The sequence below is a fragment of the Streptomyces sp. NPDC057010 genome (assembly GCF_042673805.1).
Classification (GTDB): domain Bacteria; phylum Actinomycetota; class Actinomycetes; order Streptomycetales; family Streptomycetaceae; genus Streptomyces.
Genome location: NZ_JBHUSC010000049.1, coordinates 1 through 54,323 on the forward strand (window position 1 = coordinate 1; position 54,323 = coordinate 54,323).

The 54,323-nt window shown below is 72.7% G+C and carries 41 protein-coding genes and 2 tRNA genes; 28 read left to right on the forward strand and 15 right to left on the reverse strand.

All coding sequences use genetic code 11. The annotated features are described in order from the left end of the window. From ACFTXQ_RS29355 to moeZ, 4 genes are all read left to right on the forward strand, one after another. Positions 1 to 1,016 (forward strand): hypothetical protein (locus ACFTXQ_RS29355; RefSeq protein ID WP_382646282.1); only part of this gene is annotated, 1,016 nt, incomplete at its 5' end. Continuing rightward, positions 1,013 to 2,032 (forward strand): NAD-dependent epimerase/dehydratase, encoded by a 1,020-nt coding sequence (locus ACFTXQ_RS29360; RefSeq protein WP_382646285.1) that lies wholly within the window; start codon positions 1,013 to 1,015, stop codon positions 2,030 to 2,032. The genes ACFTXQ_RS29355 and ACFTXQ_RS29360, both read left to right, overlap by 4 nt. Then, positions 2,020 to 2,784 (forward strand): spherulation-specific family 4 protein, encoded by a 765-nt coding sequence (locus ACFTXQ_RS29365; protein ID WP_382646287.1) that lies wholly within the window; start codon positions 2,020 to 2,022, stop codon positions 2,782 to 2,784. The genes ACFTXQ_RS29360 and ACFTXQ_RS29365 overlap by 13 nt, the downstream gene beginning before the upstream one ends. A 62-nt stretch (positions 2,785 to 2,846) precedes the next feature. Then, positions 2,847 to 4,025, forward strand: coding sequence for an adenylyltransferase/sulfurtransferase MoeZ (gene moeZ, locus ACFTXQ_RS29370; RefSeq protein ID WP_382646289.1), 1,179 nt, complete (start codon positions 2,847 to 2,849; stop codon positions 4,023 to 4,025). A gap of 76 nt (positions 4,026 to 4,101) precedes the next feature. On the opposite strand, the gene ACFTXQ_RS29375 is transcribed toward moeZ, so the two are convergent. The 7 genes from ACFTXQ_RS29375 to ACFTXQ_RS29405 all read right to left on the reverse strand — a co-directional run bounded on the left by ACFTXQ_RS29375 (position 4,102) and on the right by ACFTXQ_RS29405 (position 15,138). After that, entirely contained in the window at positions 4,102 to 5,682 is a 1,581-nt protein-coding gene (locus ACFTXQ_RS29375; RefSeq protein ID WP_382646292.1) for an alpha/beta hydrolase, read from the reverse strand. 242 nt (positions 5,683 to 5,924) lie between these two features. Continuing rightward, a complete protein-coding gene (hemG, locus tag ACFTXQ_RS29380; protein ID WP_382646293.1) occupies positions 5,925 to 7,301 on the reverse strand; it encodes a protoporphyrinogen oxidase in 1,377 nt (458 codons plus the stop codon). Then, entirely contained in the window at positions 7,289 to 8,536 is a 1,248-nt protein-coding gene (locus ACFTXQ_RS29385; protein WP_382646296.1) for a TIGR04053 family radical SAM/SPASM domain-containing protein, read from the reverse strand. The genes hemG and ACFTXQ_RS29385 overlap by 13 nt, the downstream gene beginning before the upstream one ends. Further along, positions 8,533 to 9,258 carry a respiratory nitrate reductase subunit gamma gene (gene narI / locus ACFTXQ_RS29390; protein ID WP_382646299.1) on the reverse strand — a complete coding sequence of 242 codons (726 nt, stop codon included), beginning with the start codon at positions 9,256 to 9,258 and terminating at the stop codon, positions 8,533 to 8,535. Before narI ends, ACFTXQ_RS29385 begins: the two co-directional genes overlap by 4 nt. Then, entirely contained in the window at positions 9,258 to 9,950 is a 693-nt protein-coding gene (gene narJ, locus ACFTXQ_RS29395) for a nitrate reductase molybdenum cofactor assembly chaperone (protein ID WP_382646302.1), read from the reverse strand. The genes narI and narJ overlap by 1 nt, the downstream gene beginning before the upstream one ends. After that, positions 9,947 to 11,473 carry a nitrate reductase subunit beta gene (narH, locus tag ACFTXQ_RS29400; protein WP_382646305.1) on the reverse strand — a complete coding sequence of 509 codons (1,527 nt, stop codon included), beginning with the start codon at positions 11,471 to 11,473 and terminating at the stop codon, positions 9,947 to 9,949. Before narH ends, narJ begins: the two co-directional genes overlap by 4 nt. A gap of 5 nt (positions 11,474 to 11,478) precedes the next feature. Continuing rightward, a complete protein-coding gene (locus ACFTXQ_RS29405) occupies positions 11,479 to 15,138 on the reverse strand; it encodes a nitrate reductase subunit alpha (RefSeq protein ID WP_382646308.1) in 3,660 nt (1,219 codons plus the stop codon). Positions 15,139 to 15,345: 207 nt separating this feature from the next. Here ACFTXQ_RS29405 and ACFTXQ_RS29410 point away from each other — a divergent pair, with 207 nt between their 5' ends. Then, complete coding sequence (locus ACFTXQ_RS29410) at positions 15,346 to 16,080, forward strand: YwiC-like family protein (RefSeq protein WP_382646311.1); 735 nt, start codon at positions 15,346 to 15,348, stop codon at positions 16,078 to 16,080. Positions 16,081 to 16,247: 167 nt separating this feature from the next. Here the strand turns inward: ACFTXQ_RS29410 and ACFTXQ_RS29415 are convergent, their stop codons facing one another. Beyond that, the gene (locus ACFTXQ_RS29415; protein ID WP_382646314.1) at positions 16,248 to 19,007 is read right to left on the reverse strand and encodes a lysylphosphatidylglycerol synthase domain-containing protein; all 2,760 of its coding nucleotides are present in this window, start codon (positions 19,005 to 19,007) and stop codon (positions 16,248 to 16,250) included. Between the two features lie 158 nt (positions 19,008 to 19,165). Between ACFTXQ_RS29415 and ACFTXQ_RS29420 the strand changes: the two genes are divergently transcribed. From ACFTXQ_RS29420 to nudC, 5 genes are all read left to right on the forward strand, one after another. Beyond that, complete coding sequence (locus ACFTXQ_RS29420) at positions 19,166 to 19,531, forward strand: MGMT family protein (protein ID WP_382646317.1); 366 nt, start codon at positions 19,166 to 19,168, stop codon at positions 19,529 to 19,531. Between the two features lie 174 nt (positions 19,532 to 19,705). Next, entirely contained in the window at positions 19,706 to 23,122 is a 3,417-nt protein-coding gene (locus ACFTXQ_RS29425) for an ATP-dependent helicase (RefSeq protein ID WP_382646320.1), read from the forward strand. 98 nt (positions 23,123 to 23,220) lie between these two features. Then, positions 23,221 to 27,099, forward strand: a complete 3,879-nt coding sequence (locus tag ACFTXQ_RS29430; protein WP_382646323.1) for a UvrD-helicase domain-containing protein — start codon at positions 23,221 to 23,223, stop codon at positions 27,097 to 27,099. 10 nt (positions 27,100 to 27,109) lie between these two features. Continuing rightward, on the forward strand, positions 27,110 to 28,513 hold the full coding sequence (locus tag ACFTXQ_RS29435) for a dipeptidase (protein WP_382646326.1): 1,404 nt from the start codon (positions 27,110 to 27,112) through the stop codon (positions 28,511 to 28,513). A 113-nt stretch (positions 28,514 to 28,626) separates the two neighbouring features. Further along, positions 28,627 to 29,574 (forward strand): NAD(+) diphosphatase, encoded by a 948-nt coding sequence (gene nudC, locus ACFTXQ_RS29440; RefSeq protein ID WP_382646328.1) that lies wholly within the window; start codon positions 28,627 to 28,629, stop codon positions 29,572 to 29,574. Between the two features lie 63 nt (positions 29,575 to 29,637). Here nudC and ACFTXQ_RS29445 read toward each other — a convergent pair whose 3' ends face one another. Continuing rightward, entirely contained in the window at positions 29,638 to 29,898 is a 261-nt protein-coding gene (locus tag ACFTXQ_RS29445; protein WP_382646331.1) for a mycoredoxin, read from the reverse strand. A 195-nt stretch (positions 29,899 to 30,093) separates the two neighbouring features. Between ACFTXQ_RS29445 and ACFTXQ_RS29450 the strand changes: the two genes are divergently transcribed. The 5 genes from ACFTXQ_RS29450 to ACFTXQ_RS29470 all read left to right on the forward strand — a co-directional run bounded on the left by ACFTXQ_RS29450 (position 30,094) and on the right by ACFTXQ_RS29470 (position 33,947). Then, on the forward strand, positions 30,094 to 32,259 hold the full coding sequence (locus ACFTXQ_RS29450) for an ATP-dependent DNA helicase UvrD2 (protein WP_382646333.1): 2,166 nt from the start codon (positions 30,094 to 30,096) through the stop codon (positions 32,257 to 32,259). A 179-nt stretch (positions 32,260 to 32,438) separates the two neighbouring features. Beyond that, positions 32,439 to 32,756 carry a hypothetical protein gene (locus ACFTXQ_RS29455; RefSeq protein WP_382646380.1) on the forward strand — a complete coding sequence of 106 codons (318 nt, stop codon included), beginning with the start codon at positions 32,439 to 32,441 and terminating at the stop codon, positions 32,754 to 32,756. Positions 32,757 to 32,932: 176 nt separating this feature from the next. Continuing rightward, positions 32,933 to 33,304, forward strand: a complete 372-nt coding sequence (locus tag ACFTXQ_RS29460; RefSeq protein WP_215013586.1) for a WhiB family transcriptional regulator — start codon at positions 32,933 to 32,935, stop codon at positions 33,302 to 33,304. Continuing rightward, complete coding sequence (locus tag ACFTXQ_RS29465; RefSeq protein WP_382646336.1) at positions 33,301 to 33,630, forward strand: hypothetical protein; 330 nt, start codon at positions 33,301 to 33,303, stop codon at positions 33,628 to 33,630. The genes ACFTXQ_RS29460 and ACFTXQ_RS29465 overlap by 4 nt, the downstream gene beginning before the upstream one ends. A 110-nt stretch (positions 33,631 to 33,740) precedes the next feature. Further along, a complete protein-coding gene (locus tag ACFTXQ_RS29470) occupies positions 33,741 to 33,947 on the forward strand; it encodes a hypothetical protein (protein WP_382646339.1) in 207 nt (68 codons plus the stop codon). Between the two features lie 35 nt (positions 33,948 to 33,982). Here ACFTXQ_RS29470 and ACFTXQ_RS29475 read toward each other — a convergent pair whose 3' ends face one another. After that, positions 33,983 to 35,311 (reverse strand): ABC1 kinase family protein, encoded by a 1,329-nt coding sequence (locus ACFTXQ_RS29475; RefSeq protein ID WP_382646342.1) that lies wholly within the window; start codon positions 35,309 to 35,311, stop codon positions 33,983 to 33,985. 87 nt (positions 35,312 to 35,398) lie between these two features. Then, positions 35,399 to 36,541: a ThiF family adenylyltransferase gene (locus ACFTXQ_RS29480; protein WP_382646383.1), complete on the reverse strand. Its 1,143-nt coding sequence runs from the start codon at positions 36,539 to 36,541 to the stop codon at positions 35,399 to 35,401. Between the two features lie 161 nt (positions 36,542 to 36,702). Between ACFTXQ_RS29480 and ACFTXQ_RS29485 the strand changes: the two genes are divergently transcribed. The 4 genes from ACFTXQ_RS29485 to ACFTXQ_RS29500 all read left to right on the forward strand — a co-directional run bounded on the left by ACFTXQ_RS29485 (position 36,703) and on the right by ACFTXQ_RS29500 (position 40,553). Next, the gene (locus ACFTXQ_RS29485; RefSeq protein WP_382646344.1) at positions 36,703 to 37,299 is read left to right on the forward strand and encodes a M48 family metallopeptidase; all 597 of its coding nucleotides are present in this window, start codon (positions 36,703 to 36,705) and stop codon (positions 37,297 to 37,299) included. A gap of 145 nt (positions 37,300 to 37,444) precedes the next feature. Then, on the forward strand, positions 37,445 to 39,079 hold the full coding sequence (locus tag ACFTXQ_RS29490; protein ID WP_382646347.1) for a TerD family protein: 1,635 nt from the start codon (positions 37,445 to 37,447) through the stop codon (positions 39,077 to 39,079). Positions 39,080 to 39,099: 20 nt separating this feature from the next. Next, a complete protein-coding gene (locus tag ACFTXQ_RS29495; RefSeq protein ID WP_382646386.1) occupies positions 39,100 to 39,780 on the forward strand; it encodes an AIM24 family protein in 681 nt (226 codons plus the stop codon). 17 nt (positions 39,781 to 39,797) lie between these two features. Beyond that, positions 39,798 to 40,553 (forward strand): AIM24 family protein, encoded by a 756-nt coding sequence (locus tag ACFTXQ_RS29500; RefSeq protein WP_382646349.1) that lies wholly within the window; start codon positions 39,798 to 39,800, stop codon positions 40,551 to 40,553. Between the two features lie 74 nt (positions 40,554 to 40,627). On the opposite strand, the gene ACFTXQ_RS29505 is transcribed toward ACFTXQ_RS29500, so the two are convergent. Together ACFTXQ_RS29505 and ACFTXQ_RS29510 are read right to left on the reverse strand one after the other, a co-directional pair. After that, on the reverse strand, positions 40,628 to 41,173 hold the full coding sequence (locus tag ACFTXQ_RS29505) for an NUDIX hydrolase (RefSeq protein WP_382646351.1): 546 nt from the start codon (positions 41,171 to 41,173) through the stop codon (positions 40,628 to 40,630). Continuing rightward, positions 41,170 to 42,591: a zinc-dependent metalloprotease gene (locus ACFTXQ_RS29510; RefSeq protein WP_382646354.1), complete on the reverse strand. Its 1,422-nt coding sequence runs from the start codon at positions 42,589 to 42,591 to the stop codon at positions 41,170 to 41,172. Before ACFTXQ_RS29510 ends, ACFTXQ_RS29505 begins: the two co-directional genes overlap by 4 nt. A gap of 192 nt (positions 42,592 to 42,783) precedes the next feature. Here ACFTXQ_RS29510 and ACFTXQ_RS29515 point away from each other — a divergent pair, with 192 nt between their 5' ends. The 4 genes from ACFTXQ_RS29515 (at position 42,784) to ACFTXQ_RS29530 (ending at position 46,194) form a co-directional block, all read left to right on the forward strand. Continuing rightward, the gene (locus ACFTXQ_RS29515) at positions 42,784 to 43,962 is read left to right on the forward strand and encodes an SDR family oxidoreductase (RefSeq protein WP_382646357.1); all 1,179 of its coding nucleotides are present in this window, start codon (positions 42,784 to 42,786) and stop codon (positions 43,960 to 43,962) included. Between the two features lie 197 nt (positions 43,963 to 44,159). Further along, complete coding sequence (locus ACFTXQ_RS29520; RefSeq protein ID WP_382646360.1) at positions 44,160 to 44,621, forward strand: molybdenum cofactor biosynthesis protein MoaE; 462 nt, start codon at positions 44,160 to 44,162, stop codon at positions 44,619 to 44,621. A gap of 156 nt (positions 44,622 to 44,777) precedes the next feature. Next, positions 44,778 to 44,969, forward strand: a complete 192-nt coding sequence (locus tag ACFTXQ_RS29525; RefSeq protein ID WP_382646363.1) for a hypothetical protein — start codon at positions 44,778 to 44,780, stop codon at positions 44,967 to 44,969. Positions 44,970 to 45,102: 133 nt separating this feature from the next. Beyond that, entirely contained in the window at positions 45,103 to 46,194 is a 1,092-nt protein-coding gene (locus ACFTXQ_RS29530; RefSeq protein WP_382646366.1) for a PDZ domain-containing protein, read from the forward strand. Between the two features lie 30 nt (positions 46,195 to 46,224). On the opposite strand, the gene ACFTXQ_RS29535 is transcribed toward ACFTXQ_RS29530, so the two are convergent. Beyond that, the gene (locus tag ACFTXQ_RS29535; RefSeq protein ID WP_382646369.1) at positions 46,225 to 46,794 is read right to left on the reverse strand and encodes a PPA1309 family protein; all 570 of its coding nucleotides are present in this window, start codon (positions 46,792 to 46,794) and stop codon (positions 46,225 to 46,227) included. 127 nt (positions 46,795 to 46,921) lie between these two features. Between ACFTXQ_RS29535 and ACFTXQ_RS29540 the strand changes: the two genes are divergently transcribed. From ACFTXQ_RS29540 to ACFTXQ_RS29555, 4 genes are all read left to right on the forward strand, one after another. Next, complete coding sequence (locus ACFTXQ_RS29540; RefSeq protein WP_382646388.1) at positions 46,922 to 49,807, forward strand: UPF0182 family protein; 2,886 nt, start codon at positions 46,922 to 46,924, stop codon at positions 49,805 to 49,807. A 52-nt stretch (positions 49,808 to 49,859) separates the two neighbouring features. Further along, positions 49,860 to 49,933 (forward strand) — tRNA-Met (locus tag ACFTXQ_RS29545). Positions 49,934 to 50,125: 192 nt separating this feature from the next. Continuing rightward, positions 50,126 to 51,982, forward strand: a complete 1,857-nt coding sequence (locus ACFTXQ_RS29550; protein ID WP_382646372.1) for a sel1 repeat family protein — start codon at positions 50,126 to 50,128, stop codon at positions 51,980 to 51,982. Between the two features lie 71 nt (positions 51,983 to 52,053). Continuing rightward, positions 52,054 to 52,127, forward strand: a tRNA-Met gene (locus ACFTXQ_RS29555). 124 nt (positions 52,128 to 52,251) lie between these two features. Here ACFTXQ_RS29555 and ACFTXQ_RS29560 read toward each other — a convergent pair. After that, positions 52,252 to 52,668, reverse strand: coding sequence for a Fur family transcriptional regulator (locus ACFTXQ_RS29560; RefSeq protein WP_382646375.1), 417 nt, complete (start codon positions 52,666 to 52,668; stop codon positions 52,252 to 52,254). 130 nt (positions 52,669 to 52,798) lie between these two features. Between ACFTXQ_RS29560 and ACFTXQ_RS29565 the strand changes: the two genes are divergently transcribed. Then, the gene (locus ACFTXQ_RS29565; RefSeq protein ID WP_382646377.1) at positions 52,799 to 54,268 is read left to right on the forward strand and encodes a catalase; all 1,470 of its coding nucleotides are present in this window, start codon (positions 52,799 to 52,801) and stop codon (positions 54,266 to 54,268) included. The last annotated feature ends 55 nt before the right edge of the window (positions 54,269 to 54,323 follow it).

The window sequence follows — 54,323 nt, forward strand, 5'->3', positions numbered from 1 at the left end:
ACTCATCACAGCACGCGGCGCCGCCGCCGGGGCTCCGCCCCGGACCCCGCGCCTCAAACGCCGACGAGGCTGAAGTCGCCCCCGGCGAGGCGGGAAGTGCACCGGTGCGGCGGCGCGGTAAGGGGGATCCCGTCAAGGCGTTGCTGCACCGGCACCGGGAGTTGTGCGAGCGCGCCGTCGATCCGCTGGAGATCGCCGCCGGGCTGGAGGCGCACGGCATCACCGACCGGACCGCCGCGCGGTTCCGGCACCGGGACGTGTTCTCGCTCGCCGAGGAGATGTACGCCCGCACCCCGAGAGGAGAGGCCCCCGCCGGCGCGCGGCCACCGGCACGGGACGACGCGTTCCGCGGCCTCGGCTACGCCCTCCTGCCCGGCGCCCTCGCCTTCGGGGCGGCCGCCGCCGGGCTGGCGTGGGTTGGGCCCCTCGCCGTGGCCGTCACCGCCGCCGCCCTCGTCTGGCCCGGGCGGGCCGCCACCGGCCGGTTCCCCTACGCCGCGCACCTGCTTGCCGCGGCCGCCACCGGCTGGGCCGCGCACCGGCACGGCGCCGCCCTGGCCGTCGGCCTCGCCCTGGCCGTCGCCCCCGGGCACCTGCTCGCCGCCGCCTTCGCCGCCCGCGCCAGGGCCCGGCTCGCCGGGAGCCGCGCCCTGGAGGACTTCGCCGACCGGGCCCGGCCCCTCCTCCTGGCGGCCGTCGCCGCCTTCGCCGCGGCCGCCGCCGGGGCCGCCGCGCTCGCCCGGGCACCGCTCGCCGCGGTCCTGCCGCTCGCCCTGGTGCTCTTCCTGACCCGGCTCCTGCTCCGCCACGGCACCCACCGCGGGCCCGTGGCCGCCGCCCTCGTACTCGCCCTGGTCCCGTTCCCCGCGGCGGCGCCCGCCGCCGCGGCGGGACTCCTCGTACACGCAGTCCTCGCGCTGTCCCGCGCATCCGCCCATGCGCGGCCCCATCCACCCACCCGCAAGGAGAAACAGAAGATGACCGGCCAGCCAACCAACCAAGGGGCCACGCGATGAGGGTGCTGCTGATCGGAGCCAACGGATACCTCGGCCGCTACGTCGCCGACCGGCTGCTCGCCGACCCCGCCGTCCAGCTCACCGCGCTCGGCCGCGGCGACGACGCCGACGTCCGCTTCGACCTGGCCACCGGCAGCCCCGGCGCGCTCACCCGGTTCCTCGACGCCGTCCACCCGGGCGTCGTCATCAACTGCGCGGGCGCCACCCGCGGCGGAGCCCGGGAACTGACCCGGCACAACACCGTCGCCGTCGCCACCATCTGCGAATCGCTGCGCCGCAGCGGCTGCGGGGCCCGCCTCGTCCAGCTCGGCTGCGCCGCCGAGTACGGGCCCAGCCAGCCCGGGTCGTCGACGGCCGAGGACGCCGTCCCGAGACCCGGCGGGCCGTACGGAGTCAGCAAGCTGGCCGCCACCGAGCTCGTGCTCGGCTCCGGTCTGGACGCCGTCGTCCTGCGGGTCTTCTCGCCCGTCGGCCCCGGCACCCCGGCCGGATCCCCGCTCGGCCGGCTCGCCGAGGCCATGCGCCGCGCGATGCAGTCCGGCGACGGGGAGCTCAAGCTCAGCGGGCTCGGCGTGCAGCGCGACTTCGTGGACGTACGGGACGTGGCGCGGGCCGTGCACGCCGCCTCGCTCTCCGCCGCCCAGGGCGTCGTCAACATCGGCACCGGCCGCGCGGTCCGGCTGCGCGACGCGGCCGCCGTCCTGGCCCGGGTCGCCGGCTACGGGGGCGCCCTGCACGAGCTGGACGTCCCGCACGGCGGACCGCAGCAGGCCCACGGACACCCCGGGCACCCGGGCCGCCCGGCCGGGCTCGCCGCGATCGGATCCCCCCGCTCCGAGGCGACGGCCGAGCAGCTGGCCGCCGCGGCCCCGCCCCCGTACCCGTACCCCGACGGCTGCGGCGCCTGGCAGCAGGCCGATGTCCGCACCGCCCGCGACCGCCTCGGCTGGCGGCCCCGGATCAACCTGGAGGAGTCCCTCGCGGACATCTGGATGGAGGCCGCGTGCCGCATCTGACCACCCCGCCGGGAGCCGCGGCGGCCGCCACGACCGAGGCCGGCCGCCTCGGCCTCGGCATCCCCGGCTACGCACACCCGTTACTCGCGCCCGTCGAGTGGGCCGAGCTGACCCGCCCAGGGACCCCCCTGCACTGGGCCGTGCTCAACGTCACGGACGGCCCGGGCGGGCGGCCCGACCCGCACTGCACGGAAGCCGCCGCGAAGCTGCGCGCGGTCGGCGGCACGGGCCCCCGGCTCCTCGGCCATCTCGCGATGCGGGACGGCGAACGGAGCTTCGGGGAGCTGGTCTCCGACGCGCACCGCTTCCGCGACTGGTACGGGGTCGGCGGCTTCTACCTCGCCGGCGCCCCGGCCGGCAAGGCGGAGCTGGCCTCGGTGCGCCGCGTCGCCGACACCCTGCGCGGCCTCGGCGAGGACGTCCGGATCGTCCTCGGACACGGCACCCACCCCTGCGAGGGCTACGCGGAGGTCGCCGACCAGCTGGTCACCTTCTCCGGGGCCTGGGTCGACTACCGCTGGTCACAGGTGGCGGAGTGGACCGCCGACCACCCGCCGGAGCGCTTCTGCCACCTCGTGCACGGGGTGCCCCGCACCCACCTGGAGGAGGCCATGCGGATCGCCCGCTGGCAGGGCGCGGGCACCATCTGGTTCACCGACCGGCGCGGGGCGGCGGACCGGGACCCCTGGGCCTCAATGCCCGCGTACTGGGACGAAATCGTCTCACGTATCGGGACAGGTGTCTTGGAATGAAGACGGGCGTGGCAGTGTTACGGGAGAACCACCATGAAGTCATACCCATCTACGGAGTCCCCGTGTCGCTGCCACCCCTGGTAGAGCCAGCTGCTGAGCTCACCGTTGACGAGGTCCGTCGGTACTCCCGCCACCTGATCATCCCGGATGTCGGGATGGACGGCCAGAAGCGCCTGAAGAACGCCAAGGTGCTGGCCGTGGGCGCGGGCGGCCTCGGCTCGCCCGCCCTCATGTACCTGGCCGCGGCCGGCGTCGGCACGCTGGGCATCGTGGAGTTCGACGAGGTCGACGAGTCGAACCTCCAGCGCCAGATCATCCACAGCCAGGCGGACATCGGCCGCTCCAAGGCCGAGTCGGCCCGCGACAGCGTACTGGGCATCAACCCGTACGTGAACGTGGTCCTTCACGAAGAGCGGCTCGAAGCCGAGAACGTGATGGAGATCTTCAGCCAGTACGACCTCATCGTCGACGGCACGGACAACTTCGCCACGCGCTACCTGGTCAACGACGCCTGCGTGCTGCTGAACAAGCCGTACGTGTGGGGTTCGATCTACCGCTTCGACGGCCAGGCCTCGGTCTTCTGGTCCGAGCACGGCCCCTGCTACCGCTGCCTGTACCCGGAGCCCCCGCCGCCGGGCATGGTCCCGAGCTGCGCCGAGGGCGGCGTGCTGGGCGTGCTCTGCGCGTCCATCGGGTCCATCCAGGTCACCGAGGCCATCAAGGTCCTCACGGGCGTCGGCGAGCCGCTGGTCGGCCGCCTGATGATCTACGACGCCCTGGAGATGCAGTACCGCCAGGTCAAGGTCCGCAAGGACCCCGACTGCGCGGTCTGCGGTCCGAACGCGACCGTCACCGAGCTCATCGACTACGAGGCGTTCTGCGGCGTCGTGTCGGAGGAGGCCCAGGAGGCGGCCGCCGGGTCGACGATCACTCCCAAGCAGCTCAAGGAGTGGATCGACGACGGCGAGAACATCGAGATCATCGACGTCCGCGAGATCAACGAGTACGAGATCGTCTCGATCCCCGGCGCGAAGCTGATCCCCAAGGGCGAGTTCCTGATGGGCACCGCCCTCCAGGACCTGCCGCAGGACAAGCGGATCGTCCTGCACTGCAAGACGGGTGTCCGCAGTGCGGAAGTCCTCGCGGTCCTGAAGTCCGCGGGCTTCGCGGACGCGGTCCACGTCGGTGGCGGCGTCATCGGCTGGGTCCACCAGATCGAGCCCGAGAAGCCGGTCTACTAAGCAGGTGCCGAAGGGCCGTACCTCCCGAGTGGGGTACGGCCCTTTGCCGTGTCCGGCCTGACTGCGGCCCGCCGGGTCAGGTGGTTCCGGTCTGCGTGGGGCTCGGGGTCGTCCCCGCGGTGCAGACCGCGCCGGCGGCGGGCGGCTTCCCGTCCAGGAGGTAGGTGTTCACCGCCTTCTGCACGCACGCGTCGCCGCTGTTGTACGCGCCGTGCCCCTCGCCCTTGTACGTCAGCTCCACGCCGACGCCCGGGCCGAGCCGTTCCACCATCTTGCGGGCGCCCTCGTACGGGGTGGCCGGGTCGCCCGTGCCGCCGATCACCAGGATCGGGGCGGCTCCCGGCGCGGACACGTCCGGGGTCTCCCAGGCGCCCGCGACCGGCCAGTCGGTGCAGCTCATCATCGCCCAGCCGAGGAAGTCCCCGAAGACGGGCGAGGCCGAACGGAACGCCGGCAGCTTGGCCTTGGTCTGCTCCAGCGTGTACCGGTCCTTGGAGTCCGCGCAGTTGATCGCGGTGTTCGCCGCGCCGATGTTGCTGTACCGGCCTTGCTGGTCACGGCCGTTGAGGGCGTCGGAGAGCGCGAGCAGCAGCTGGCCCTGTCCGCCGTCCGCCTCGTCGAGGCCCTTCTCCAGCAGCGGCCACAGCTCCTTGGAGTACAGGGCCTGGGCGATGCCGTTGGTCGCGGCGCTCTCGGTCAGCTGCCGGTCGCCGATGCCCGCGATGGGCTTCGCGGCCAGGTCCTTCTGGAGCTTGATGATGTTCGCCTCGATCTCCTTGGCGGTGCTGCCCTGGAGCCGGCACTCGTCGCCGCGGTCCACGCAGTCCTGGGCGAAATTGCCGAGCGCGAGCTGGAAGCCCTCCGCTTGGCCGAGCGCGCTCTCCTCGGAGGTCTTGGTCGGGTCCACGACGGCGTCGAAGACGGCCCGGCCGACGTTCTTCGGGAAGAGGTGGGCGTAGACCCCGCCGAGCTCGGTTCCGTAGGAGATCCCGAAGTAGTGCAGCTTCTCGTCGCCGAGGGCCTGGCGGAGGCGGTCCATGTCGCGGGCGGCGTTCTCCGTGCCGACGTAGGGGAGCACCTTCCCGGAGTTCTTCTCGCATGCCTTCTGAAAGGTGCGGATGTTGTCGACGTAGGACTTCTCCTGCTCCGGGGTCACCGGTGTGAAGTCCTCGGCGAAGTACGCGTCCAGCTGCCTGTCGTCCTCGCAGCGGACGGGGGCGCTGCGGCCCACCCCGCGGGGGTCGAAGCTGACCAGGTCGTACCGGGCGCGCAGGGCCTCGTACTCCTTGGCGGCGCCGGGCAGGGTGGCGATGCCGGAGCCGCCGGGGCCGCCGAAGTTGAAGACGAGCGAACCGATGCGGTCCTTCTGGTTGCGGGCCTTCGCGCGGATCAGGGCGATCGGGATGGTCTCGCCCTCGGGCTTCGCGTAGTCGAGCGGGACGTCCAGGGTGGCGCACTGCCAGTCCTTGGGCGGGGCCTGCCCGCCGCCCTCCGCGGCGGTGGGGGCCTCGCACCCGCCCCACTTGAGGGGCTTGACCTCCTCGGCGCCGCCGGCCTTCGTCTTCTTCCCGTCGCCGCCGTCGGAGCACGCGCCGGTGGTGAGCAGCGCGGCCGCGAGGGCGGCGGTGGCGGTGACCCGCAGGGCTTTTCTCGGCATGCCCCCATCCTGTGCGGGGTTGGACCGGGCCGCCCCCGCGATGACCCATCCGGGGGGCACGTACAGCCGGGGCGGAGCCCGGCGCGGCGAAGCCGCCCAGGGGCCGGCTCCGGCGGGGCCGGGCGCGCGCCGGGGCACCTCCTCGGGCGCCGAACGTGGCCAGGGGCCGGACAGGGGCGGCGGGACGGCGTCCGGCGCCCAGCGGGGGCGCCCCGGCACACACCCGGCCCCGCCGGAAGTGGCTAGGCGGCCAGGACCTCGCGGGCGGCCGTGCGGCCCGTGGCCACGCAGGCGGCCACGCCCACGCCCTCGTAGGCCGCGCCGCACAGGGCCAGGCCCGGGAGCTTGGCGGCGGCCTCGCGGATGCGGGTGACGCGGTCGCGGTGGCCGACGGTGTACTGGGGGAGGCCGCGGTCCCAGCGGGTCACGCGGGTGGCGAGCGGTTCGCCGATGGGGCCGACCGCGTGGTGGAGTTCGGTGATCGCGGTGCGGACCAGGTGGCGGTCCGGGTGGGCCAGGAGGTCGTCCTCGCCGACCCGGCCGATGGAGGCCCGCAGGACGAAGGTCTCCGGTGCCGAGGTGGTGAGCCAGGACCACTTGTTGGACAGGAAGGAGGCCGCCTTCAGGGTGTGGCCGTCCACCGGCGGGACGAGGAAACCGTTGCCCTCCGGGAGGAAATGGGCCTGGGCCCGGGCGAAGGCCATCGTGATCACGGCGGTGGAGGCGTGGGGGATGGCCGCGAGGTCCGCCTCGGCGAGCGGCGAGTGCGGGCGCAGGAGTTCCGCCGCCGCGAAGGCGGGCAGGGCCAGGATCACCGCGTCCGCCTCCATGGTGAGGGCCCCGTCGGCCGTCATGGCCTGGACCCGCCAGCGCCCGGCCGGCGTGCGGTGGAGCGCCCTGGCCGTGGTGCCGGTGAGGATGCGGGCTCCGCTGGACCGCGCGACGGCCCGGGGGAGACGGCCCGCGCCGCCCGCCACGCCCCGGACGGCCACGGGGGCCGGGCGGGGGGCGCCGGCCCCCTTCATGCGGCGCAGGGCGGGCAGCAGGGGGGCACCCTGCTCGGCGAGGGCCGCGATCCGGGGCATCGCGGCGCGCAGGGAGAGGCGGTCGGCGCGGCCGGCGTAGACCCCGCCCAGCAGCGGCTCGACGAGGCGGTCCACGGCCTCCTGGCCGAACCGGGAGGCGAGGTACGCAGCGACCGAGCAGTCCTCGGTGAGGGGGACCGCGGGGAGGGTCTCCTCCGCGGCCACGCGGTTGACGCCTTCGGGGGAGAGGAGGCCGGTGCCGGCCAGGGCCTCGGGGTCGGTCGGTACGCCCATGACGTGCCCGGCCGGCAGCGGGCGCAGCGCGCCGTTGGTCCAGATGGCGGTGGGGGCCTTCGCCGGATCGCACAGGGCGTCGCCCAGTCCGACGGCGGCCGCCAGCTCCACGGCCTCCGGCCGCAGGGCCATCAGGGATTCCGCGCCCTCGTCCACGGCGATCCCGGCGATGGTGCCGGTACGGAGCTTGCCGCCGACCTTGGAGTGGCTCTCCAGCACGGTGACGTCGGCCCGGCCGCGCAACTGCCACGCGGCGGCCAGCCCGCTGATGCCGCCACCGATGACGATTACTGAACGCATATGTCTTCTCCTGTCCCATATCGACGATATGGGGGGTGTGCGGGCCGGCGCCTCGTGCTTTCGGCCAGAGATGCGATCTCTGCGGAGTAGGGGAAGCTGCCCGGTTCGTACGCGCAGTACGGGTCCGTCTCCAGGACGTCGCCGGTGAAGCCGTACGCCCGCGAGCGCGAACCCCCGCACACCGCCTTGAACTCGCAGGCCCCGCAGTTCCCGCGCAGCAGGGAAGAGTCTCGCAATTGCGTGAACAGGTCCGATTCCCGGTAGATCCCGGTCAGGGGGCGGGACTTGACGTTGCCCGCCGAGAGGGGGAGGAAGCCGCTCGGGTGGACCTCTCCCGTGTGGGAGACGAAGACGAACCCGCGCCCCGAGGAGACGTCCATCGGCGGCCGGCGCACCGCCCGGTGCTCCCCGTCGAACAGCCCCAGCTCGGCGGCGCGCGCCGAGAGGCGCCCGTACAGCGGGCCCAGCCGCGGCCGCTCCCCGCGCGCGTCGAGGACGGCGCGCTGGAGGGCGACCCGCCGGAAGTGGTGGCCCTCGGTGGTCTTGGTGGCCATGACCGAGCCGCAGTCATAGAGGAAGTGCAGGACGTCCTCGGTCTCGTCGGGCGTCAGCGAGTCCAGCTGCCCGCCGCGGCCCGTCGGGACCAGGAGGAAGCCCGACCAGAGCATCGCGCCCTCCCGGCGGACCAGGGCGGCGATGTCGGCCAGGTCCTCCAGGCTGCTCCGGGTGACCGTGGTGTTGATCTGCACCTTGAGGCCGAGCTCGCGGGCCGTCCGCCAGCCCTCCAGGGTCCAGTCGTAGACGCCGGGCACGCCCCGGAAGGCGTCGTGCCGGCCGGGCGTCGAACCGTCCAGCGAGAGGGACAGGGCCACCGCCCCGGCCTCGCGCACCGCGAGCAGATTGGCCCGGGTGAGGGTCGGGGTGCCGGAGGGGGAGACCGCGACGCGCAGGCCCAGCGAGGTCCCGTACGCGACCAGGTCGGTGAGGTCGGCGCGCTGGAAGGGGTCCCCGCCGGTGATCACGAACAGGGGGCTCGGCCGGCCGAAGGCGGCGGTCTGCTCCATGACGCGGCGGGCCTCGGACCCGTCGAGTTCCTCGGGGTGGCGGGCGGTCTGCGCCTCGGCCCGGCAGTGCAGGCAGGCCAGCGGGCAGGCCCGGGTGGCCTCCCAGATGACGATGAACGGGCGCTCGGAGACGGCGTGCCGGGGCGTACGGACGACCGTGCGCGGCGTCACGAGACCCGCTCCCAGCCGCGCCTGTCGGGGCGGTTCGCCGGCTGCTTGGGGTCCCGCCTGCGGTAGACGACGTACGGCCGGAACAGGTACTGCAGGGGCGCCGAGAACATGTGCACCAGTCGCGAGTAGGGGATCAGCGCGAAGAGGGTGAAGCCGAACAGGACGTGCAGCCTGAAGGCGAGCGGGGCGCCCGCCATCAGCTGGTAGTCGGGGGAGAGGGCGAACAGGCTGCGGAACCAGACCGAGACGCCCTCGCGGTAGTTGTAGCCGCCGGTCTGCCCGGTGGAGTTGAGGACCGTGGCGGTCAGACCGAGCAGCATCGCGCCCAGCAGGAACGTGTACATCAGGTGGTCGCTGCGCAGCGTGGCCTTGCGGACCGCCGGGACCGTGAAGCGGCGGTAGACCAGGATCCCGATGCCGGCGGCGGCCGCGACGCCCGCGACCGCGCCGGTGGAGACGGCCAGCAGGTGGTAGGCGTGGTCGCTCAGCCCGAGCGCGTCGGTCCAGCTCATCGGGATCAGCAGGCCCACGACGTGGCCCAGGACCACGAAGAGCATGCCGAAGTGGAAGAGCGGCGAGCCGATGCGCAGCAGGCGCGATTCGTGCAGCTGGGTGGAGTGGGTGGTCCAGCCGAAGCGGTCGAAGCGGGCCCGCCAGACCGTGCCCGCGATCAGCAGCGCGACCGAGACGTACGGGAGCACGCCCCACAGGAGGAGGTCCATCAGGCCGTCTGCCTTTCCGCGAGGGTGGGCCACGGGAGATCGGTCGCACGGGCCGGGGGGCCCGCCGGGAGGTCCTGCGGCATGTCGAGCCCGGGGCCGAACGGTTCGAGCGGAGAGCCCGCGCCGACCAGCTCCTGCGGCGGACCGCTGCGCGCGAGCGCCTTCGCCTCGGCCTTCGTCTCGGGGGAGGGCCCCGGCAGCGTCCCGCAGACGGCCTCCAGGACCCGCGCGTACGGGGACCCGGACTCGGTGAGCGCGAGCCGCAGCAGTTCCAGCCCGGCCCGGTGCTCCTGGAGCAGCTCGGTGCCCGCCTCCGGCACGCGGGCGGCGAACTCCAGGGCCACGGGCAGGAAGTCGGGCAGCTCCTCGCCCGCGTACTCCAGCCCGAAGTCCCGGTAGATCCGCTTCAGCCGGACCAGGGACAGCCCGCGCCGGCGCGTGTCGCCGTCCACCCACCAGGTGAGGTAGAGGCAGCGCCGGTTGCGGGTGTCGAAGGTCGAGGTGTACTGGGCGCACAGCTCGATCGGGGTCTGCGCCTCGGCCTCGTCGAGGAAGGCGCCGAGCAGCGCGGCCGGTTCGGCGGGCGCCCCGGCGAGGGCCGCGCGGAGCCGCGGGAGTTCGTCGTGGAAGTAGTCGCCGGGGTACTGCAGGACACAGCCCGCCACCAGTCTCACGTAGGCGTCCGGGGTCACGAAGACCTCCTCGTCGGGCTCAGGTTGAGCATCACGCGCGCATCGCCGCCCACCGAGCCCACGGGGCAGGCGTCGTCGTCCAGCGGGTGGGTCTCGGCGAGCGCCTCCGCGTCGGCGCGGGCCGAACTCGGGATCACGAACCGGTCCTCGGGCTTGGCGATCGCGAGGAGGCGGAACATGTCCTCCATCTCGGCGCCGGTCAGGCCGACGGCCGCCGCGATCGACTCGTCCTTCTCCTCGCCGAGGTTGATCCGGCGCATGTAGGCGCGCATCGCCGCCATGCGCCGCAGCACCGCCTCGACGGCGTACGTGTCGCCGGCGGTGAGGATCGCCGCGAGGTACTCGACGGGGATGCGCAGGGCGTCGATCGCCCCGAAGAGGTTGCCCGCGTCCTCGCCGTCGCTGCCGGTGGCGGCGACCGCCTCGACGACGGGGGACAGCGGGGGCACGTACCAGACCATGGGCATCGTCCGGTACTCCGGGTGGAGCGGGAGGGCGACCTGGTAGGTGGCGATCAGGTCGTGGACCGGCGACCTCTGCGCGGCCCCGATCCACTCCCGGGTGATGCCGCTGCGCTCGGCGGCGGCGGTCACGGCCGGGTCGTGCGGGTCGAGGAAGCACTCCAGCTGGGCGGGGTAGAGGTCGTGCTCGTCCTCCACGGCGGCGGCCTCGGCGACCTTGTCGGCGTCGTAGAGCATCACCCCGAGGTAGCGCATCCGGCCCACGCAGGTCTCGGAGCAGACGGTCGGCATGCCGACCTCGATGCGCGGGAAGCAGAAGGTGCACTTCTCGGCCTTGCCGGTGTGGTGGTTGAAGTACACCTTCTTGTACGGGCATCCGGTCACGCACATGCGCCAGCCCCGGCACTGGTCCTGATCGACCAGCACGATGCCGTCCTCCTCCCGCTTGTACATCGCGCCGGAGGGGCAGGAGGAGACGCACGCCGGGTTCAGGCAGTGCTCGCAGACCCGGGGGAGGTAGAACATGAAGCTCTGCTCGAACTCGAAGCGGATCTTCTCGCCGACCTCGTCGCGGATCTTCTCGACGACCGGGTCCAGGGGTGCGTTGGCGGGGGCGCCGCCGAGGTTGTCGTCCCAGTTCGGGCCCCACTCGATCGTTTCGATGGGTTCGCCGGTGACCTGCGAGACGGGGCGTGCGGTGGGCAGGTCGTCGCCCGCCGGGGCCTCGGTGAGGTTCCTGTACTCGTACGTCCAGGGCTGGTAGTAGTCGTCGATCCCGGGCAGGTGGGGGTTGGCGAAGAGACCGCCGAGCTTCTTCAGCCGCCCGCCCGCCCGCAGGCGCAGCCTGCCGGAGCGGGTGCGCTCCCAGCCGCCCTTCCACTTCTCCTGGTCCTCCCAGCGGCGGGGGTAGCCCTGGCCGGGGAGGGTCTCGACGTTGTTGAACCAGGCGTACTCGGTGCCCTGCCGGTTGGTCCACGCCTGCTTGCAGGTGACCGAGCAGGTGTGGCAGCCGATGCACTTGTCGAGGTTCATGACCATCGCCACTTGAGCCATGACGCGCATGGGGATCAGTACTCCACCTTCTGGTCGCGGCGGCGGATGACCGTCACCTCGTCGCGCTGGTTGCCGGTCGGGCCGAGGTAGTTGAAGGCCCAGGTGAGCTGGGCGTAGCCGCCGATGAGATGGGTGGGCTTGAGCATCACCCGGGTCAGGGAGTTGTGGATGCCGCCGCGGCGGCCCGTCTTCTCCGTCTTCGGGACGCCGACCGTCCGCTCCTGGGCGTGGTTCATGTAGACCGTCCCGGGCGGCATCTTGTGGGAGACGATCGCGCGGGCGGTGACCACGCCGTTGCGGTTGACCGCCTCGATCCAGTCGTTGTCGGCGACCCCGATCGCCTCGGCGTCCTGCGGGGACATCCACACCGTCTGGCCGCCGCGGCCCAGCGTCATCATGTAGAGGTTGTCCTGGTACTGGCTGTGGATGGCCCACTTGTTGTGCGGGGTCAGGTACCGGACCGCCACCGACTTCGCCTTCTCGTCGACGACGCCGAGCTCGGGCTCCCCGTAGATGGTGTGCATGTTGAGCGGCGGCTTGTAGACGGGCAGGGACTCGCCGACCTCGTGCAGCCAGTCGTGGTCGATGAAGAAGTGCTGGCGGCCGGTGAGGGTGTGCCAGGGCTTGAGGTGTTCGGTGTTGACGGTGAAGGCCGTGTAGCGGCGCCCGCCGGCCTCCGAGCCCGACCACTCGGGCGAGGTGATCACCGGAACCGGGCGGGCCTGGGTGTCGGCGAAGGTGATCCGCTTGCCCTCGGCCTCGGCGGCCAGGTGGGCCATGTGCGTGCCGACCTGCCTCTCCAGGGTCTCGAAGCCCTGGGTGGCGAGGCGGCCGTTGGACGTGCCGGAGAGGGAGAGGATCGCCTCGCACGCCCGCTGCGCCGTGTCCAGGCGCGGCCGGCCCTCGGCTGTCCCGGACCTGACCAGGCCGTTCTTCTCACCGAGGTAGGCGACCTCCTCGGCGACGTCGAAGGTGATCGCCTTGGTCGTCACGCCCAGCGCGTCCACGAGCGGGCCGAGCGCGGCGAACTTCTCGCCCACGGCCCCGTAGTCGCGTTCGACGACGGCCAGGTTGTACATCGTCCTGCCGGGTACCGGCTCGCACTCGCCCTTGGACCAGTCGAGGGCGACCCCGCCGGGCTGGGCCATCTCGCCGCCGGGGGTGTCGTGCTGGAGGGCGGTCGCCACGAGGTCCCGGCGGACGCCCAGGTGGGTCCGGGCGAGCTCGCCGAAGCGCTCGGCGAGGCAGCGGAAGGCGTCGTAGTCGGAGCGGGCCTGCCAGGGCGGGTCCACGGCCGGGCTGAAGGCGTGCAGGAAGGGGTGCATGTCCGTGGAGGACAGGTCGTGCTTCTCGTACCAGGTGGCGGCGGGGAAGACCACGTCGGACAGGAGCGTCGTGGACGTCATCCGGAAGTCCATGGTCATGAGGAGGTCCAGCTTCCCCTCGACGTCCTCCTCCCGGTACGTGACGTCCTTCGGGGCGCAGCGCGGGCCGTCCTCCGGGAGGTTGGAGTGGGTGCCGAGGAGGTGCTTGAGGAAGTACTCGTTGCCCTTGGAGCTGGAGCCGAGGAGGTTGGCCCGCCACACGTTGAGCACGCGCGGCCAGTTGCACGGGGCGTCCGGGTCCTCGCCGGCGAAGCCGAGGGTGCCGTCCTTGAGCTGCCGGACCGTTTCCGTGATCGGGTCCTCGGCCTCGCCCAGTTCCAGGGGGTTGCGGTCGAAGGTCGGGTACGAGGGCATCCAGCCCATCCGGGCGCTCGCCGCCAGGCAGTCCGCGCCGGTCATGCCCGCGAACGCGCCCTCCGCGAGCGGGGAGGCCAGTGCCTCGGCGGGCAGGGTGTCGTAGCGCCACTGGTCGGTGTGCAGGTAGAACCAGGCCGCGCCGATCATCTGGCGCGGTGGGCGTGACCAGTCGGAGGCGGCGGCGAGGGTGGCCCAGCCGGTGACCGGGCGGCACTTCTCCTGGCCGACGTAGTGGCCCCAGCCGCCGCCGTTGCGGCCCTGGCAGCCGGTGAGGGTGAGCAGGGCGAGGAAGGAGCGGTAGATGGTCTCGGAGTGGAACCAGTGGTTGGTGCCGGCGCCCATCAGGATCATGCACCGGCCACGCGACTGCTCGGCCGTCTGCGCGAACTCCCGGGCCACGCGGGCGGCCTGGGCGGCGGGGACGGAGGTCAGGGACTCCTGCCAGCCGGGGGTGCCGGGCTGGGAGGCGTCCTCGTAGCCGGTGGGCCACTCGCCGGGCAGACCCGGGCGGCCGACCCCGTACTGGGCGAGCATCAGGTCGAAGACGGTGGTGACCAGGCGGCCGCCGAGGCGGCGGACGGGAACCCCGCGGCGGACGGTGCCGCCGCGCTCGTCGTCCTCGAAGCGGGGCAGGACGATCTCGGCGCTCTCCCCTTCCGCGAGGAGCGTGAGCCGGGGGACGGTGTCGCCGAGGTCGAGATTCCACTCGGGTGTCTCGTTCCTGCCCCAGCGGTGCCCGAGGGTGCCGTTCGGGACGACGGGCTCGCCGGTCGCGTCGTCGACGAGGACGGTCTTCCACTCGGCGTTCTCGGTGTCCCGGCCGAGATCGGCGGCCGTGACGAACTTGCCGGGCACGAGGCCCTGTTCCGTCTCCCTGAGGGACACCAGGAACGGCAGATCGGTGTACGTGCGGACGTAATCCTCGAAGAACGGGGTCCGGCGGTCGACGAAGAATTCCTTGAGGATGACGTGGCCCATCGCGAGGGCCAGCGCGCCGTCCGTGCCGGGGTGCGGGTGCATCCATTCGTCGGCGAATTTCGTGTTGTCCGCGAAATCGGGGGAGACCGTGACGACCTTCTGCCCGCGGTAGCGGGCCTCGGCCATCCAGTGCGCGTCCGGGGTGCGGGTGACGGGGACGTTCGAACCCCACATCATCAGGTAGGCGGCGTCCCACCAGTCGCCCGATTCCGGGACGTCGGTCTGGTCGCCGAACACCTGCGGGGAGGCGACCGGGAGGTCGGCGTACCAGTCGTAGAAGGACAGCATCGGGGCGCCGATGAGGGAGTGGAAGCGGGCGCCGGCGGCGTGCGAGGCCATGGACATCGCGGGGATCGGCGAGAAGCCGGCGACCCGGTCCGGGCCGTGCTCCTTGATCGTGTGCACGTGAGCGGCGGCGACGATCTCGGTCGCCTCCTCCCACGTCGCCCGCACCAGCCCGCCCTTGCCGCGGGCCCGCTGGTAGGTGCGGCGGCGTTCCGGATCGGCCTGGATGTCGGCCCAGGCCAGGACCGGGTCCTTCAGCCGGCGCTTGGCCTCGCGGTACGTCTCCAGCAGCGCGCCGCGCACGTAGGGGTAGCGGACGCGGGTGGGGGAGTACGAGTACCAGGAGAAGGAGGCACCGCGGGGGCAGCCGCGGGGCTCGTACTCGGGGCGGTCCGGGCCGACGGAGGGGTAGTCGGTGGCCTGGGTCTCCCAGGTGATGATCCCGTCCTTGACGTACACCTTCCAGCGGCAGGAGCCCGTGCAGTTCACGCCGTGGGTGGAGTACACGACTTTGTCGTGGCTCCAGCGGTCCCGGTAGAACGCCTCGGCGGCGCGGCCCCCGGTCCGGTGGACGGTGCGCAGGTCCTCGGACACCTCGGCACGCGTGAAGAAACTGCCCGCCTTGATCAGTGAATCGGCGGCGTCCCTGTGTCCCTGACGCTCGTGCACGACGACCCTCCAGGCCGGAAAGGAAATGTTGGTGATTCGACGCTACGCCCGCCGAAAAGGCGAAAGCGGTGACAAAGGTCCCCTGCGGCCGTGACCTCTTCCCGGTATTTCGCGGGCCGACCGGCTGGCAGGCTGGAAAATGCCCAACTTCGCGCGGGCGGGGCGAAATTACGCGATGCAATACCAATTACGAAGGGCTGCGGCACGGTGGCGAGAAGACGGGTGTGGCTCCCGGACCAGCACGGGGCGTGGGCGATGCTGACGGTCCCGTTCCTGGCGGGCACGTTCCTGTCCCCGCGGCCGGGGTGGGCGCACGCGGTGCTGTTCGCGGCCTGGCTGCTCGGGTACGCCGCGGTGTTCCACGCGCAGCAGTGGCTGCGGCTGCGCAGGCGCGGCCTGCGGTCGGCGGACCGGCACGCGCGGCCGGCGGTGGTGTTCGGGGCGGCGTGCGCGGCCACGGGCGTTCCGCTGGCGGTACTGCACCCCTGGCTGCTGCCGGCCGCCCTGCTCGCCGCACCGTTCATGGCGGTGAACGCGTACTACGCCTGGCTGGGCCGCGAGCGGGCCCTGGCCAACGGCCTGGCGGCGGTGGTCCCGGCCTGCGGAATGCTCCTGGTGGCGGCCCGCCTGGGAGGCCTCTCCCCGGCCGGGGCGTGGCCTGCGGCGGCCGCCTGCCTGCTCTACTTCGCGGGGACGGTGCCGTACGTGAAGACGATGATCCGGGAGCGGAACTCGCGGGCGTACCGGGCCGGTTCGGTGGCCTACCACGCGGCGGCCCTGGGGCTGGCCACCGTGCTTTCCCCCTGGCTGGCGCTCCCCTTCACGGCCTACCTGACGCGCGCCGCCACCCTCCCGGGCCGTGGCCTGCGCGTCCCCGTGGTCGGCGCGATGGAACTGGCCGCCTCCTTGACGCTGCTGGCGACCCTCCCGCTGGCCTTCTGATGCCTCGAACGCCGAGGGGGCCGGGCGGAGCCCCGGTTCTTGTGGCCGCACTCGCCCACTCAGGCGGGCAGAAGCCAGCCCCGCCGGCGTTTGAGGCGCGGGGTCTGGGGCGGAGCCCCAGGACGCCGGCCCGCAGGCCCCGGGAGTTCCGCACACCGGGCCGGAGGCTAGATGGCCTCTTTGCGGGTCAGGAAGTTGAACGACACCCACCCCGGCAGCACCGGCAGCCAGAACGTCATCAGCCGGAAGAGCAGGACCGCCGAGATCGCGACCTCCTTCTCCAGGCCCGCCGCGATCAGCCCCAGCGTCAGCGTCGTCTCCACCGCGCCGATACCGCCCGGCGTCGGCGCCGCAGAGCCCAGCGCGTTGCCCGCCAGGAAGACCACCGCGATGCTCGCGTAGCTGATGGCCTGGCCGCCCCCGAACGCCCGGATCGAGGCGTCCAGGCACATCACGAAGCAACCGGTCAGCAGCAGCATCCCCCCGATGCCCGTCATCAGCTTCTGCGGCCGCTGCAGCACGTCCAGCATCCGGGGCACCACCCCCGCGAACAGCGCCCGCACCCGCGTCACGACGAACTTCCGCATGAACGGGACCGCCGTCACCACCAGCACCAGCACCGCCACGGTCAGCAGACCGGCGATGACGGTCCTGGACGGGGTCATCTCGGGCGTCTTCTCGGTCCCGGTCAGATAGCCGAAGGACAGCAGCAGCAGAATGTGGCTGGCCAGCCCGAACAGCTGCGAGGCCCCCACGCTCGCGACCGCGAGCCCCGGCCGGACCCCCGCCCGCTGCAGGAACCGCGTGTTCAGCGCGACACCACCGACCGCCGCCGGAGCCACCAGCTTCACGAAGGACCCGGCGACCTGCGCCACCACCGTCCGCAGGAACGACACCCGCTCCGGCACGAAGCCCAGCAGGCTCATCGCCGCCGCGAAGTAGCTGAGCGCCGAGAAGGCCAGCGCCGCCCCGACCCAGCCCCACTGCGCCTCGCCGATGATCTTCGCGAAGTCCACGTGGGCCAGCTGCGTCAGCAGGAAGTACGCGCCGAACGCGCCCGCGATGAACGACACCAGCGTCCGCGGCCGGATGCGCTCCAGCCGGGCCGGCTCCACCGGCGCCTGCGGGCGGATCAGCAGCACCTGCTGGCGGATCTGGCTCAGCAGGTCCTCCTCCCGCGCCCCTTCGAGCGCGTCGTCCAGCGCCTTCTTCTCGGCCTTGCGGTCGGCGGCGGGGCTCGTGTCCGAGCCCGCCTCGCGCGCCGCCTTCGCCGCCCGCGAGGACTCCAGTACGGCCTCCCGCTGCCGGTCGGCCCGCTCCCGGGCCAGCCTGCGCAGCGTCGCCCGCGTGGAGCGGCTCAGCGCGATCGGCTGGAGCAGCGGCAGGCAGTCCGCCACCGCGTCCGGGCCGAGCACCGACACCGCCGAGGCCACCGCCCGCTCCGCGCCGACCCGCAGGCCGAGCGTGGTCAGCAGCTGCGCGATGTCCATCCGGAGCACCAGATCGCCCGCGGCGATCTCGCCGCCCCGCAGGTCGGTGAGGATGACGCTGCCGGAACGATCCACCACCAGCGCGTCCCCGGTGAGCCGCCGGTGCGCGATCCGCCGCGACTGCAGGGCCCGTACCTGCTCCCACGCGTTGCGCGTCAGGTCGTCGGTGATCTCCTCGTCGCCGAGGGCGTCCAGGGTCCGGCCGCCCAGGTGCTCGTACACGAGCATCACGGCGTCCGGGCCGAGCTCGGAGGTGGCGATCAGCTTCGGCGCGTTCGCCCCGGCCGCGATGGCGGCGTACGCGAGCAGCGCCTCCTGCTCCAGCGCCTGGCGCAGCGACTGCAGGCTGCGCCGGGTGGTGATGCCGCGCAGGGTGAGCCGGCGCCAGACCCGGTAGAAGAAGCCCTGCGCCTGCTGCTCGCGGTCCACGACCGTGACGTCGAGCGGCGGGCCGTCCTCCAGGGTGACGTGGTAGCGGCGGCCCCGGTCGCTCACCTCGGAGGCCTCGGGGCCGTCGGGCATCTCCGCGCGCATCGCGCTGACCGGCTGGAAGCCGACCCGGCGCAGTCCCGCGAGGAGGTTCTGCCCGGTGGGGCGCACATTGGGCGAGCCGACGGCGTACAGCGTCCCGTACGCGACGCTCCAGCCGATCAGCACGGTCAGGATGATCGAGAAGGGGGTGGTGTAGCCGCTGACCAGCATCGTGAACGCGTCGAGCAGCAACACCACCCACAGGGCGACGCGCCAGTGCGGTCTGCGGGTCATCCCGACGGCGCACATGTACGCGATCACGGGCGCGAGGTAGCCGTGCACCGGGTCGGTGAGGGCCCCGCCGGCGCCGGCGGAACGGGTGAGGGCGTCCTGGATGGTCTCCGGGGCGGCCTGGGAGACCCACAGGTCGGTGGCGAGCGTGACCCCGTGCGCGAGGACGGCGGCGAGCACGCCGTCGGCGATGCGCAGCCCGTCGCGCTTGATCAGCCGCTCGATGGCGAAGGCGACCGGGAGCAGCAGCACCGCGATGCTCGACACCAGCGCGGCGACCTTGATCAGCAGGTCGGGGGCCTGGCCGGTGCCCTTGTTGATGTCCTCTTCCAGGCCGACGGTGGTGCCGTGGGCGAAGGCGGCGATGCCGAGCACGACGGCGATGCCGAGGATGCCGACGAGGAGGCGTACGAGGTCGGAGGGCCGGTGGACGCGGGCGGCGAGCAGCGGTTCGTCCACCTCGACCCGGTCGGCGGCCGTGGGGGCGTGCCCGTGCGGACCGGCCTCGGGGGCCTCAGAGGCCTCGGATGCTTCGGGGGCTTCGTGGGCGGCGTCCGCACCGCCGTCGGCGCCGGGCTGTGAACCGTCCAGCGGGCCACCGCGCCGCGCACTGTGCTCCGGACCGTCGTCAGGGCGCGCGTCGTCGTCCGCCGTCGCGCCGTCCGGAGGGCTCACACCCTGCTCCTTCGTCGTCACTTCCGTCTCTTCTTGATCACGTATCACCAGTCACCGCCCGGAAGATGGTGGCACGGACCGACCGGCGAGCGGGGCATCAGGGTGCGCGCCGGTGCGGAACCCAGCCTTCCGTCGGCGGGCCGCCGACGTGCTGCACCATGGGCGGAATGAGCGAGGAGCTGCCCGCGTACGCGGAGCGAGTGCTGGACGTGGCCGAGCGGATTCCGCCCGGCCGGGTGATGACGTACGGGGACGTGGCCGAGTGGCTCGGCGAGGGAGGGCCGCGACAGGTCGGCCGCGTGATGTCCCTGTACGGGAGAGTCGTGCCCTGGTGGCGCGTGGTGCGCGCGGACGGCGTACCGCTGCCCGGCGCCGAGCGGCGCGCCCTGGAGCACTACCGGGCCGAGGCCACCCCGCTGCGCACGACGGCGTCCGGCGAGCCGCGGCTCGACATGCGCCGGGCCCGTTGGGACGGCGAGGGTGCCGACGGCGGCGAGGGGGACCGCGACGAGGTTCACACCTGACAGCTTCCGCCATGCGAGGCCCGCACGGGCGGTCGAGCGCGCGTGCGAAGGACCGTACGGGGGACCCGGAGGAACTGCGCGAGGTCCCCCGCTTGCCGTAGCGTTGCCTCTTCGACTTCGGCCGGGGCCGCGCCCGCGGCACAGGCAGACCCACCAGGACCGGCGCTTCACGTGATGACCTCTTCCTCCGACCGCACCGAGCGGCGGCGTACGCGGACCCCTGACGCGTACCGGCTCGTGCGCACCGGGCCGGAGCGGGTGGACCCCCCTGTTCTGGACGCAGCCCAGCGGGCGGTGGTTGATCACACCGGCGGACCGCTGCTGGTCCTGGCCGGACCGGGCACCGGCAAGACGACCACCCTGGTCGAGGCGGCGGCCGCCCGCGTGGAGGCGGGCACGGACCCCGCCCGCATCCTGATCCTCACCTTCAGCCGCAAGGCGGCCGTGGAACTGCGGGACCGGGCCGCCCTGCGGCTCGGCGGCGCGCGCGCTCCGCAGGCCACCACCTTCCACTCCTTCTGCTACGGCCTCGTCCGCGCCCACCAGGACACCGAGCTGTTCGCCGACCCGCTGCGGCTGCTGTCCGGCCCGGAGCAGGACGTGACGGTCCGCACCCTGCTGGAAGGCCAGCGGCAGATCCGCTCCATCCGCTGGCCGGACGACCTGCGGGCCGCCCTCACCACGCGCGGCTTCGCCGACGAGGTCCGGGCCGTCCTGGCCCGCGCCCGCGAACTGGGCCTCGGCCCTTCGGCGCTCGACTCCTTCGCGACCCGGATCGGCCGCCCCGACTGGAAGGCCGCCGCGGCGTTCCTCTCCGAGTACCTGGACGTCCTGGACATGCAGGGCACCCTGGACTACGCGGAACTGGTCCACCGCGCCGTGCTGCTGGCGGAGCGCACCCCCTCCCTCTCCTCCTCGTACGACGCGATCTTCGTCGACGAGTACCAGGACACGGACGCGGCGCAGCTGCGGCTGCTGCGGGCCCTGACCGGCCCCGCCGGCACGCTGGTCGCGTTCGGCGACCCCGACCAGTCGATCTACGCCTTCCGCGGCGCGGACATCAACAACATCCTGGACTTCGAGTCGGCCTTCCCGGGCGCTGCCGTCCACGCCCTGACGGTCGGCAGGCGCTCGTCCGCCGCCCTCCTCGCCGCCACCCGCCTCCTGACGGCCCGTATGCCCGTTCCCCGCCTCCCGCAGGCCGCGGTCCGCGCCCACCGCAACCTGGAACCGGTGCGGGAGGGCGGCCGGGTGGAGGTCCTCACGTTCCCGACGGCCGGCGCCGAACTGGACAACATCGCCGACGTCCTGCGCCGCGCCCACCTGGAGGACGGGGTCCCCTGGCAGGACATGGCCGTCCTGGTCCGCTCCGGCGGCCGCACCCTCCCGGCGATGCGCCGCGCCCTGATCACGGCCGGCGTCCCGGCCGAAACGGACGGCACGGACACCCCCCTGCGCCACGAACCGGCCGTGGCCCCCCTCCTGACGGCCCTCCGCGTCACGGCCACCGCGGCCGCCGAACCCCTGCCGGCTGCGGCTGAGGCCGTGGCCGCGCCTGTCACGCCGGAGGCGTCCGATGAGCCCGGCCCGGCCGCGCCGGAGCCGGCCGCAGGCCCGGGCGCCGCAGGCCCCGGCCCGGCCGTGCCGGACTCCGCCGACTCCGACGCCGAAGGCGAGACGGGGGACCCGGGGCCCGGCCCCGAGGAGGCCGCCGACCCCGCCGGAGGCGTCGCGGCCGGAGGCGTCACGGTCGAGGCGGCCATCGAGCTGCTCGCCTCCCCCCTCGGCGGCATGGACGCCGCCGACCTCCGCCGCCTCGGACGGGCCCTGCGCGACGAGGAGCGCGCCGCAGGCGTCAAGGTGCCCGCGCCCTCCGACGTCCTGCTCGCCCGCGCCCTGGCGGAGCCGGAACGGCTCACCGCCCACGACCCCGCCTACGCCCGCGGAGCGCAGCGCCTCGGCCTGCTCCTGCGCAAGGCCCGCGAGCTTCTCCAGGGCGGCGGCACCGCCGAAGAGGCCCTGTGGACCCTCTGGGACGGCACCCCCTGGCCCGACCGGCTGGAACGCCGGGCCCGCCGCGGCGGCGCGGCCGGCCGCAACGCCGACCGCGACCTCGACGCCGTCTGCGCCCTCTTCGACACCGCCGCCCGCGCCGAAGACCGCACCGGCGGCAGCGGCGCCCTCAACTTCCTCGAACAGCTCGAAGCCGAGGACATCGCCGCCGACACCCTCACCGCCCGCGCCGCCCGCCCCGACGCGGTCCGGCTGATGACCGCCCACCGCTCCAAGGGCCTGGAGTGGTCCCTCGTCGTCGTCGCCGGCGTCCAGGAGGGCCTGTGGCCCGACCTCCGCCGCCGCGGCTCCCTCCTGGAAGCCGACCGCATCGGCCGCGACGGCCTCGCCGAGCCCCTCACCCCCGGCGCGCTCCTCGCCGAGGAGCGCCGCCTCTTCTACGTCGCCGCCACCCGCGCCCGCGACCGCCTCGTCGTCACCGCGGTCAAGGCCCCCGCCGAGGACGGCGACCAGCCCTCCCGGTTCCTCACCGAGCTCGGGGTCACCCCGAAGGACGTCACCGGCCGCCCGCGCCGCCCCCTCGCCGTCCCCGCGCTCGTCGCCGAGCTCCGCGCCACCACCGTCGACCCCGACGCCTCGCCCGCCCTGCGCGAGGCGGCCGCCCGGCGCCTCGCCCGCCTCGCCGCGCTCACCGACGACGAGGACCGCCCCCTGGTCCCCGCCGCGCACCCGCAGCGCTGGTGGGGCCTGTACGAGCCCACCCGCAGCAGCGTCCCGCTCCGCGACCGCGACCGCCCCGTCGCCCTCTCCGGCAGCGCCCTGGACCAGCTCGCCAACACCTGCTCCCTCCAGTGGTTCCTCGGCCGCGAGGTCAAGGCCGACGCCCCCTCCACCGCCGCCCAGGGCTTCGGCAACGTCGTCCACGTCCTCGCCGACGAGGTCGCCTCCGGCCGCACCCCCGCCGACCTGGCCGTCCTCATGGAACGCCTCGACTCCGTCTGGGACGCCCTCGCCTTCGACGCCCCCTGGAAATCGGCCCAGGAGAAGGACAACGCCCGCGCCGCCCTCGAACGCTTCCTGCGCTGGCACACCACCGACCGCGGGGGCCGGGCGGCCGTGGCCACGGAGCACGCGTTCGACGTCACGCTCGAAGCGGGCGAGTACGCCGTCCGGATCCGGGGCTCCATGGACAGGGTCGAATCGGACCCGCAGGGGCGGGCGTACGTCGTCGACTTCAAGACCGGCAAGGCCGCGCCCACGAAGGCCGAGGTCGCCCGCCACCCCCAGCTCGCCGTCTACCAGCTCGCCGTCCGCGAGGGCGCCGTCGACGAGGTCTTCGACGGGCTGCGCCCCGCGCCCGGCGGCGCCGAGCTCGTACAGCTCCGCCAGGGCGCCGCCGACCCCAGGATCCAGGCGCAGGAGCCGCTGGCCGGGGAGTGGGTCGGCGACCTGCTCGCCACGGCCGCCGGCCGCGTCCTCGACGAGCGCTTCGCGCCCGTCACCGGCCGACAGTGCGACCACTGCTCCTTCCGCAGCTCGTGCAGCGCCCGCCCCGAAGGCCGCCAGACCGTGGAGTGAGACCGGGCAGGCGCGAGCCGCGGCCGGGCGCACGGCGGGAGGCGTCCGGCATGCGGCGGGCGGCGGGGAGTGTCAGCGGGTGCGGCTAGCCTCTTTACGTGTCCGCGCGTCCCTCCCTCCTCACCGACCCCGAGCAGCTCAAGGAGCTCCTCGGCATCCCCTTCACGCCCGAACAGCTGGCCTGCGCCACCGCCCCGCCCGCCCCGCAGGTCATCGTCGCCGGCGCCGGCTCCGGCAAGACCACCGTCATGGCCGCCCGCGTCGTCTGGCTCGTCGGAACCGGCGCGGTCGCCCCCGAGCAGGTCCTCGGCCTGACCTTCACCAACAAGGCCGCCGGCGAGCTGTCCGAGCGCGTACGCAAGGCCCTCGCGCGGGCCGGCATCACCGACCCGGACCCGTCCCCGGCCGATGCCGAAGCCGCCGCCGGCGAACCGCGGATCTCCACCTACCACGCCTTCGCCAGCCAGCTCCTCAAGGACCACGGCCTGCGCATCGGCCTGGAGCCCACCTCCCGCCTCCTCGCCGACGCCACCCGCTTCCAGCTCGCGGCCAAGGTGCTGCGCGAGGCCCCCGGCCCGTACCCGTCCCTCACCAAGTCCGTCCCCGACCTGGTCGGCGACCTGCTCGCGCTCGATGCCGAGCTCTCCGAGCACCTGGTCGAACCGGCGGAGCTGCGGGCGTACGACACCGGGCTGCTGAACACCCTCGCCGACGTCAAGCTCACCAACGACGACCTGCGCAAGGTGCCCGAGGCCGTCCGCGGCCGCCTCGAACTGCTGGAACTCGTCGGCCGCTACCGCGCCGCCAAACGCTCCCGCGACCTCTTCGACTTCAGCGACCAGATAGCCCTCTCCGCCCGGCTCGCCACCACCCGGCCCGAGGTCGGCGCCCTGCTGCGCGAGGAGTTCCGCGTCGTCCTCCTGGACGAGTACCAGGACACCTCCGTCGCCCAGCGCCTCCTGCTCTCCGGCCTCTTCGGCGGTGGCACCGGCCACGCCGTGACCGCCGTCGGCGACCCCTGCCAGGCCATCTACGGCTGGCGCGGTGCCTCCGTCGCGAACCTCGACGACTTCCCCGAGCACTTCCCGCACGCCGACGGCACCCCCGCCACCCGGCTCTCGCTCAGCGAGAACCGGCGCAGCGGCGGCCGCCTCCTCGACCTCGCCAACGGGCTCGCCGCCCCGCTGCGCGACATGCACGAGGGAGTCGAGGCGCTGCGCCCGGCGCCCGGCGCGGAGGGTGCCGGCTTCGTCCGCGCCGCCCTGCTGGAGACCCACGCCCAGGAGCTGGAGTGGCTCGCGGACTCCGTCGCGCACCTGGTCCGCACCGGGACGGAGCCGCGCGAGATCGCCGTACTGTGCCGCTCCGCCGGGGACTTCGCGCGGATCCAGGCCGTCCTGGTCGAGCGGGACGTCCCCGTGGAAGTGGTCGGCCTGTCGGGGCTCCTCCACCTCCCCGAGGTCGCGGACCTCGTCGCCGTCTGCGAGGTCCTCCAGGACCCGGGCGCCAACGCCTCCCTCGTCCGGCTCCTCATCGGCCCGCGCTGGCGGATCGGCGCGCGCGACCTGGCCCTGCTGGGCCGACGCGCCCGGCTGCTGGTGGGCCGCTCGCCGGCCGAGGCGGATCCCGACGAACGGCTGGCGGCGGCGGTGGAGGGCGTCGACCCGGCGGAGATCGTGTCCCTGGCCGACGCGCTGGAGACCTTCCTCGACGGCGCGGGATCGGCCCCGGACGACCTCCCCTTCTCGGCGGAGGCCCGGGTCCGCTTCGCGCACCTCGCCCAGGAACTGCGCGACCTGCGCCGCTCGCTGGCCGATCCCCTGATGGACGTCCTGCACCGCGTGCTGTCCGCGACCGGCCTGGAGGTGGAGCTCTCCGCCTCCCCGCACGCCCTGGCGGCCCGCCGCCGCGAGACGCTTTCGAGCTTCATGGACGTCGCCGCGGGCTTCGCCGCCCTCGACGGCGAGGCCTCGCTGCTGGCCTTCCTGGCGTTCCTGCGTACAGCGGCCCAGTACGAGAAGGGCCTGGACCACGCCCTGCCCGGCGGGGAGAACACGGTCAAGGTGCTGACAGCCCACAAGTCGAAGGGCCTGGAGTGGGACGTGGTGGTCGTCCCGGACCTCTGCACGGGTTCCTTCCCCAAGGAGAAGCCCCCGGAGGCCTGGACCTCGTACGCGAAGGTGCTCCCGTACGCGCTGCGCGGCGACGCGACGACCCTGCCCGGGGACCCTGCCTGGACCTCGGCCGGCCTGAAGTCCTTCAAGGCGGCCCTCAAGCACCACAAGGCCACGGAGGAACTCCGCCTCGGCTACGTGACCTTCACCCGCCCCAAGTCCCTCCTCCTGGCCTCGGGCCACTGGTGGGGCCCGACCCAGAAGCGGCGCCGCGGCCCGTCCCCCTTCCTCACCGCCCTGTACGACCACTGCGCGGCCGGTCACGGCGAGATCGAGGCCTGGGCGGACGAACCGGAGCCCGACGCCGAGAACCCGTCCCTTTCCGCGGCGGCGGAGGCGGACCACTCCTGGCCCCTGCCCCTGGACCCGCAATCCCTCACCCTCCGCCGCGAGGCGGCGGCCCTGGTCGAGTCCTACCTGGCGACGCCGGAGCCGGCCCCGAAGCCGGAAGAGTCGTACCTCTGGCCCCCGCACTGCGAGGACCCGTCCTACGAGGACGAACCCGCCTGGCCCGCAGGCACCCCCGACGACCCCTGGGCGGCGGAGCCCCCGCATGCCGCGGGGCAGGACCCGGACGACCTTTGGTCCGACGGCCCCTGGGCGGCGGAGCCCCCGCATGCCGCGGGCGGCAACGCCTCGCCCGCGCCCGGGCGGGAGGGCCCGGCCCCTGCCGCGGGGCAGGACCCGGACGACCTCTGGGCGGCTTCGGCCGCGGAGCCGTCGGGCGGCGCAGCCGCGCCCGCGTCCGGGGGCCGGGGCAGCGCCCCGGTTTCGGGAAGGGGCGGGGTGGGGGACACCTCCGGCTCCGCCGTACCCCCCGCCCGACGGGCCGCCGACCGGCCTGCCGAGGCCGTCGCGCCCGCACCTGCCGGGGGGCAGGACCCCGAGGACCCGTGGGCGGGGGAGCCCTGGGCGGCTGCCGCTCCCCACGCGTCGGGCGGCGTCGCCGTGCCCGGGCCGGAGGCCTCCGTTCCCGCCGGGGGGCAGGATCCGGACGACCCGTGGGCCGGTGAGCCCTGGGCGGCGGAGCCCCCGCAGCCCTCGCGCGGCGCAGCCGTGCCGCCGCCCGGGGCCGCGGGCCTGACCCCCGAAGAGGCCCGCGCCATCGCCTCCTGGGACCGTGACCTGGAGGCCCTGGAGGGCGAGCTGCGCCGTGCCCGCGCCGCCGTGCGCGACGTCGAGCTCCCGGCCGCGCTCTCCGCGAGCCAGCTGCTGCGCCTCGCCGCCGACGAGCAGGGCTTCGTCCGCGAGCTCGCCCGCCCCATGCCCAAGCCGCCCCAGCCCGCCGCCCGCCAGGGCACCCGCTTCCACGCCTGGGTCGAGTCCCGCTTCGACGAGCTCCCGCTCCCGCTCCTCGACGTCCTCGACCCCGCCACCGAACTCCCCGGCTCCGACCAGGAGGTCGCCGACGAGGCCGACCTCGACGCCCTCAAGGCCGCGTTCGAGCGCAGCCCGTACGCCGACCGCCCGCCCCACCGCATGGAGGCCCCGGTCCAGCTCACCCTCGCCGGCCGCGTCATCCGCGGCCGGATCGACGCCGTGTACCGCAACCCGGACGGCTCGTACGAGATCGTCGACTGGAAGACCGGCCGCACCACCGAGGCCGACCCCCTCCAGCTCGCCGTCTACCGCCTGGCCTGGTCCGAAGCCACCGGAACCCCCCTCGACCAGGTCACCGCCGCCTTCCTGCACGTCCGCAGCGGCCGCGTGATCCGCCCCCGCAACCTCCCCGACCGCGCCCGCCTTGAGCGGATCCTCCAAGGGGAACCGGGCCCGGACGGTGCCCACCAGGTGGACGGCTAGGCTCGTGGGCATGAGCGACACCCCGCCGGACAGCGTCGTCCGCACGTACATCGACACCCACCGCGCCGCCTTCCTCGACGACCTCGCCGAGTGGCTCCGCATCCCCTCCGTCTCGGCCCAGCCCGAACACGAGGGCGACGTCCGCCGCAGCGCGGAGTGGCTCGCGTCGAAGCTCAAGGAGACCGGCTTCCCGGTCGCCGAGATCTGGGAGACGCCCGGCGCCCCGGCCGTCTTCGCGCACTGGCCGGCCGCCGACCCGGCCGCCCCCACCGTCCTCGTCTACGGCCACCACGACGTGCAGCCCGCCGCCCTCGCCGACGGCTGGCACACGGACCCGTTCGAGCCGGTGGTCCAGGACGGCCGCATGTACGGCCGCGGCGCCGCCGACGACAAGGGCCAGGTCTTCTTCCACACCCTCGGCGTGCGCGCGCACCTGGCGGCCACCGGCGCCGACGCCCCCGCCGTGCACCTCAAGCTCCTCATCGAGGGCGAGGAGGAGTCCGGCTCCATCCACTTCCGCGCCCTCGTCGAGGAACGCGCCGAGGCGCTGGCCGCCGATGTCGTGATCGTCTCCGACACCGGCATGTGGTCCGAGACCACCCCCACCGTCTGCACCGGCATGCGCGGCGTCGCCGACTGCGAGATCGACTTCCACGGCCCGGACCAGGACATCCACTCCGGCGCCTTCGGCGGGGCCGTGCCCAATCCGGCCACCGTCGCCGCCCGTCTGGTCGCGGCCCTGCACGACGCCGACGAGCGGGTCACGATCCCCGGCTTCTACGACAACATCGCGGAGCTGTCCGAGGCCGAGCGCCGGCTGATCTCCGAGCTCCCCTTCGACGAGTCCGAGTGGCTCCGTACGGCCAGGTCCCACGCGGCCGCCGGCGAGAAGGGCTACTCCACCCTGGAGCGGGTCTGGGCCCGCCCGACCGCCGAGGTCAACGGCATCGGCGGCGGCTACCAGGGCCCCGGCGGCAAGACCATCGTGCCCGCCTCCGCCCACCTGAAGCTGTCGTTCCGCCTGGTGTCGGGGCAGGACCCGTACGAGGTCGAGGCGGCCGTACGGGACTGGGTCGCGGCCCGCATCCCCGACGGAATCCGGCATACCATCATCTTCGGCGCGCCGACCCGCCCGTGCCTGACGCCGCTGGACCACCCGGCGCTGCAGTCGGTCGTACGGTCCATGGGCCGGGCCTTCGGCCAGGAGGTCCGCTTCACACGCGAGGGCGGCTCCGGCCCGGCGGCCGACCTCCAGGACGTCCTGGACGCGCCCGTCCTGTTCCTCGGCATCTCCGTCCCGTCCGACGGCTGGCACTCGCCGAACGAGAAGGTCGAGCTGGACCTGCTCCTCAAGGGCGTCGAGACGACCGCCTACCTGTGGGGCGACCTGGCCGCCCACTGGAAGCCGGCCTGACCCGCGCCCACCCCACGACCCACCGAGCCATCGAGTCCCGAGCCACCGAGTCCCAGTCACGAGCCACTGAGCCTGCCTGTCACTGAGCCTGCCTTGTCCCACCACCGGGGGAGTTGGAAGTACCTGTGAGCACCCAAACCGAGCGCCCTCTCTCGCTCACCGCGCCCAGCGGAATCGACCGCGCCGCGCACCACCGCCTCGACGAGGCCTGGCTCGCCGCCGCCTGGAGCCACCCGACGACCCGCGTGTTCGTCGTCTCCGGCGGCCAGGTCCTGATCGACGACACCCCCGACGGCGGCACCGCCATCGTGATGACCCCGGCCTTCGAGGCCCCGGCCACCGAGACGCACCGCTACTTCCTGGGCACCGACGAGGACGGCGTACGGTACTTCGCGCTCCAGAAGGACTCGCTGCCCGGCCGCATGGACCAGTCGGCCCGCCCGGCCGGCCTGCGCGAGGCCGGCCTGCTGCTGAACCCGCGCGACGCCGGGCTGATGGTCCACGCGGTGGCGCTGGAGAACTGGCAGCGGATGCACCGCTTCTGCTCCCGCTGCGGCGAGCGCACGGTGGTCGCGGCCGCCGGGCACATCCGCCGCTGCCCGGGCTGCGGCGCCGAGCACTACCCGCGCACCGACCCGGCCGTGATCATGCTGGTCACGGACGACCAGGACCGCGCGCTGCTGGGCCGCCAGGTGCACTGGCCGGAGGGCCGGTTCTCCACCCTCGCCGGCTTCGTCGAGCCCGGCGAGTCGATCGAGCAGTCCGTGATCCGCGAGGTGTGGGAGGAGGCGGGCGTCCGGGTCGGCGAGGTCGAGTACGTGGCCAGCCAGCCGTGGCCGTTCCCGTACAGCCTGATGCTGGGCTTCAACGCCCGCGCCACCACCTCCGAGATCAACGTCGACGGCGAGGAGATCCAGGAGGCCCGCTGGTTCTCCCGCGAGGAGCTGAGCGAGGCGTTCGAGTCCGGCGAGGTCATCCCGCCGTCGGGCATCTCCATCGCCGCCCGCCTGGTCGAGCTCTGGTACGGCCGGCCCCTGCCCAGGCCCGCCCCCGCCGCCTGACGCGGGGCGGGAACGCAGAAGGCCCCCGCCGAGGCGGGGGCCGCTCTGTTGCGCGAGGACCGGTCAGACGGCGAGGGCCTGCTTGACCTGGGCCAGGCTCGGGTTCGTCATGACCGACTCGCTGCCGGCCGGGGAGACCACGAGGACGGTGGGAACCGTCTGGTTGCCGCCGTTCGCCTTCTCGACGAACGCCGCGGACTCGGGGTCCAGCTCGATGTTGATCTCGTTGTACGCGATGCCTTCCCGGTCCAGCTGGGTCTTCAGCCGGCGGCAGTAGCCGCACCAGGTCGTGCTGTACATCGTCACGGAACCCTTGTCCTGCATGCTGCGGTCTCCTCTGTGGGTCTCGGCCGGTCTCGGGGCCTGGTCGGTCCGAGTACTCGAACGTACGGCACCGCGCCGCCATTCCCGCACGCGGTGGCGACCCGGCGTGACGGGCCGGTATGACAAGTACGACGGACAAGGGCTGCCTGTGGACAAGTTTCCCGCCCGGCCCACGAGACCTGGCAGCATGGCGGGGTGACAGCAGCAACGCACTCCTCATCCTTCCCCGCCGCCGCCGACTCGGCGGACGCGGTGCTCCTGGGCCTGGACCCGGAGCAGCGCGAGGTCGCGACGACCCTGCGCGGACCGGTGTGCGTGCTGGCCGGAGCCGGTACCGGCAAGACCCGCGCGATCACCCACCGCATCGCCTACGGCGTCCGGTCCGGGCAGCTCATGCCGGCCAGTGTGCTGGCCGTCACCTTCACCAACCGCGCCGCCGGCGAGATGCGCGGCCGCCTGCGCGGCCTCGGCGCGGAGGGGGTCCAGGCCCGGACCTTCCACTCCGCCGCCCTGCGCCAGCTCCAGTACTTCTGGCCCAAGGCGGTCGGCGGCGACGTCCCCCGGCTGCTGGAGCGCAAGATCCAGTTCGTCGCCGAGGCCGGCGCACGCTGCCGCATCCGCCTCGACCGCGGCGAGCTGCGCGACGTCACCGGCGAGATCGAGTGGGCCAAGGTCACCCAGACCGTGCCGGCCGACTATCCGGCGGCCGCCCTCAAGGCCGGCCGCGAGGCCCCCCGGGACATGGCCGAGATCGCCCAGATCTACGGGACGTACGAGCAGCTCAAGCGCGACCGAGGCATGATCGACTTCGAGGACGTGCTGCTCCTGACCGTGGGCATCCTCCAGGACCGCCACGACATCGCCGAGCAGATCCGCGCCCAGTACCAGCACTTCGTCGTCGACGAGTACCAGGACGTCAGCCCGCTCCAGCAGCGGCTGCTCGACCTGTGGCTCGGCGAGCGCGACAGCCTGTGCGTCGTCGGCGACGCCAGCCAGACGATCTACTCCTTCACCGGCGCCACCCCCGACCACTTGCTGAACTTCCGCAACCGCTACCCGCAGGCCACCGTGGTCAAGCTGATCCGCGACTACCGCTCCACCCCCCAGGTGGTGCACCTCGCCAACGGCCTGCTGAACCAGGCCAGGGGCCGCGCCGCCGAGCACCGCCTGGAGCTGGTCTCCCAGCGCGAGCCCGGCCCCGACCCCGTCTACGCCGAGTACCCGGACGAGCCCGCCGAGGCCGAGGGCGTCGCCGCGCGGATCCGCGACCTGATCGCGGCGGGCGTGCCGGCTGGCGAGATCGCCGTGCTGTTCCGTATCAACGCCCAGTCCGAGGGCTACGAGCAGGCCCTCGCCGACGCCGGCGTCCCCTACCAGCTGCGAGGAGCCGAGCGGTTCTTCGAGCGCCAGGAGGTCCAGAAGGCGATCCTCGCGCTGCGCGGAGCGGCCCGCTCCGGCGGCAACGACCGGGTCCTCGACGACGTCGTGGAACTGGGCTCCCAGGTCCGCGCCGTGCTCAGCTCCACCGGCTGGAGCGCCGAGCCGCCCGTCGGCTCGGGCGCGGTGCGCGACCAGTGGGAATCGCTGGCCGCCCTCGTCCGCCTCGCGGAGGACTTCGCCCGCAGCCGGCCCGGCGCCACCCTGGCGGACCTGACGGTCGAGCTGGAGGAGCGCAAGGCCGCCCAGCACGCCCCGACGGTCCAGGGCGTCACCCTGGCCTCGCTGCACGCGGCGAAGGGCCTGGAGTGGGACGCCGTGTTCCTCGTCGGCCTCACCGACGGCATGATGCCGATCACCTACGCCAAGACCGACGAGCAGGTCGAGGAGGAGCGCCGGCTTCTCTACGTCGGCGTCACCCGGGCGAGGCTGCACCTGACCCTCTCCTGGGCGCTCTCCCGCGCCCCGGGCGGCAGGGTCTCCCGACGCCCCAGCCGCTTCCTGAACGGCCTGCGGCCAGGCTCCGTGGCCCCCGGGAGCCTGCCGGGCTCCGCGGCCGACCGGTTGGCCCGGAGGCGCGACAGGCGGGGCCCCACGCTGTGCCGGGTGTGCCGCAAGACCCTGACCGAGGCCGGCGAGCTCAAACTGATGCGCTGCGAGGACTGCCCGTCCGACATGGACGAAGGACTCTACGAGCGGCTGAGGGAGTGGCGGTCGGCCCAGGCGAAGCAGCAGGGCCTGCCCCCGTACTGCGTCTTCACGGACAAGACGCTGATGGCGATCGCGGAGGCCGGACCCTCCGAGCCGGGGGAGCTGTCGATGATCTCCGGAGTGGGCGTCCGCAAGCTCGACCGGTACGGCGCCGACGTCCTGGCCATCTGTGCAGGTCAGGAGCCTGCGGTCGAGGATCCTGACGACGCGTAGAAACTCGTCGGAAAAATAGTTTGCACATGCCCAGCGAAGACCCATAGGTTCTTAGCAACGGAAACGGTGGCTTCTCCGAAGCCCCGGATCCGTGCTGTACTTATCCGAATACGCATGGGACAGGCCCCCGGGCCCCGTCCCCGAGACGCCGAGAGGAGGCGAGACCAGTGACCAGCTTCATGACCACCACCAAAATGACCGATCGCTCGGTCGCCGCTTCCTGCCTGCTCGGTTCCGTCTCCCTCCGGGGTACCGGTCTGTCCGCGATTTCCGCTGACAGCCCCGCCCTCTCGGCGAGCCTTGCGGCCGGCGCGCGCCGCAATGAGCGACCGACCAAGGCACTGGTGGCAGTAGCGGAAGCCCAGGCGCATGGAGCCTATGGCTTCGCGGCCGCAGCCGGTGCCGGATCCCAGCCGAAGCAGACGACGCAGACGACGCAGCAGCACCACCTGATGTGGGCCTTCCGTGGGCTCGAACCCTGGAGTGATCCAGCCTGATCGCATGATCAGGCCGGCGCCTTCAGGGCCGCGGAACCCCACCCGGGATCCGCGGCCCTTCTGTTTGTCCCCGAACGGGGACGACGGAGCGAAGGGGCCTCGGGACTGGCAAGACCAGCCGCCACCCGGCCAACCGGCCGGAACGACTAGCCGAACAAGACGAGGAAGAAACCACCGTGCAACTCGAAGCGCACGCCCCGTCCGTACCGCAGACCCAAACGATCTCCCCGCCCGCAGTCCCGGAGGACCACGCCTTGACCCCGCTCACCGCGCTGACCGCGCTCGACGACGCCATCGAGAACCTCGGCGTCCCCGTTCCGTGCCGCACCTTCGACCCCGAGGTCTTCTTCGCCGAGTCCCCGGCGGACGTCGAGTACGCCAAGTCCCTGTGCCGGACCTGCCCGCTGGTCGAGGCCTGCCTCGCCGGGGCGACCGAGCGCCGCGAGCCCTGGGGTGTCTGGGGCGGCGAGCTCTTCGTCCAGGGTGTCGTCGTAGCCCGGAAGCGCCCGCGTGGCCGTCCGCGCAAGAACCCGGTTGTCGCGGCATGACCGCCAACGGAACCATCGACCGCCCCCTCACGCACGACCCCCTGAAGCAGGCCCTCATGACCGCCCACACGACGAGCGAGCAGCCGCACGGCTCCGCCCACGCAGACTTCATCACCGCCGGCGCGATCACCTCGCGTCAGAACAGGACCCGCGAAATGCAACTCATCCCAGAAGCCCTGGCCCGTGCCCATATGGACGACCGCATGCGTGAGGCCGACGCCGAGCGTCACGCCCTGCGCCTGCTGGCCGCCCGCCGCATGCAGCGGCGAGCCGAGCGCGTCTCGATGCGCGCCCGGCGCGCGCTGGCCATGGCCGTCATGCACTGACAGCCGACGGCTGACAGAGAAGAAGATCCCCGGGGGACCGGTCCGAACGGACCGGTCCCCCCGGTGCGTTGCGAAGGGCTGTCCACCCCCTACGGGGATATCGTCTGGAGGTGGACCAGCCGAACCCCCACCCCGCCCCCCGGGGACCCGAGGCCCAGCCCGTCGTCTGCGCGCGCTGCGGCGCAGAGTCCCCCAACGGCGCCCCGCCCACCTGGACCTGTTCGGTGGAGAACGGGACGAGACAGTACTTCTGCGTCGACTGCGCCCGGGCCAACCTCCGGGCGATCGAGGGCAGGCTCGACTCCTCCTGGTGGTGAGCCGGAGCCGCCCCGCCCTCCTTCGCCCCGCGCCCTCACTCCGCGGTCGGGAACCCCGGCAGCCAGGAGTCCAGTTCGTCCCGCAGCCGCACGGTCGCGCCCAGCTGGCACAGCACGCCGATGGTGCTCAGCGTCACCCGGTGGATCAGCAGGTACGAGGGAGGCAGGTTGATCTGGCGCCCCAACTGGTGCGCGGGAGAGCGGGGATCGGCGATCCGCGCCGCCTGGCCGCGCAGCCACGGCCGGGTGAAGGTGAACTCCTCGGCCTCGGCGGGCTCGATGATCGGCTTCAGGTAGTCCAGCACCGCATCGGGGTCCAGATCGATGGACTCCTTCACGAACCCCTCGGCGCACAGGTGCCCGTAGACCCCCTCGGCATCGCCCTCCAGCGTCATGCGCAGCGACCGGCCGATGGGCTTGGGCCAGCCACCCGGCAGCCGGTCCACCGTGCCGAAGTCCAGCACCCCCAGCTGCATCCGGCCGTCCGGCCCCGATATCAGCCGGAAGTTGCCCGGGTGCGGATCCGCGTGCAGCAGCCCGGTCCGCGCCGGCCCGGAGAAGAGGAACCGGGCCAGCAGCTGTCCGGCACGGTCGCGCTCCTCCTGCGTGCCGTCGGCTATCACCTCCGACAGCGGGGTCCCCTCCATCCACTCGGTCACCAGCACCTGGTCACCCTGGTGCACGACATCCGGTACGACCACGTCCGCATCGCCCTCGAACGCGTCCGCGTGCGTCCGCTGGGCCTCGGCCTCCAGCTCGTAGTCGAGCTCCTCCGCGACCCGGTCGCGCAACTCCTTGATCAGCGGCTTGATTTCCATGCCGGGTATCAGCGGCCCCAACAGCCCGGCGAAGCGGCCCAGTTGTTTCAGGTCCGACAGCAGCGCCTCACCGGCCCCCGGGTACTGGACCTTGACGGCCACCTGCCGGCCGTCGTGCCACACGGCCCGGTGCACCTGCCCGATGGAGGCAGCCGCGGCCGGCTTGTCCTCGAACTCCTCGAAGAGGTCCCGCCAGTCCGCACCGAGCCGGTCGGCCAGCACCTGGTGCACCGTGGCCGCGGGCAGCGGCGGCGCCGCCTCCTGAAGCTTGGTCAGCGCCGCCCGGTAGGGCCCCGCGACCTCCTCGGGCAGCGCCGACTCGAAGACGGACAGGGCCTGCCCGAGCTTCATGGCACCGCCCTTCAGCTCCCCGAGCGTCCGGAACAGCTGCTCGGCGGTGCGGTTCTGGAGCTCCCGCGCCACGATCTCCGCGGACTTGCCCCCGATCCGCTTGCCCAGCCCCCACGTGGCCCGCCCCGCTATGCCGAGCGGCAGCGCGGCCAGCTTGACGGTACGGGTGACCGCCTTCCGGGGAAGATCAGACATACGCCCCTCCATTTCCCAGACAGCTGCGCCGCAAGCGGCGGTTCGGGCAGATTCGCCGGCCCTCGGACCTCAGACCCAAGCATCCTGTCATGGCCCTCCCGGGCGATCCGCTCCCGATCCTCCTCCCGACCGCTCCAGCGCCGCTGGACCTTCCGCACCCGCCCCGCACGGGCAGTGGGGGTGGGCGCGAACCGGGTCCGGCTCCCAGTGCAGGGCCGGAAGCGCGGCCTCCCACCGGGACGCGGTGGAAGCGGGCAGCTCGCCGTCGAGGAAGGACAGGGCGTGGGCCGCGGCCAGCCCGGCCACCGCGGTGGACAGCCCCAGATCGCAGGCGGCGCCGGCTCTTCGGCGGCGGGCCGAGCGCCACTGCACCAGCATCCGCGGCCAGGCCGGATCCCGGTCCACCCGCTCGCGCTCCATGCACCCCGCGCAGGCCGTCGTCCCGGGAAGGACCAGCGGCCCCACCAGCCCCGTGCCCTCCAGCACTCCCGCGTACAGGTGCGGGATGCCCGCGGCGATCCAGTCCGATGCGGTGTCCGGATCGGGGGCCCAGGCGTGCAGCCCTTCGCGCGGCGCGACCACCACCAGGGCCAGCCCGGGCTCCGGCCCCCCGCTCTCCCCGGCCCGCGGCGGGCGCCCCGGAGCGGCCTCGCGCACCAGCTTCCCCGCGGCCTCGGCCCGCAGCCGGCCCACGCTCGCGGGCCCCAGCCCGCCGGGGGCCACATCCGCCGGCTCCACCCGGCCGCCGTCGAGGACTTCGACCCCGCCCACGCCGGCCCCCGCCAGGACCGCGGCGATCAGCGCGCCGACGCGGCCGCTCCCGCGCACCTGCACCCGTATCGCCCGGCGCGCGGCGATGCCCCGCAAGTCCCCGCCCGGCGCCCGGTGGACCAGCGACAGCGAGCCCAGATCGGGCGCCAGCCGCTCCAGGGCCTCCGGCCGCTCGCGCACGGCCTGGGCCCGCGGGCCGCCCGCCGTGATGTCGTCGAGCAGCCCGGCCCCCGCCAGCCGCCTGACCAGTTCGTCGGCCCGGCCGTCCGGCAGCCCCATCCCCGAGGCCTCGGCCCGCAGCAGGTCCATCCCCCGCGTCCCGTCGATCCGGTCGATCAGCGCCCCCGTCGCCGTGTCGACGGGACCGACCACCACCGCGTGCGCCGGCGTCACCCCGAACTGCACCGTCTGCACATCCCGCCAGGCCCGGGCCAGCGCCGGCTTCACCTTCGGATACATGGTCATCCCCCCGCTTCCGGAATTCCTCCGCGTTCGTTCTCTGTTCCTCCGCAACAGTGCCCGTCCGCCGAAATCCGTGCAGAAATTTGTCCACAGGCGAGGGGTATTAGGCATATGAGATGAAGAAAAGGGGTGTTCCGTGTGCCCGCGGTGAATCGATCATGTTCGAACCCCGGACGGACGGGACTTCGACCACGCCTACCGGGTACCGTCGTGGCGTGTCCGCCGACCCACCGCAGCGCGCCGTAGAAGTCCGCCGGAGCGCGCGCCGCCGCAGGACCGTATCCGCCTACCGCGAGGGTGACCGTACGGTCGTCCTCATCCCTGCCCGGATGTCCGAGGCCGAGGAACAGCGCTGGGTGGGCGTCATGCTCGACAAACTGGCCGCCCAGGAGAGCAAGCGCACCCTCGGGGACGCGGAACTCACCGAGCGCGCCGAGCGTTTGTCCGGGCAGTACTTCAGCGGCCGCGCCTGCCCCCGCTCGGTCCGCTGGGTCACCAACCAGAACACCCGCTGGGGCTCCTGCACCCCCGCCGAGGGCAGCATCCGGCTCTCGCACCGCCTCCAGGGGATGCCGGAGTACGTCGTGGACTACGTGCTCCTGCACGAGCTGGCGCACCTCCTCGTCCCCGGCCACGGCCCCCGCTTCTGGCAGCTGCTGGAGGCCTACCCCCGCACCGAGCGGGCCCGCGGATACCTGGAGGGCGTGGTCGCCGCCGAGCGCCTCCCGAAGGTCCCCGCCGCGCGCGAGGAATAGCCGAATCCGCTCCCCACCCACCTCTGGCCCCACCCCCGTCGCGCACGGAGTATGTACCGGCTCGGTACCGACTTGGCCGGATGTCGGCAGGAGCCGTTAGCCTGAGCCGCACGCATTCAGTCGGGATGGGGGACGGTCGTTACGTATGACGAGGGAATTCCAACGCGGCCACAAGGCCAAGATCAGTGATCTGACCGCGGGCACCGACCTGTACGTGGGCGTGCAGATCTCCGCGCCCGGACTCACCTTCGACATCAGCTGTTTCGGGCTCGATGTGAACGAGCAGCTGTCGGACGACCGCTACTTCGTCTTCTTCAACCAGCCGAAGTCGCCCGAGGAGTCCATCCAGCAGCTCGGCGCCCAGGCGGGTGACACCGAATCATTCCGGGTGACCCTGGACCGGATTCCGGCGTCCATCCACAAGCTGTCCTTCACCGCCACCATCGACGGCGACGGACAGATGTCGCAGATCGGGCCCGGCTACATCCGGATCGTCGCGGGCGGCGAAGAGGTCGTCCGCTACGCGTTCACCGGCTCCGAGTTCACCACCGAGCGGGCCGTGATGCTCGGCGACTTCTACCTCAAGGACGTGTGGCGCTTCGCCGCCGTCGGCCAGGGCTTCGACGGCGGACTCGCCGCGCTGCTCAAGAACTTCGGCGGCGAGGTCGCCGAGGAGGAGCAGCCGCAGCAGCAGCCCGCGGCCCAGGCCGGTGCCGCGCCCGGGTTCGCCCCGCCGCCGCAGGCAGCCGCCCCGGCCCCGTCGTTCGGCGCCCCGGCCCCGGCCCCGGCCGCCCAGGCCCCGGCCCCCGCGCCGTCCTTCGGCGCGCCGCCCGTGCCCGCCCCGGCCCCGCAGCCGCAGGCCTACCCGCAGCACTCGGCGCCCACCATGGCCGCCCCGCTCGCCGCCCCGCCGGCCCCCGCGCCGTACGGGCAGCCGCAGCAGCCCTCGTACGGCCAGGTCCCCCCGCCCGCCCCGGCCCCCGCTCCGTACGGCCAGCAGCAGCCGGGCTACGGACAGCCCCCGGGCGTCCCGGGCCAGTTCCCCGGCCAGGCGCCCGGCCAGTTCCCCGGCCAGCAGCCCGCCCCCGGCTACGCCCCGCAGGCCGCCGCCCCCGCCGGTGCCGGCCTCGCCGCCGCCCTCCAGCCGTACAAGGAAGCCCCCACCGGCACCCGCTGGACCCCGCAGAACCAGCAGCTCATGCGCGTCGACCTGGCCATGGGCGGCCAGGCCGTCCTCGCCCGCCAGGGCAGCATGGTGCTCTACCAGGGCAAGGTCGACTTCAGCTACAAGGGCGCCGGCTTCGCCGGCCGCATCGTCGGCAACGCCACCGGCCAGGAGATGCAGCTCATGCGCTGCACCGGCCGCGGCCAGGTCTTCCTCGCCGAGAACGGCGCGCACCTGCACGCCATCGAGCTCCAGGGCGACGGCATCTGCGTCTCCGCCGAGGCCGTCCTCGCCTTCGACGAGTCCCTCCAGCACGAGGTCCGCCGCATCGAGGGCCACGGCATCCCCGGCGGCGCCCTGTTCACCATGCAGTTCCAGGGCACGGGCACGGTGATCGTCAAGACGCACGGCGTCCCGGTCGTCCTCCCCGTCACCCCGACCACCTTCGCGGACAGCAACGCCATCGTGGCGTGGTCCTCCGCCTCCCAGGTGATCCTGTCCAGCCAGGTCCGGCTCCGGCGCAACGCCTACCCCGGCCACAGCGGGGAAACCGTGAACCTCCAGTTCCGCGGCGCTCCCGGCAACTTCATCGTCGTCCAGCCGTACGAGGTCTGAGGGAGCCCGACATGAACGCAATGAACCAGCAGCTCGCGGGCTACGCCCCGACCCCCGTCACGGCCCGCATGGAGAACCACGGGCGGGCCATGCTCAAGGTCGCCATGCAGAGCGGGCAGGACCTCTTCGCCCGCACCGGCTCGATGGTCGCCTACGAGGGCTTCGTCCAGTACGAGCCCAACCCGCCGGCCGTCCGCCAGATGGCCTCGCAGTGGATCACCGGCGAAGGCGCACCGCTGATGAAGTGCACCGGCGACGGCCTGCTCTACCTCGCCGACTACGGCGCCGACGTCGTCGTCATCAACCTCAACAACGACTCGCTCTCGGTCAACGGCACCAACCTGCTCGCCTTCGACGCCCACCTCCAGTGGGGCGTCGAACGGGTCAAGGGCCTCGCCAAGTTCGCCGGCCAGGGCCTGTTCAACGTGCAGGTCGCGGGCACCGGCTGGGTCGCCCTCACCTCCCGCGGCACCCCGATCGTCGTCGACTGCGGCCGCGGCGAGGACGAGACGTACGTCGACCCGGACGCGCTCGTCGCCTGGTCCCCGAACCTCAAGGTCAAGGGGAAGCGCAGCTTCAAGGCCTCGTCGCTGGTCGGCCGGGGCAGCGGGGAGGCCTACCAGATGGCCTTCTCCGGCCAGGGCATCGTCGTCGTACAGCCCAGCGAGGACAGCACCGACCGGCTCCGGGTCCGGGGCTGAGGGGGAGCGGGAACATCATGCAGAGCTCACTTTTCGCCCACACCGAGGCGCAGTCCCAGGAGCGGTACGCGATCCAGAACCCGCAGCTGCTGCGGGTCTCGCTGACCGGCTCGGACGACGTACTCGCCCGCAAGGGCGCCATGGTCGCCTACCAGGGACTCATCGACTTCGACGGCGAGTACCAGACCTCCAACCAGCGCCGCGCCCGCGCCCGCACCGGCGAGGGCCTGGACCTCATGCGCTGCTCCGGACAGGGCACGGTCTACCTGGCCAACCTGGCCCAGTACGTCCACGTCGTGGATGTGGACCAGGACGGCCTCACGGTCGACAGCAGCTACGTCCTGGCCCTGGACTCCACCCTGCACACCGAGGTCATCGCGGTGGACAGCCAGTACGGGATCTCGGGCTCCGGCAAGTACCAGCTCAACATCAGCGGCCGCGGCAAGGTCGCGCTGATGACCTCCGGGCAGCCGCTGATGATGCACGTCACGCCCGACAAGTACGTCAACGTCGACGCGGACGCCATCGTCGCCTGGTCCACCTCCCTCCGGGTGCAGATGCAGGCCCAGACGCACTCCAGCGGGGTGTGGCGGCGGCGCGGCAACACCGGTGAGGGCTGGGAGCTGAGCTTCCTCGGCACCGGCATCGCGCTGGTGCAGCCCAGCGAGGTGCTGCCGCCGCAGAACGCCCAGCTCGGCCAGGGCGTCGCCGCGCAGTTCGGCATGGGCCAGCACGGCTCGCACGCGCAGAACCAGAACAACGCCTGGAACTAGCCGTTGCGGCAGGTGTGACGGTACGCCGAAGGGGCGGTCCCGAGGAGGGACCGCCCCTTCGCCACGTCACGCCCTTACGCCGGCACGCCCTCGGCCGCGAGCCGCGCCAGGGTCGCCTCCATCAGGCGCACGACCGAGGTGTCGGCCACCGCCGCCACCTCCTCGTACGGGAACCAGCGCAGGTCCAGGGACTCCTCGCTGATCTCCGCCTCCGCACCGGCCGGGGCCAGCGCCGCGTACTGCACGTCCAGGTGCCAGTTGCAGGGCGCCGGGATCGGATGCCGGTCCAGGCGCACCGGGCCGCCCGCCAGCAGCGTCAGCCCGGAGGCGATGCCCGACTCCTCGCGGGCCTCGCGCAGCGCCACCTCAGCCAGCGTCGCGTCGCCGGACTCGCAGTGGCCGCCCATCTGCAGCCACATCCCGAGCTTCTTGTGCAGGGTCAGCAGTACGCGCTCCCGCGCCGGGTCGATCACCAGCGCGCTGCCCGTGACGTGCCCGGCCTGGCAGGGCTTGTAGACCCCGTCCGGGTGGGCCGCCAGGTGTTCCAGGTAGAGGTCGCGCAGCTCCGGCTGGTCCTCGTAGGTCTTCAGTACGAGGACCGCGTCTTCGTGGAGGCTCACTTCTTCTCGTCGCCGTTCTCGTCACGCTTCTCGTCACGCTTCTCGGCGGCCTCGCCGAGCATCTTGTCGATCTCCGAGAAGTCCAGCTGCTCGTGGTGGACGAAGCCGTCCGGGTCGTCCAGGTCGGAGGCGGTCGGCAGCATGTCCGGGTGCTCCCACAGGGCGTCGCGCCCGTCGACCCCGCGCGCGTCGGTGAGCGAGGCCCACAGCCGCGAGGCGTCCCGCAGCCGGCGCGGCCGCAGCTCCAGCCCGATCAGCGTCGCGAAGGTCTGCTCGGCCGGACCGCCCGAGGCGCGCCGCCGGCGCATGGTCTCGCGCATGGCGTCCGCCGAGGTCAGCCGCGGCTTGGCCGCCTCGTGCACGACCGCGTCCACCCAGCCCTCGACCAGCGCGAGCGCCGTCTCCAGACGGGCCAGCGCGGCCTTCTGCTCCGGGGTGTCCTGCGGCTGGAACATGCCGCCCTGGAGCGCCTCCTGGAGCTGCTCCGGATTCGACGGGTCCAGCTGGCCGACCACGTCCTCCAGCTTCGAGGTGTCGACCTTGATGCCGCGGGCGTAGCCCTCGACCGCGCCGAACAGGTGCGAGCGCAGCCACGGCACGTGCGCGAAGAGCCGGGCGTGCGCCGCCTCGCGCAGGGCCAGGTACAGCCGCACCTCCTCCGGGGGCACGCTCAGGTCCTTGCCGAAGGCCGCGATGTTCAGCGGCAGCAGCGCGGCCTTGCCGGCGGGCCCGAGCGGCAGGCCGATGTCGGTGGAGCCGACGACCTCACCCGCGAGCACGCCCACGGCCTGGCCGATCTGCTGCCCGAACATGGCCCCGCCCATGGAGCGCATCATCCCGAGCAGCGGGCCCGCCATGGCCTGCATCTCCTCGGGCAGCACGCTGCCCATGGCCGCGCCGACCCGCTCGGCGACCGGGTCCACGAGCTCCTTCCACACCGGCAGGGTCGCCTCGACCCACTCGGCGCGGCTCCACGCCACGGCCGTGCCCGCGCCCGAGGGCAGCGAGGTCACGCCGTCCAGCCACAGGTCCGCCAGCCGCACGGCCTCCTCGACCGCGGACTTCTCGGCGACGCCGACGCTGGTGTCCTTCACCCCGTCCGCCGTGCCCTGCGCGACGGTCTGGCGGGCGATGTCCTTGGCCATGTCCCAGTTCACGGGACCGCCCTCGTAGCTGAGCATCTGCCCGAGCTGCTGGAAGGCCGCACCGAGGTCGTTCGGGTTCATCGAGCCGAACATCGCGGCGAACGGATTCTCCGCGCCGCCGGGACCGCCCGCGCCGCCCGGCAGACCCATGCCGGGGAACCCGAACGGATTCGCCGGGCCGCCCTGGCCGCCCTGATTGCCCTTCTTCTTGCCCTCGTCGCCGTTGTCCGGCTCCTCCGGCGGAAGGCCGAATCCGAATGGGGTGTCGCTCACGGGTTTCCTCGGCTCGTAGGGCCGCCGGCGGGAGCCGGCGGGCGATGGTCCGACAACACACCAAGCGTAGACACCCGACCCCGCTTACGGGCTCGGTGCTCCGCCGACTCCTGGGCTGCGGCAGGATGGACATCACCTGGTAGGTACGCGTCACGGCGCGTCCCCACTGAAGACAACCGCTGGAGACGCCCGGTGAGTTCCCCAGATCCGCATCTTTCGGATGAGCGCAGCACGCCGCACGACGCCGAAAACCGCCCCGAGCACGGTGACGGCGCCCCAGGCGTTCGCCAGCCGCGAAACCCGGCCGTGGCCCGCCGCAACAGCCCCGTGATCGCCGTGACCGGCGCCGCGACGGGGGTGGGCGCGGCCCTGGTGAGCCGCCTGGCCGCCTCCGACGAGGTCAAGCAGGTCGTGGCGATCGACGAGCGGCGCGGGGAGTGCGCGGAGGCGCAGTGGCACGTCCTGGACGTACGGGACCCCGCGATCGCCGAGAAGCTGCGCGGTGCGGACGTGGTCGTCCACCTGGCACTGGACCTCGATCTGGAGACCGACCCGGCGGCCCGTACGGCGTACAACGTGCGCGGGACGCAGACCGTGCTCACCGCCGCCGCGGCGGCCGGGGTGCACCGGGTCGTGCTGTGCACCTCCGCGATGGTCTACGGGGCCCTGCCCGACAACGACATCCCGCTCTCGGAGGACTCCGAGCTGCGGGCCACGGCGGAGGCAACCGGTGTCGGGGACCTGCTGGAGATCGAACGGCTGGGGCGTCGGGCGCCGCGGGCGCACCCCGGTCTGAACGTCACGGTGATCCGCCCGGCGATCCTGGTCGGCGGCACGGACACCGCCCTGACCCGGTACTTCGAGTCCCCGCGGCTGCTCGTGGTGGCCGGATCCCGGCCGACGTGGCAGTTCTGCCACGTCGAGGACCTGGTCAGCGCGCTGGAGTACGCGGCCCTGGAGAAGGTCGAGGGCGAGCTCGCGGTGGGCTGCGAGGGGTGGCTGGAGCAGGAGGAGGTGGAGGAGCTGAGCGGAATCCGCCGCATGGAACTCCCCTCGGCAGTGGCCCTGGGCGCGGCGGCCCGGCTGCACCGGATCGGCCTGACGCCGTCTCCCGCCGGGGACCTCGCGTACACGATGCACCCGTGGGTGGTCAGCGTGAGCGGGCTGCACGCGGCGGGGTGGCGGCCACGCTGGACCAATGAGGAGGTGCTGGCCGAGCTGCTGCAGGAGGTGGCGGGGCGGCACACCGTCGCCGGCCGGCGGCTGGGCCGCAAGGACGCCGCGACCGCCGCGGGCGCCGCCGGTGCCACGGTGGCCCTGCTGGGCGCCGCCGCCGCGGTCCGGCGGGCCCGCCGCCGGCGCGGGCTGTAGCGGCGCGGCTGCGCCCGGGCTCCCGGGGCTCCGCCCCGGACCCCGCGCCTCGACCGCCGGCGAGGCTGGATTCGGCCCCGCCCGGGCCTTCGGGTGCGACCACACGATCGGGGCTGGATTTTGCTCCCAAGGGTGGTGGCCCGGCCCGGGCGAAACTGCTATTCCGCCGGGTCGGCGGCTAGGGCACGATGGACGGTATGGCACCGCACTTCGATCACCCCGGCGAGCAGGCCGCTTCGGACCCGATCCGGCTGCTCGCGATCCGCGAGACCCCGCTTTCGATCGACGAGGTCTTCAAGGCCGTCGGCGACGATGCGACGGGCGGTACGACGCTCTTCGTCGGAACGGTGCGCAATCACGACAGCGGGGCGGACGTCGATTCGCTCGGCTACTCCTGCCACCCGACGGCCGAGGCCGAGATGCGCCGGGTCGCCGAGCGCGTCGTGGCGAAGTACCCGGTCCGTGCCCTGGCCGCCGTGCACCGCGTGGGCGACCTCTCCGTCGGCGACCTGGCGGTCGTCGTCGCCGTGTCCTGCCCGCACCGCGGCGAGGCCTTCGACGCCTGCCGGATGCTGATCGACGACCTCAAGCACGAGGTCCCGATCTGGAAGCACCAAACGTTCTCGGACGGCACGGAGGAGTGGGTCGGCGCCTGCTGAGGCGTGGCGGACCCCGCCTGTGGGGGCACCCCCGCAAGGGGGTAGCCTCGCACCCGTTCGGCCGCGCAACACGCCCTCGATTTGCGTAACCCCTTCCCGGGCACCAGCGTTGAAGCCACAACGAAACGTACGCATTCGGGGTAGGGAGGCAGGCCCATGGCGTCTCTGGCGTGGTTGCTGATTCCGCTGTTCGCCGCGATCGGCGCGGGGATATGGGGCAGCTGGGCGGCACGCGACCGCACGCAAGGCGACATATCCGAGCTGGCCGGATACGCGCGATTCCGTGAAGTGATGGACAAGGCCGACAAGGCGAAAGCGGGGGCCCACTCCGGTTCCGACGCCGTCTGAGCGTCCCGTGAGTCCGAGCGTCCCGCGAAAAGGGCCGAGGCCCGTCTGAGACCCGCCTGAGAGTTTCGCCCGCGGGCCCGTACGGACCGGCCCCGGGGGCCGCCCGTCAGGGCCGTCCCGTACTGTCGGATCCATGCCACGCCGCACCGCGACGATGCTCGCCTCCACCCTCGTGCTGTTCGCGCTGCTCTGCGCAGGCGTCTTCATCAAGGTCCCGTACTCGGAGATGAGCCCGGGCCCCACCGTGAACACCCTCGGGGACTCGCACGGCGAGCCCGTCCTCAACATCTCGGGGCGCAAGACGTACCCCACCAGCGGTCATCTCAACATGACGACGGTCCGCGTCACGGGCGCGGACTACGACATGAACCTGCTGGAGGCGGTGTACGGGTGGCTGGCCGACGACAACATCGTCGTGCCGCACGAGAACCTCTACCCGGACGGCAAGACGGAAGAGCAGTCCACCCAGGAGAACGCCGAGGAGTTCAGCCAGTCCCAGCAGAGCGCCAAGGTGGCCGCCCTCAAGCAGCTCGGCATCCCGGTCACCGCCCGCGTGATCGTCGCCTCCGTCGTCAAGGCGAGCCCCGCGGACGGCAAACTGCACGCCGGTGACGTGCTCAAGGCCGTGGACGGCACGCCCGTCACCGCTCCCGAGGACGTGGCCAAGCTCGTCACCAAGCACAAGCCCGGCGAGCCGGTCGAGTTCACCATCGTGCCCGCCGCCGAGGCGGCCGAGGCCGCGAAGGCGAACCGCGAGCCCACCGCCACCACCAAGGTCACGATCACCGCGGGCAAGGCGGAGACCGACGGTCACGCCATCGTCGGCATCCGGGCCGGCACCGACCACACCTTCCCGTTCACGATCGACATCAAGCTCGCCGACGTGGGCGGCCCCAGCGCCGGCCTGATGTTCGCCCTCGGCATCGTCGACAAGCTCACCCCCGGGGACCTGACCGGGGGCAAGTTCGTCGCGGGCACCGGCACCATCGACGACGCCGGCAAGGTCGGCCCGATCGGCGGCATCCAGATGAAGACCATCGGCGCCCGCAAGGCCGGCGCCGAGTACTTCCTGACGCCCGCCGAGAACTGCGCCTCCGCCGCCAAGAACGTGCCCGACGGCCTGACCCTGGTGAAGGTCTCCACCATCGACGACGCCACGAAGGCCCTGGAGAAGATCAGCAAGGGGGACACGGCCGGGCTGCCGCAGTGCGGCGCCAAGCCCTGACCGGCCCCCCGGCCCCTGCCGCCGCCGTCGCTACGAGAAGGTCGCGGCCAGCGCCTCGGCCAGCCCCGGCACCAGGTTCCCGCCGGTGAGGACCTCCGTCGAGGAGTCCTTCTCGCGCAGCCGTACGGCGGACTCGCGCGAGCCGTCGCGCAGGACGGCCACGGTCAGCCGGACCTCCTGCCGCTCCGGGTGCCCGGCCACCCACTTCGCCAGCTGCTTGTCGCTCAGCCCCTCCGGTACGGAGGCCTCCGCGGACGGCGGCAGCATCAGCCGCTCCACCGTCAGCGCGCAGCCGACGACGGCGTCGGGCCAGGCGATGGTGCCCAGGAACTTGTCGAGCGGGGTCCCGGAGGGGACCTCGTCCTGCTCGATCGGCGTGAGGGAGGCCTGGCCGGCGTCGTCCTGGTCGAGGCCGAGCTGGCTCGCCAGCCGCGGTTCCTGCTTCTTGAGCCGGGCGGTGTCGACAAGCGCGAACAGCCGCGCGGGCTTGTCCCAGCCGAGGCCGGCCGCGTACTCGTCGATCTCGAGGCAGGCACGGGTCAGCGGGCTGGCCGCCATCGGCGTGCCGGGGGAGGGGGAGAGGTTGGACATGGACAACATCCTGCCTCCTTTACCCCGGATACCGGGAACTGACTAAAGCCTCAGTAAGTTGCATGAGTGGGCTCTACGATCAGGGCCCGTTCATCACCAGACAGCGACTTTCGAGGTGCGCACCTTGGCTTTCCAGATGCCGGACCGCGGCGGAGGCCCTTCCGGGCCACGGATGAGAGTCGGCCGCCCCTCCCGGCGAGCCCGCACTCTCCTCATGACCCTGGGCGTGCTGGCCGTCCTGGCCATGCTCTTCATCATGTTCGCGGGCTTCTGGACGGACTGGCTCTGGTTCCGCTCCGTGAAGTACTCCGGCGTCTTCACCACCACCCTGTGGACCAAGATCGGCCTCTTCGCCGTCTTCGGCCTGCTGATGGCCGGTGCCGTGGGCCTCAACATCTGGCTGGCGCACCGGCTGCGGCCGCCGCTGAGCGCGATGTCGATGGAGCAGCAGAGCCTCGACCGCTACCGGATGAGCGTCGCCCCGTACAAGAAGTGGCTGCTCCTGGGCATCTCCGTGCTCGTCGGCCTGATCGCGGGCGCTTCGGCGGCGGGCCAGTGGAAGACCTGGCTGATGTACGTGAACGGGGTGTCCTTCGGGCAGAAGGACCCCGAGTTCCACCTGGACGTGTCGTTCTACACCTTCGACCTGCCCTGGTACCGCTTCCTGCTCGGCTTCGGCTTCGCCGCGGTCGTGCTGTCGGTGATCGCCGCCGCCGTCGTGCACTACCTGTACGGCGGACTGCGCGTGACCAGCCCGGGCGCCCGGGCCACCGCCGCGGCGACCGGGCACCTGTCGGTACTGCTCGGCCTGTTCGTCACCCTCAAGGCCGTCGCGTACTGGCTCGACCGGTACGGGCTCGCCGTGAAGTCCAGCGACTTCAAGGCCTCGGACAACTGGACCGGCCTGCGCTACGTCGACGCGAACGCGTACCTCCCGGCGAAGACGATCCTCGTCGCCATCGCCGCGATCTGCGCCCTGCTGTTCTTCGCGACGCTGTGGCGCCGCACCTGGCAGCTGCCCGTCATCGGCTTCGGCCTGATGGTGCTCTCGGCGATCCTCATCGGCGGGCTCTACCCGGCGATCGTGCAGAAGTTCCAGGTCCAGCCGAACGAGCAGGCCAAGGAATCGCCGTACGTCGAGAAGAACATCAAGGCGACGCGCGACGCGTACGGGATCGCCGGGACCGACGTGAAGGACTACGCGGGCATCCCGGACCCCAAGGCGGACAAGAACCAGCTGCGGCAGGCGGCCGGCTCCAACGCCAGCATCCGGCTCCTGGACCCGAACATCGTCTCGCCGGCCTTCCAGCAGCTCCAGCAGGTCAAGGGCTACTACGCCTTCCCGTCCACGCTCGCCGTGGACCGGTACAGCGGCCAGGACACGGTCATCGGCCTGCGCGAGCTGAACATCGGCGGCATCCCCAAGAACAACTGGATCAACGACCACTTCCGCTACACGCACGGCTACGGCGTGGTCGCCGCCAAGGGAACCACCGCCACCGATCAGGGCGCCCCCGACTTCACCCAGTCCGACCTGCCCTCCAAGGGCATGTTCGGAACGGACTTCGAGCAGCGCGTCTACTACGGCGAGCAGACGAAGCAGTACTCGATCGTCGGCGGCCCGCAGAAGGAGCTCGACTACTCGGACGACAAGGGCGAGAAGGAGACGAGCTACAAGGGCGACTCCGGCGTCAACCTCGACAACCCGATCAACCGGGCGGCGTACGCGCTCACCTTCTCCGAGCCGCAGATCCTGTACTCCGGGGCGATCGGCGACGGCTCGCGGATCCTCTACAACCGCACGCCCAAGGAGCGCGTCGAGGCCGTCGCGCCGTGGCTGACCATCGACGGCGCGCCGTACCCGGCGGTCGTGGACGGCCGGATCAAGTGGATCGTCGACGCGTACACGACGACCAACGGCTACCCCTACGCCTCGCGCACCACGCTGGGCCAGAGCACCGCGGACTCGCTGACCAACAGCCAGCGCGCGGTGGTGGCCCAGGAGAACCAGGTCAACTACATCCGCAACTCGGTGAAGGCCACCGTCGACGCGTACGACGGCACGGTCGACCTGTACCAGTGGGACACCCAGGACCCGGTCCTGAAGACCTGGATGAAGGCGTTCCCGGGAACGGTGAAGCCCAAGAGCGAGATCTCCAAGCCGCTCATGGACCACATGCGCTACCCGCAGGACCTCTTCAAGGTCCAGCGCGAGCTGCTGACCCGCTACCACGTCACCGACCCGCAGACCTTCCTCTCCGGTTCGGAGGCCTGGGCTGTCCCGGACGACCCGACGACCAAGGCGGGTACGGCGGTTCCGCCGTACTACCTGTCGATGAAGATGCCGGAGCAGAAGGAGAAGGACCAGGTCTTCTCGCTCACGACGACCTTCACGCCGAACGGCCGGGACAACCTGAGCGCCTTCATGGCCGTCAACGCCGATCCGGGCACCCCGGACTACGGCAAGATCCGGATCCTGAAGCTGCCCACCAGCCGTCCGGTGGACGGTCCCAAGCAGGTGCAGAGCAAGTTCAACTCCGAACCCAAGATCGCCGAGTCGATCCGCCTGCTGCGCGGCGGTGACTCCGAGGTCGAGTACGGAAACCTGCTCTCGGTGCCGCTGGCCGACGGCATGCTCTACGTGGAGCCCGTGTACGTGCGCAGTTCGGGGCTCAAGTACCCGCTGCTGCGCAAGGTGCTCGTGACCTACGGCGGCCAGACCGCCTTCGAGGACACGCTGGAGAAGGCGCTGAACGTGGTCTTCGGGGCCGAGGCGCCGACCACGCCCGTACCGCCGGCCCAGCCGCCGGGCGAAGGCACCACCACGCCGCCGCCCGTCAGTCAGGACCCGACGGTCAAGGCGGCGCTCGCCGACGCGCAGAAGGCCGTGGAGGACGCGGAGAAGGCCCGGCAGGCCGGTGACTGGGCGGCCTTCGGCAAGGCCCAGGAGGAGATCAAGGCGGCGCTGAAGCGGGCGATCGACGCTGAGGCGAAGCCGACGGCGCCCAAGCCGGCCGGCTAGTGCGATATCGGTAATGGCTCCGTCCCGCGTCGTGATACGGTGGTTTCACCGACGCGGGGTGGAGCAGCTCGGTAGCTCGCTGGGCTCATAACCCAGAGGTCGCAGGTTCAAATCCTGTCCCCGCTACTGAAGATGAAGGCCCGGATCCATGGGATCCGGGCCTTCGTCATGTCCGGGGCGGACACGCGGTAGCCGGGACGGGTGAGTTGGGGCAGGAGCGTGTTTGACTTGACGCACTATGGGCATGTCGACAAAACGCTGTAGTGACCTCACTGGCTGCGACATACCAGGTGTACGCGGGTAGCAGGTGATGCGACGATGGGATTTATGGGGGACAGGTCAACTCTGCTGGAGACAGGGCGGTTTGCGAGGGCTGAAGCCGAGCCGGGTACGGGAGCCGGTGCGCCGGCTCATGCTGACAACGCGCAGACCGCACTGACCGATGCGGATCTCGTGGAGGACATGTTCGCCGAGACCGACGCGGCGAGCGACGCCGAGCTGGAGGCACGACACCGGGTGGCCGCCGACAAGGGCGACCCCGGCGCCATGAGCGTGCTCGGAGCGCTGCTGCTGCGCCGCGGCGACCTCGACGGCGCCGAGCCGTACCTGCGCAACGCCACCGGCGAAGGGGACCGCGCCGCCGCGAACAACCTGGGCGTGCTCCTGCACCAGCGGGGCTACCCCGAGGAGGCCGCCGGCTGGTGGCGGGTCGCCGCCGTCGCCGGATCCGCCCCCGCCGCGCACGCCCTGGGCCGCCACTTCCGCGAGCGCGGGGACGAGCCGGCCGCCGAGTACTGGCTGCGCCAGGCGGCGGAGTCCGGCCACGCCCTGGGTGCCTACGGACTGGCCGACCTGCTGGAGCACCGCGGGGACAGGGGAGTCGAGCGGTGGTTCCGGGCCGCGGCCGAGCAGGGGCACCGCGAAGCCGCGTACCGGCTGGCCAGGCACCTGAGGAAGGGCGACCCGGCCGAGGCCGAGCAGTGGTACCGGCAGGCCGCCGCGCGCGGCCACCGGCGCGCCGCGCTGCACCTGGGCGCGCTGCTGGAGGCCCGCGGGGAGCTCAAGGAGGCCGGGCGCTGGTACCTGACCTCCGCCAAGCAGGGGGAGGCCCGGGCGGCCTGCGCCCTCGGCTTCCTGCTGCGCGACGCCGGCGACGAGGACAGCGCGGCCGCGTGGTGGCACCGGGCCGCCCAGGACGGCGACGGCAACGCCGCGAACGCGCTGGGCGCGCTGCACGCCGCCCGGGGCGAGACCCAGACCGCGGAGCGCTGGTACCGCACCGCCATGGACGCGGGCGACCAGAACGGGGCGTACAACCTTGCTTTGCTGTGCGTCGCACAGGACCGGACCGCGCAGGCCGAGCAGTGGTACCGGCGGGCGGCCTACGCGGGACACCGCGAGGCGGCCAACGCGCTGGCCATCCTGCTCCTCCAGGGCGGGGACGCGGCGGGCGCCGAGCCGTGGTTCTCGAAGGCCGCGGAGGCGGGCAGCGTGGACGCCGCCTTCAACCTCGGGATCCTCTTCGCCAGCCGGGACGAGGACCGCACCGCGCTGAAGTGGTACGAGCGGGCCGCGTCCGCGGGGCACACCGACGCCGCGCTCCAGGTCGGCATCGCGCTGGTCCGGGACGGCGAGGAGCGGGCCGCCGAGCGGCACCTGCGGTGCGCGGCCGGCGGCGGCAGTGCGGAGGCGGCCTTCCGGCTGGCCGCGCTGCTGGAGTCGCTGGCGCCGCCCCCGGAGCCGGTGGCGCTGGGCGAGCCGGTGGGCGGGGCGCCGCGGACCGAGAGCGAGGAGTGGTACGAGCGGGCCGCCGAGCTGGGGCACCGGCGCGCCCAGGTGCGGGTCGGCATGCTGGCCGCCGCCCGGGGCGAGATGGCGGCCGCGGCGCGGTGGTACCGGGAGGCGGCCGAGGCCGGGTCCCGGAACGGGGCCTTCAACCTGGGACTGCTGCTGGCGCGGGAGGGCAGCGAGCCGGAGGCCGCGCTGTGGTGGACGCGGGCGGCGGTGGCGGGGCACGGGCGGGCCGCGCTGCGGCTGGGACTGCTGGCCGCTCGCCACGGTGACCTGGCGGAAGGGCAGAAGTGGTGCGTCCGGGCCATGGAGTTGGGCCCGGAGGAGGTCTCGGAGCGGGCGGCCCGGCTCCGCGAGGCCCTCGCGGAGGAGCTCTCGGCCTGAGCTTCCCGGCGGGGCCGGATTTAAGCGATTTGCATCTGCTGGGGGGCCTCACGTAAAGTCGTGTTTACCGACGCGGGGTGGAGCAGCTCGGTAGCTCGCTGGGCTCATAACCCAGAGGTCGCAGGTTCAAATCCTGTCCCCGCTACTGAAGCCCGAAGGCCCGGATCCCATGGATCCGGGCCTTCGGTCGTTTCCGGTGGCGGATGGCACACACGACATGAAGAAGGGCCCGGGGGCGCTGCCCCCGGGCCCTTCTCCTTCGTCTTCTGCTAGGCGGCCGCGCAGTTCGGGCAGATGCCGCGGTAGGTCACCTCGACCGCCGACACCACGAAGCCGAAGCGTTCCGCGTCCGGCAGGTCGGTCAGCGGGTTGCCCGCCGGGTGGACGTCGCGGATCGCGCCGCACTGGGCGCAGACCAGGTGCTGGTGGGGGCGGTGGGCGTTCGGGTCGTACCGCTTGGCGCGGCGGTCCGTGGAGACCTCCAGCACCTCGCCGAGGGTGACGAGCTCACCCAGCGTGTTGTAGACGGTCGCGCGCGAGATCTCGGGCAGCTTGGCCACGGCGCGCGCGTGCACCTCGTCGGCCGTCAGGTGCACGTGGTCACCGTCGAGCACCTCGGCCACGACACGCCGCTGTGCCGTCATGCGCCAGCCGCGTCCGCGAAGTCGTTCCAGCAGGTCACTCATAGACATCAGCCTAACAGTGAGGGGATCAGGTGTAACTCCCGAACCCGTGCGGACTTGGATGCTTACTTGACTTAGACAAAGTCCATCGTAGGATCGGGTTGGGCAAACGCCAAGGACAGGACATGCAGGTATGACGCAGGAGGCGCACGTGACGCAGGGACCGCTCACCACGGAGGCCGGGGCTCCGGTCGCCGACAACCAGAACAGCGAGACGGCCGGCGTCGGCGGCCCCGTTCTGGTCCAGGACCAGCTCCTGCTGGAGAAGCTCGCGCACTTCAACCGCGAGCGCATCCCGGAGCGCGTGGTGCACGCCCGCGGCGCCGGCGCGTACGGCACCTTCACGCTGACCCGCGACGTCTCGCAGTGGACCCGCGCCAAGTTCCTCTCCGAGGTCGGCAAGCAGACCGCGACCTTCCTGCGCTTCTCCACCGTCGCCGGCAACCTCGGCTCGGCCGACGCCGTCCGCGACCCGCGCGGCTGGGCGCTGAAGTTCTACACCGAAGAGGGCAACTACGACCTCGTCGGCAACAACACCCCGGTGTTCTTCATCAAGGACGCCATCAAGTTCCCCGACTTCATCCACACCCAGAAGCGCGACCCCTACACCGGCTCGCAGGAGGCGGACAACGTCTGGGACTTCTGGGGTCTGTCGCCCGAGTCCACCCACCAGGTGACCTGGCTGTTCGGTGACCGCGGCATCCCGGCGACCTACCGCCACATGAACGGTTACGGCTCGCACACGTTCCAGTGGAACAACGAAGCCGGCGAGGTCTTCTGGGTCAAGTACCACTTCAAGACCGACCAGGGCATCAAGAACCTCACCCAGGCCGAGGCCAACCAGCTCGCCGGCGAGGACCCGGACAGCCACCAGCGCGACCTGCGCGAGGCCATCGAGCGCGGCGACTTCCCGACCTGGACCGTGCAGGTCCAGATCATGCCGGCGGCCGAGGCGGCCGAGTACCGCTTCAACCCGTTCGACCTCACCAAGGTGTGGCCGCACGAGGACTACCCGCCGATCGAGATCGGCAAGCTGGAGCTCAACCGCAACCCGGAGAACGTCTTCGCCGAGGTCGAGCAGTCGATCTTCTCCCCGGCGCACTTCGTCCCCGGCATCGGTCCGTCCCCGGACAAGATGCTCCAGGGCCGTCTCTTCGGCTACGGCGACGCCCACCGCTACCGCGTCGGCATCAACGCCGACCACCTGCCGGTGAACCGCCCGCACGCCACCGAGGCGCGCACCAACTCCCGTGACGGCTACCTGTACGACGGCCGCCACAAGGGTGCGAAGAACTACGAGCCGAACTCCTTCGGCGGCCCGCACCAGACCGACCGCCCGCTGTGGCAGCCGATCGACGTCACCGGTGGCACCGGCAACCACGCCGCCGCCGTGCACAGCGAGGACAACGACTTCGTCCAGGCGGGCAACCTGTACCGCCTGTACTCCGAGGACGAGAAGTCCCGTCTGATCGAGAACCTGTCCGGCTTCATCGCCAAGGTCTCCCGCGACGACATCGTCGAGCGTGCGATCGACAACTTCCGCAAGGCGGACGGCGACTTCGGCAAGCGGCTCGAAGCCGCGGTCCAGGCCCTTCGCGGCTGATACGGATCGCTTGCCGTGGCAAGCGGCGGGCCGGAACCCTCCCGGAGGGTTCCGG

Coding starts and splice junctions, on each gene's coding strand:
- ACFTXQ_RS29360 (WP_382646285.1), top strand. CDS start 1,013: ATGAGGGTGCTGCTGATCGGAGCCAACGGATACCTCGGCCGCTACGTC.
- ACFTXQ_RS29375 (WP_382646292.1), bottom strand. CDS start 5,682: ATGCCGAGAAAAGCCCTGCGGGTCACCGCCACCGCCGCCCTCGCGGCC.
- hemG (WP_382646293.1), bottom strand. CDS start 7,301: ATGCGTTCAGTAATCGTCATCGGTGGCGGCATCAGCGGGCTGGCCGCC.
- narI (WP_382646299.1), bottom strand. CDS start 9,258: ATGGACCTCCTCCTGTGGGGCGTGCTCCCGTACGTCTCGGTCGCGCTG.
- narH (WP_382646305.1), bottom strand. CDS start 11,473: ATGCGCGTCATGGCTCAAGTGGCGATGGTCATGAACCTCGACAAGTGC.
- ACFTXQ_RS29420 (WP_382646317.1), top strand. CDS start 19,166: ATGGGCGGAATGAGCGAGGAGCTGCCCGCGTACGCGGAGCGAGTGCTG.
- ACFTXQ_RS29425 (WP_382646320.1), top strand. CDS start 19,706: ATGACCTCTTCCTCCGACCGCACCGAGCGGCGGCGTACGCGGACCCCT.
- ACFTXQ_RS29435 (WP_382646326.1), top strand. CDS start 27,110: ATGAGCGACACCCCGCCGGACAGCGTCGTCCGCACGTACATCGACACC.
- ACFTXQ_RS29445 (WP_382646331.1), bottom strand. CDS start 29,898: ATGCAGGACAAGGGTTCCGTGACGATGTACAGCACGACCTGGTGCGGC.
- ACFTXQ_RS29455 (WP_382646380.1), top strand. CDS start 32,439: ATGACCACCACCAAAATGACCGATCGCTCGGTCGCCGCTTCCTGCCTG.
- ACFTXQ_RS29465 (WP_382646336.1), top strand. CDS start 33,301: ATGACCGCCAACGGAACCATCGACCGCCCCCTCACGCACGACCCCCTG.
- ACFTXQ_RS29475 (WP_382646342.1), bottom strand. CDS start 35,311: ATGTCTGATCTTCCCCGGAAGGCGGTCACCCGTACCGTCAAGCTGGCC.
- ACFTXQ_RS29480 (WP_382646383.1), bottom strand. CDS start 36,541: ATGTATCCGAAGGTGAAGCCGGCGCTGGCCCGGGCCTGGCGGGATGTG.
- ACFTXQ_RS29485 (WP_382646344.1), top strand. CDS start 36,703: ATGTTCGAACCCCGGACGGACGGGACTTCGACCACGCCTACCGGGTAC.
- ACFTXQ_RS29490 (WP_382646347.1), top strand. CDS start 37,445: ATGACGAGGGAATTCCAACGCGGCCACAAGGCCAAGATCAGTGATCTG.
- ACFTXQ_RS29495 (WP_382646386.1), top strand. CDS start 39,100: ATGAACCAGCAGCTCGCGGGCTACGCCCCGACCCCCGTCACGGCCCGC.
- ACFTXQ_RS29500 (WP_382646349.1), top strand. CDS start 39,798: ATGCAGAGCTCACTTTTCGCCCACACCGAGGCGCAGTCCCAGGAGCGG.
- ACFTXQ_RS29520 (WP_382646360.1), top strand. CDS start 44,160: ATGGCACCGCACTTCGATCACCCCGGCGAGCAGGCCGCTTCGGACCCG.
- ACFTXQ_RS29525 (WP_382646363.1), top strand. CDS start 44,778: ATGGCGTCTCTGGCGTGGTTGCTGATTCCGCTGTTCGCCGCGATCGGC.
- ACFTXQ_RS29530 (WP_382646366.1), top strand. CDS start 45,103: ATGCCACGCCGCACCGCGACGATGCTCGCCTCCACCCTCGTGCTGTTC.
- ACFTXQ_RS29535 (WP_382646369.1), bottom strand. CDS start 46,794: ATGTTGTCCATGTCCAACCTCTCCCCCTCCCCCGGCACGCCGATGGCG.
- ACFTXQ_RS29540 (WP_382646388.1), top strand. CDS start 46,922: ATGCCGGACCGCGGCGGAGGCCCTTCCGGGCCACGGATGAGAGTCGGC.
- ACFTXQ_RS29550 (WP_382646372.1), top strand. CDS start 50,126: ATGGGATTTATGGGGGACAGGTCAACTCTGCTGGAGACAGGGCGGTTT.
- ACFTXQ_RS29560 (WP_382646375.1), bottom strand. CDS start 52,668: ATGAGTGACCTGCTGGAACGACTTCGCGGACGCGGCTGGCGCATGACG.
- ACFTXQ_RS29565 (WP_382646377.1), top strand. CDS start 52,799: ATGACGCAGGAGGCGCACGTGACGCAGGGACCGCTCACCACGGAGGCC.